This is a genomic window from Candidatus Merdisoma sp. JLR.KK006 (genome assembly GCF_036941035.1).
Lineage (GTDB): Bacteria > Bacillota > Clostridia > Lachnospirales > Lachnospiraceae > Laedolimicola.
Genome location: NZ_JAYMNS010000030.1, coordinates 1 through 56,134, shown reverse-complemented (window position 1 = coordinate 56,134; position 56,134 = coordinate 1). Strand labels below are relative to the sequence as shown.

The 56,134-nt window shown below is 47.3% G+C and carries 58 protein-coding genes and 2 pseudogenes; 8 read left to right on the top strand and 52 right to left on the bottom strand.

Annotated elements, in window-relative coordinates; translation table 11 throughout:
- The first annotated feature begins 79 nt into the window (after positions 1 to 79).
- The gene (locus tag VSQ61_RS18520; protein ID WP_334345872.1) at positions 80 to 2,893 is read left to right on the top strand and encodes a YfhO family protein; all 2,814 of its coding nucleotides are present in this window, start codon (positions 80 to 82) and stop codon (positions 2,891 to 2,893) included.
- Positions 2,894 to 2,960: 67 nt separating this feature from the next.
- Here VSQ61_RS18520 and VSQ61_RS18515 read toward each other — a convergent pair whose 3' ends face one another.
- The 32 genes from VSQ61_RS18515 to VSQ61_RS18360 form a co-directional block, all read right to left on the bottom strand.
- Entirely contained in the window at positions 2,961 to 3,881 is a 921-nt protein-coding gene (locus VSQ61_RS18515; RefSeq protein WP_334345871.1) for an RluA family pseudouridine synthase, read from the bottom strand.
- Entirely contained in the window at positions 3,859 to 4,401 is a 543-nt protein-coding gene (lspA, locus tag VSQ61_RS18510) for a signal peptidase II (protein ID WP_334345870.1), read from the bottom strand. Before lspA ends, VSQ61_RS18515 begins: the two co-directional genes overlap by 23 nt.
- Before the next feature lies 1 nt (position 4,402).
- Complete coding sequence (aroB, locus tag VSQ61_RS18505; RefSeq protein WP_334345869.1) at positions 4,403 to 5,509, bottom strand: 3-dehydroquinate synthase; 1,107 nt, start codon at positions 5,507 to 5,509, stop codon at positions 4,403 to 4,405.
- A 58-nt stretch (positions 5,510 to 5,567) separates the two neighbouring features.
- Positions 5,568 to 6,323, bottom strand: coding sequence for a YlmH family RNA-binding protein (locus VSQ61_RS18500; RefSeq protein WP_334345868.1), 756 nt, complete (start codon positions 6,321 to 6,323; stop codon positions 5,568 to 5,570).
- Between the two features lie 4 nt (positions 6,324 to 6,327).
- On the bottom strand, positions 6,328 to 6,852 hold the full coding sequence (locus VSQ61_RS18495) for a cell division protein SepF (RefSeq protein ID WP_334345867.1): 525 nt from the start codon (positions 6,850 to 6,852) through the stop codon (positions 6,328 to 6,330).
- 15 nt (positions 6,853 to 6,867) lie between these two features.
- Entirely contained in the window at positions 6,868 to 7,557 is a 690-nt protein-coding gene (locus VSQ61_RS18490) for a YggS family pyridoxal phosphate-dependent enzyme (protein WP_334345866.1), read from the bottom strand.
- A gap of 266 nt (positions 7,558 to 7,823) precedes the next feature.
- Positions 7,824 to 9,290, bottom strand: a complete 1,467-nt coding sequence (locus VSQ61_RS18485; protein WP_334345865.1) for a biotin/lipoyl attachment domain-containing protein — start codon at positions 9,288 to 9,290, stop codon at positions 7,824 to 7,826.
- A gap of 112 nt (positions 9,291 to 9,402) precedes the next feature.
- The gene (locus VSQ61_RS18480; RefSeq protein WP_334345864.1) at positions 9,403 to 9,822 is read right to left on the bottom strand and encodes a twitching motility protein PilT; all 420 of its coding nucleotides are present in this window, start codon (positions 9,820 to 9,822) and stop codon (positions 9,403 to 9,405) included.
- A gap of 101 nt (positions 9,823 to 9,923) precedes the next feature.
- Entirely contained in the window at positions 9,924 to 10,319 is a 396-nt protein-coding gene (locus VSQ61_RS18475; RefSeq protein WP_334345863.1) for a methylglyoxal synthase, read from the bottom strand.
- A gap of 15 nt (positions 10,320 to 10,334) precedes the next feature.
- Positions 10,335 to 11,459: an FtsW/RodA/SpoVE family cell cycle protein gene (locus tag VSQ61_RS18470; RefSeq protein ID WP_334345862.1), complete on the bottom strand. Its 1,125-nt coding sequence runs from the start codon at positions 11,457 to 11,459 to the stop codon at positions 10,335 to 10,337.
- Positions 11,460 to 11,472: 13 nt separating this feature from the next.
- Positions 11,473 to 11,754, bottom strand: a complete 282-nt coding sequence (gene minE, locus VSQ61_RS18465; protein ID WP_334345861.1) for a cell division topological specificity factor MinE — start codon at positions 11,752 to 11,754, stop codon at positions 11,473 to 11,475.
- 18 nt (positions 11,755 to 11,772) lie between these two features.
- Positions 11,773 to 12,558 carry a septum site-determining protein MinD gene (gene minD, locus VSQ61_RS18460; protein ID WP_334345860.1) on the bottom strand — a complete coding sequence of 262 codons (786 nt, stop codon included), beginning with the start codon at positions 12,556 to 12,558 and terminating at the stop codon, positions 11,773 to 11,775.
- Between the two features lie 37 nt (positions 12,559 to 12,595).
- The gene (gene minC / locus VSQ61_RS18455) at positions 12,596 to 13,288 is read right to left on the bottom strand and encodes a septum site-determining protein MinC (RefSeq protein ID WP_334345859.1); all 693 of its coding nucleotides are present in this window, start codon (positions 13,286 to 13,288) and stop codon (positions 12,596 to 12,598) included.
- Positions 13,289 to 13,299: 11 nt separating this feature from the next.
- Positions 13,300 to 16,191: a penicillin-binding transpeptidase domain-containing protein gene (locus VSQ61_RS18450; RefSeq protein WP_334345858.1), complete on the bottom strand. Its 2,892-nt coding sequence runs from the start codon at positions 16,189 to 16,191 to the stop codon at positions 13,300 to 13,302.
- Between the two features lie 2 nt (positions 16,192 to 16,193).
- Entirely contained in the window at positions 16,194 to 16,760 is a 567-nt protein-coding gene (gene mreD / locus VSQ61_RS18445; protein ID WP_334345857.1) for a rod shape-determining protein MreD, read from the bottom strand.
- A 100-nt stretch (positions 16,761 to 16,860) separates the two neighbouring features.
- Positions 16,861 to 17,712: a rod shape-determining protein MreC gene (gene mreC, locus VSQ61_RS18440; protein WP_334345856.1), complete on the bottom strand. Its 852-nt coding sequence runs from the start codon at positions 17,710 to 17,712 to the stop codon at positions 16,861 to 16,863.
- A gap of 12 nt (positions 17,713 to 17,724) precedes the next feature.
- Positions 17,725 to 18,732, bottom strand: coding sequence for a rod shape-determining protein (locus VSQ61_RS18435; protein WP_334345855.1), 1,008 nt, complete (start codon positions 18,730 to 18,732; stop codon positions 17,725 to 17,727).
- A 24-nt stretch (positions 18,733 to 18,756) separates the two neighbouring features.
- Positions 18,757 to 19,494, bottom strand: coding sequence for a RadC family protein (gene radC, locus VSQ61_RS18430; protein WP_334345854.1), 738 nt, complete (start codon positions 19,492 to 19,494; stop codon positions 18,757 to 18,759).
- A 59-nt stretch (positions 19,495 to 19,553) separates the two neighbouring features.
- The gene (locus tag VSQ61_RS18425; RefSeq protein ID WP_334345853.1) at positions 19,554 to 19,805 is read right to left on the bottom strand and encodes a DUF4321 domain-containing protein; all 252 of its coding nucleotides are present in this window, start codon (positions 19,803 to 19,805) and stop codon (positions 19,554 to 19,556) included.
- Positions 19,806 to 20,011: 206 nt separating this feature from the next.
- Positions 20,012 to 21,634, bottom strand: coding sequence for an NAD(P)/FAD-dependent oxidoreductase (locus VSQ61_RS18420; protein WP_334345852.1), 1,623 nt, complete (start codon positions 21,632 to 21,634; stop codon positions 20,012 to 20,014).
- A gap of 18 nt (positions 21,635 to 21,652) precedes the next feature.
- On the bottom strand, positions 21,653 to 22,876 hold the full coding sequence (locus VSQ61_RS18415) for a BaiN/RdsA family NAD(P)/FAD-dependent oxidoreductase (RefSeq protein WP_334345851.1): 1,224 nt from the start codon (positions 22,874 to 22,876) through the stop codon (positions 21,653 to 21,655).
- Between the two features lie 74 nt (positions 22,877 to 22,950).
- A complete protein-coding gene (locus VSQ61_RS18410; RefSeq protein ID WP_334345850.1) occupies positions 22,951 to 24,234 on the bottom strand; it encodes a methionine gamma-lyase family protein in 1,284 nt (427 codons plus the stop codon).
- 31 nt (positions 24,235 to 24,265) lie between these two features.
- Positions 24,266 to 25,210, bottom strand: a complete 945-nt coding sequence (gene miaA, locus VSQ61_RS18405; RefSeq protein ID WP_334345849.1) for a tRNA (adenosine(37)-N6)-dimethylallyltransferase MiaA — start codon at positions 25,208 to 25,210, stop codon at positions 24,266 to 24,268.
- Between the two features lie 351 nt (positions 25,211 to 25,561).
- Positions 25,562 to 26,434, bottom strand: a complete 873-nt coding sequence (locus VSQ61_RS18400; protein WP_334345848.1) for a mechanosensitive ion channel family protein — start codon at positions 26,432 to 26,434, stop codon at positions 25,562 to 25,564.
- A gap of 31 nt (positions 26,435 to 26,465) precedes the next feature.
- Entirely contained in the window at positions 26,466 to 28,808 is a 2,343-nt protein-coding gene (gene glgB / locus VSQ61_RS18395; protein WP_334345847.1) for a 1,4-alpha-glucan branching protein GlgB, read from the bottom strand.
- Between the two features lie 38 nt (positions 28,809 to 28,846).
- A complete protein-coding gene (locus VSQ61_RS18390; RefSeq protein WP_334345846.1) occupies positions 28,847 to 29,641 on the bottom strand; it encodes a Cof-type HAD-IIB family hydrolase in 795 nt (264 codons plus the stop codon).
- Positions 29,638 to 31,590 (bottom strand): NAD-dependent DNA ligase LigA, encoded by a 1,953-nt coding sequence (gene ligA / locus VSQ61_RS18385; RefSeq protein ID WP_334345845.1) that lies wholly within the window; start codon positions 31,588 to 31,590, stop codon positions 29,638 to 29,640. Before ligA ends, VSQ61_RS18390 begins: the two co-directional genes overlap by 4 nt.
- Before the next feature lie 110 nt (positions 31,591 to 31,700).
- Positions 31,701 to 32,441 carry a pseudouridine synthase gene (locus VSQ61_RS18380; protein ID WP_334345844.1) on the bottom strand — a complete coding sequence of 247 codons (741 nt, stop codon included), beginning with the start codon at positions 32,439 to 32,441 and terminating at the stop codon, positions 31,701 to 31,703.
- A gap of 213 nt (positions 32,442 to 32,654) precedes the next feature.
- Positions 32,655 to 33,623, bottom strand: a complete 969-nt coding sequence (locus tag VSQ61_RS18375; RefSeq protein ID WP_334345843.1) for a D-2-hydroxyacid dehydrogenase — start codon at positions 33,621 to 33,623, stop codon at positions 32,655 to 32,657.
- Positions 33,580 to 33,837 carry a hypothetical protein gene (locus VSQ61_RS18370; protein WP_334345842.1) on the bottom strand — a complete coding sequence of 86 codons (258 nt, stop codon included), beginning with the start codon at positions 33,835 to 33,837 and terminating at the stop codon, positions 33,580 to 33,582. The genes VSQ61_RS18375 and VSQ61_RS18370 overlap by 44 nt, the downstream gene beginning before the upstream one ends.
- A gap of 11 nt (positions 33,838 to 33,848) precedes the next feature.
- Entirely contained in the window at positions 33,849 to 34,418 is a 570-nt protein-coding gene (locus VSQ61_RS18365; protein ID WP_334345841.1) for a hypothetical protein, read from the bottom strand.
- Positions 34,408 to 35,511 carry an AAA family ATPase gene (locus VSQ61_RS18360; protein WP_334345840.1) on the bottom strand — a complete coding sequence of 368 codons (1,104 nt, stop codon included), beginning with the start codon at positions 35,509 to 35,511 and terminating at the stop codon, positions 34,408 to 34,410. Before VSQ61_RS18360 ends, VSQ61_RS18365 begins: the two co-directional genes overlap by 11 nt.
- Before the next feature lie 270 nt (positions 35,512 to 35,781).
- On the opposite strand from VSQ61_RS18360, the gene VSQ61_RS18355 reads away from it, so the two are divergent.
- Both VSQ61_RS18355 and VSQ61_RS18350 read left to right on the top strand, forming a co-directional pair.
- Positions 35,782 to 36,117, top strand: coding sequence for a hypothetical protein (locus VSQ61_RS18355; RefSeq protein ID WP_334345839.1), 336 nt, complete (start codon positions 35,782 to 35,784; stop codon positions 36,115 to 36,117).
- Between the two features lie 162 nt (positions 36,118 to 36,279).
- Positions 36,280 to 36,762, top strand: coding sequence for a hypothetical protein (locus VSQ61_RS18350; protein ID WP_334345838.1), 483 nt, complete (start codon positions 36,280 to 36,282; stop codon positions 36,760 to 36,762).
- Here VSQ61_RS18350 and VSQ61_RS18345 read toward each other — a convergent pair.
- From VSQ61_RS18345 to VSQ61_RS18300, 10 genes and pseudogenes are all read right to left on the bottom strand, one after another.
- Positions 36,735 to 38,177, bottom strand: a complete 1,443-nt coding sequence (locus VSQ61_RS18345) for a M20 family peptidase (RefSeq protein WP_334345837.1) — start codon at positions 38,175 to 38,177, stop codon at positions 36,735 to 36,737. The genes VSQ61_RS18350 and VSQ61_RS18345 overlap by 28 nt on opposite strands.
- A gap of 27 nt (positions 38,178 to 38,204) precedes the next feature.
- The gene (locus VSQ61_RS18340; protein WP_334345836.1) at positions 38,205 to 38,864 is read right to left on the bottom strand and encodes a hypothetical protein; all 660 of its coding nucleotides are present in this window, start codon (positions 38,862 to 38,864) and stop codon (positions 38,205 to 38,207) included.
- A 50-nt stretch (positions 38,865 to 38,914) separates the two neighbouring features.
- Complete coding sequence (locus VSQ61_RS18335) at positions 38,915 to 39,634, bottom strand: DUF5058 family protein (protein WP_334345835.1); 720 nt, start codon at positions 39,632 to 39,634, stop codon at positions 38,915 to 38,917.
- A 374-nt stretch (positions 39,635 to 40,008) separates the two neighbouring features.
- Positions 40,009 to 41,100 (bottom strand): dipeptide epimerase, encoded by a 1,092-nt coding sequence (locus VSQ61_RS18330; RefSeq protein ID WP_334345834.1) that lies wholly within the window; start codon positions 41,098 to 41,100, stop codon positions 40,009 to 40,011.
- Positions 41,101 to 41,183: 83 nt separating this feature from the next.
- Positions 41,184 to 42,581 (bottom strand): transglutaminase-like domain-containing protein, encoded by a 1,398-nt coding sequence (locus VSQ61_RS18325; RefSeq protein WP_334345833.1) that lies wholly within the window; start codon positions 42,579 to 42,581, stop codon positions 41,184 to 41,186.
- 244 nt (positions 42,582 to 42,825) lie between these two features.
- Positions 42,826 to 44,010 carry a DUF819 family protein gene (locus tag VSQ61_RS18320; RefSeq protein ID WP_334345832.1) on the bottom strand — a complete coding sequence of 395 codons (1,185 nt, stop codon included), beginning with the start codon at positions 44,008 to 44,010 and terminating at the stop codon, positions 42,826 to 42,828.
- Between the two features lie 152 nt (positions 44,011 to 44,162).
- Entirely contained in the window at positions 44,163 to 44,300 is a 138-nt protein-coding gene (locus VSQ61_RS18315; protein ID WP_334345831.1) for an HAD hydrolase family protein, read from the bottom strand.
- 254 nt (positions 44,301 to 44,554) lie between these two features.
- Positions 44,555 to 45,889, bottom strand: coding sequence for an NADP-specific glutamate dehydrogenase (gene gdhA, locus VSQ61_RS18310; protein WP_334345830.1), 1,335 nt, complete (start codon positions 45,887 to 45,889; stop codon positions 44,555 to 44,557).
- 166 nt (positions 45,890 to 46,055) lie between these two features.
- Positions 46,056 to 46,136 (bottom strand): annotated as a pseudogene (locus tag VSQ61_RS23005) (SEC-C metal-binding domain-containing protein); the annotation flags it as partial.
- A gap of 1,049 nt (positions 46,137 to 47,185) precedes the next feature.
- A complete protein-coding gene (locus VSQ61_RS18300; RefSeq protein ID WP_334345828.1) occupies positions 47,186 to 47,890 on the bottom strand; it encodes a hypothetical protein in 705 nt (234 codons plus the stop codon).
- A 141-nt stretch (positions 47,891 to 48,031) separates the two neighbouring features.
- Here VSQ61_RS18300 and VSQ61_RS18295 point away from each other — a divergent pair, with 141 nt between their 5' ends.
- A complete protein-coding gene (locus VSQ61_RS18295; protein ID WP_334345827.1) occupies positions 48,032 to 48,193 on the top strand; it encodes a type II toxin-antitoxin system antitoxin in 162 nt (53 codons plus the stop codon).
- Between the two features lie 138 nt (positions 48,194 to 48,331).
- A complete protein-coding gene (locus tag VSQ61_RS18290; RefSeq protein WP_334345826.1) occupies positions 48,332 to 48,565 on the top strand; it encodes a helix-turn-helix domain-containing protein in 234 nt (77 codons plus the stop codon).
- A gap of 216 nt (positions 48,566 to 48,781) precedes the next feature.
- On the opposite strand, the pseudogene VSQ61_RS18285 reads toward VSQ61_RS18290, so the two are convergent.
- Positions 48,782 to 49,095: pseudogene (locus VSQ61_RS18285) on the bottom strand (HAD family hydrolase); the annotation flags it as partial.
- 237 nt (positions 49,096 to 49,332) lie between these two features.
- Between VSQ61_RS18285 and VSQ61_RS18280 the strand changes: the two are divergent.
- Both VSQ61_RS18280 and VSQ61_RS18275 read left to right on the top strand, forming a co-directional pair.
- Positions 49,333 to 49,863: a hypothetical protein gene (locus VSQ61_RS18280; RefSeq protein WP_334345825.1), complete on the top strand. Its 531-nt coding sequence runs from the start codon at positions 49,333 to 49,335 to the stop codon at positions 49,861 to 49,863.
- A gap of 72 nt (positions 49,864 to 49,935) precedes the next feature.
- Positions 49,936 to 50,301, top strand: coding sequence for an RNA polymerase sigma factor (locus VSQ61_RS18275; protein ID WP_334345824.1), 366 nt, complete (start codon positions 49,936 to 49,938; stop codon positions 50,299 to 50,301).
- Between the two features lie 415 nt (positions 50,302 to 50,716).
- Here the strand turns inward: VSQ61_RS18275 and VSQ61_RS18270 are convergent, their stop codons facing one another.
- The 3 genes from VSQ61_RS18270 to VSQ61_RS18260 form a co-directional block, all read right to left on the bottom strand.
- On the bottom strand, positions 50,717 to 50,926 hold the full coding sequence (locus VSQ61_RS18270) for a hypothetical protein (RefSeq protein WP_334345823.1): 210 nt from the start codon (positions 50,924 to 50,926) through the stop codon (positions 50,717 to 50,719).
- A 16-nt stretch (positions 50,927 to 50,942) separates the two neighbouring features.
- Positions 50,943 to 51,203 carry a type II toxin-antitoxin system RelE family toxin gene (locus VSQ61_RS18265; RefSeq protein WP_160584395.1) on the bottom strand — a complete coding sequence of 87 codons (261 nt, stop codon included), beginning with the start codon at positions 51,201 to 51,203 and terminating at the stop codon, positions 50,943 to 50,945.
- 80 nt (positions 51,204 to 51,283) lie between these two features.
- The gene (locus tag VSQ61_RS18260) at positions 51,284 to 51,529 is read right to left on the bottom strand and encodes a ribbon-helix-helix domain-containing protein (protein WP_334345822.1); all 246 of its coding nucleotides are present in this window, start codon (positions 51,527 to 51,529) and stop codon (positions 51,284 to 51,286) included.
- A 173-nt stretch (positions 51,530 to 51,702) separates the two neighbouring features.
- On the opposite strand from VSQ61_RS18260, the gene VSQ61_RS18255 reads away from it, so the two are divergent.
- Positions 51,703 to 52,077 (top strand): hypothetical protein, encoded by a 375-nt coding sequence (locus VSQ61_RS18255; RefSeq protein ID WP_334345821.1) that lies wholly within the window; start codon positions 51,703 to 51,705, stop codon positions 52,075 to 52,077.
- On the opposite strand, the gene VSQ61_RS18250 is transcribed toward VSQ61_RS18255, so the two are convergent.
- The 6 genes from VSQ61_RS18250 to VSQ61_RS18230 form a co-directional block, all read right to left on the bottom strand.
- The gene (locus VSQ61_RS18250; RefSeq protein ID WP_334345820.1) at positions 52,072 to 52,713 is read right to left on the bottom strand and encodes an ABC transporter ATP-binding protein; all 642 of its coding nucleotides are present in this window, start codon (positions 52,711 to 52,713) and stop codon (positions 52,072 to 52,074) included. The genes VSQ61_RS18255 and VSQ61_RS18250 overlap by 6 nt on opposite strands.
- Positions 52,714 to 52,777: 64 nt before the next feature.
- Positions 52,778 to 53,107: a sensor histidine kinase gene (locus tag VSQ61_RS18245; RefSeq protein ID WP_334345819.1), complete on the bottom strand. Its 330-nt coding sequence runs from the start codon at positions 53,105 to 53,107 to the stop codon at positions 52,778 to 52,780.
- The gene (locus VSQ61_RS18240; RefSeq protein WP_334345818.1) at positions 53,091 to 53,780 is read right to left on the bottom strand and encodes a LytR/AlgR family response regulator transcription factor; all 690 of its coding nucleotides are present in this window, start codon (positions 53,778 to 53,780) and stop codon (positions 53,091 to 53,093) included. The genes VSQ61_RS18245 and VSQ61_RS18240 overlap by 17 nt, the downstream gene beginning before the upstream one ends.
- A 141-nt stretch (positions 53,781 to 53,921) precedes the next feature.
- Positions 53,922 to 54,656, bottom strand: coding sequence for an ABC transporter permease (locus tag VSQ61_RS23000; RefSeq protein WP_502877058.1), 735 nt, complete (start codon positions 54,654 to 54,656; stop codon positions 53,922 to 53,924).
- Positions 54,634 to 55,506, bottom strand: a complete 873-nt coding sequence (locus VSQ61_RS22995) for a hypothetical protein (protein WP_502877057.1) — start codon at positions 55,504 to 55,506, stop codon at positions 54,634 to 54,636. Before VSQ61_RS22995 ends, VSQ61_RS23000 begins: the two co-directional genes overlap by 23 nt.
- A gap of 94 nt (positions 55,507 to 55,600) precedes the next feature.
- Positions 55,601 to 56,134: FtsX-like permease family protein (locus VSQ61_RS18230; RefSeq protein ID WP_334345817.1), on the bottom strand; the 534-nt coding region annotated here is incomplete at its 5' end.

Here is a 56,134-nt window from a genome sequence, read left to right as displayed (position 1 = left end):
ATACTATAAATGCTCAAGCATATGATGCGCTTTCTTTCATATGTAACACGCAATCTAAAAAATGCTGAAAGGAACTGTTATGAAGCCTTTATTCTCCCGATTGAATACCGCCGGCAGGCGTTTTTATTTTCTTTGCTACACCTTACTGTTTCTTCTATTATCTGCTGTCGTATTTTTACCTTTTGTGCAAAACGGAAAGTCTCTCATCTGGAAGCCGGATGGACTGACTCAGCACTTTAATTCCCTGATCTATTTCCGCAGCTGGATACTTTCCATTCTGCGCACACTTATTGCGGAACATCGGCTTTCCATTCCCCTATGGGATTCTGCCATTGGCTATGGGTCTGATATTTTAACAACTCTGCACTATTATGTCATCGGCGATCCTCTAAATCTTCTGGCCCTGCTGGCACCTGTCCGTTTTTTGGAGGGTATGTATGGGTTTCTGGCTGTGCTGCGCCTGTATCTTGCCGGCATTGCTTTTTCCTGCTACTGTTTTCGAATGAAGCGGGAGGGTATGGCCGCTCTTGTCGGAAGTCTGATTTATGTGTTTTCTGGTTATGGGATTGTTCTTTCCCCTATACATCCCTATTTTATCAATCCCATGATCTATCTTCCTCTGCTTCTTATAGGAGTGGAACGAGTACTTCATAAGGAAAAAGGACATCTGCTCATTGCAATGGCAGCCCTCTCCTCTCTGAGTAATTTTTATTTCTTTTATATGCTGGTGATTTTAACCGTTATTTACTTTATTATCCGTTTTTGCACCATGAAACACTTAAACTGGAAAAAAGATCTCGGCAACTGTCTGGGACGGACTTTATTCTTTTCCCTCACAGGAACTGCCATTTCTGCTGTTATTTTGCTGCCTGTTTTGCTGCAGTTTTTCTCTGACGCACGTTCCGATACAAGCCTTACTTACTCCCCCATTTATGGATGGGATTACTATGATCAGCTTTTTGACCAGTTCATTTCCCTCTCCTTTTCCTCTTATTGGACTTACCTGTGCTTCGCCGCACCTGCCCTGCTCTGCGTCTTCCTCCTATTTTTAAAGAGAAAACGCTTCCTCTCTCTAAAAATAGGCTTTCTGGTTTTGACTGCCCTTCTGCTGATCCCCGCCGCCGGTTCCTTCCTGAATGGTTTCTCCTATGCTGCCAATCGTTGGGATTTTGGCTATTCTTTTCTGATTGCCTTTATTACTGCCTTTCTCTGGCCGGAGCTCTTTTCCCTCAGCTCCAAAGAAAAATGCCTGCTGTTCCTGCTGTTTCTGTTATATGGAACCCTTCTGTTCCTGTTGCCCGTCTCCGGATCTGACCATGCATTTTTCTCTCTGTTCCTGGTGCTTTTGACCCTCTTTTTCCTGACGGATCTCCTTCCCCATGTGCGGAAGTATCCCCATGGAGCCCAGAGCTGTCTGCTTCTGCTGATTTCTATTAATATCTGTGCTAATTCCATTTTTTACTACCAGAATAATATGGAAAATCATCTGAGCCGGTTTGTAGACAAAGGGGACGGCATCTCTTCTCTGACCCACTCTGCCTCTGGTATGGTAAATCTCTTTCTTACTGACCCGGACGAGTTCTGCCGATATGCGCAGGATGTGGTTCCCGTGCGAAATGATACCTTGATTGAAAAGGCTAACAGCATTCATTATTACTGGAGCCTTTCCAATGGAGCCATTACCCAGTTTTTCAATGAACTTGCCATGCCTTTTGAGGAACGTTCTTTTAAATATGACAATCTGGACAACCGGGCACAGCTTCATGCTTTGGCAGGTGTCCGCTGGTATGTTCAGTATGATCCCAACAAATACCTGCCCTACCCCTTTGAGGATCTCCGTCTCTTTGATTATCAGGAAGACCTTTACTATGTCTCCGAAACCAAAGACTACCTGCCCTTTGGCTACACCACTGCAAATCTGATCTCCCTGGATACCTACAAAAACCTCTCCTATCTGCAGCGTCAGCAGGCGCTGCTTCAGGGCGTTGTATGTGATTCCCTGCCGGCTGGTACTCCTGCCGCTCAATTAACCTTCGAAGAACAGAGTGCCCCGCTGGCGATCTCCTGCAGCTCCGATATTTGGGAACAGGATGGCATCTACTATGCCATGACAGACGGCGCCGAACTGACCCTCACCTTTGAAAGCATTCCCGAAAGTGAAACCTATCTTCTTCTGAGTGGAATGGAAGCCCGCAGCTTAAGCGAATGGGAGATCTATACTCAGGAGCCCACTGCTCAGTTCTTTGAGGAAGAGCGCTCCGCCCTCAACACCTACGAGCAGCGCCAAAAAAAATCTGACCACTTCTATGCTCCAGACATTGCCCGATTTCCTGTTACCTGCACCTCCGAAGTGCTGAAAACCACCTTCTGCTATTACAACAGTCTGACAGAAAGCTCCTATGACCGTTCCGACTTTCTGCTCAACATGGGGTATTCACAGGAAGGCCAGCATACCATCACCATAACCCTGCCCTACCGGGGAATCTACACCTTTCAGGACATCTCTATTATCAGCCTCCCCCTGGAACACTTGTCCGATCAGATATCCGTTCTCAGTCAGGAGCACCTGGAAAATGTAACCTTTACCGACAATCAAATCACCGGAACCATCACCGTATCCGACCCCAAATACCTCTGCCTGTCCATCCCCTACTCCAAAGGCTGGACAGCCCTCACAGACGGCCAGCCAGTCCCCGTCCATCAGGCCAACACCATGTACATGGCCATCCCGGTAGAAGCCGGATCCCATACCATAGAACTCCGCTACACCACTCCCGGCCTCATCCCCGGCCTTTTGGTCACTGTCCTTGGACTTGTTGTCTGGCTTCTATACTTCCTATTAAAACCAAAAAGCGCCCTCATGAAAGAGAAGCGCAACTCACCGCCCAACTAACTTCAAATGCCAAACTACCGCCCTCAAGCTCAGGGGCTGCCGCAAAATAAGACAGCCCGTCCTCCTCTCAGCACCCCTTCCGCAGCTTCTCCAGCACCTCCGCAAAATACCCCGGCAATGGCGCCTCCACCTCCAGATACTCCCCCGTAGAAGGATGAACAACCCCCAAAATCATAGCATGCAAAACCTGCCCCTGAAGTCTAAAAGAAGATTTCCCTCTCCCATAAACCTCATCCCCCAAAAGCGGATGTCCAATACTCGCCATATGCACCCGAATCTGGTGAGTCCGGCCAGTCTCCAGTTCACATTCCACATAGGTATACTCGCCAAACCGCTCCAGCACTCGGTAATGGGTAACAGCCCGTTTCCCGCCTCTGGAAACGACAGCCATCCGCTTCCGATCCACCGGATGCCTTCCAACCGGCGCATCCACCGAGCCCTCATCTGCCTTCAGATTTCCGCACACAACTGCCCGATACCGACGGGTAATAGAGTGCTCCTTCAGCTGCTCCGCAATTTGATTGTGAGCCAGATCATTCTTACACACAATCAAAACCCCCGTAGTATCCTTGTCGATTCGATGGACAATTCCCGGCCGCATAACCCCATTGATTCCCGAAAGCTCCCCCTTGCAATGATATAGAAGCCCATTCACCAAAGTCCCGGAAGTATGTCCTGCCGAAGGGTGTACCACCATATCCTTCGGCTTATTTACAAAAATCACATCTTTATCTTCATATAAAATATCCAAGGGAAGATTCTCTGGCTGTATCTCCGGCTCTACGGCAGGCGGCAGCACAAGTTCAATCACATCCCCTGGATTCACTTTGTAATTAGCCTTTAAAGGCTTACCTGACAGAGACACGCCTCCGTCCTTTATGATCTTCTGTATATAAGACCGTGAAAGCTCCGGCAGTTCCTCTGCCAGATATCGGTCAATGCGAAGTCCTGCCCTTTCTTCCACTTTATAGCTTCTCTTGTTCTCCATCCCCTGCCTCTTTCTCCTTCTTTTTAATAGAGAAAAATTCCAGTTCCTCCTCTTTATAATAGAACAAAATCAACAGAGCCAGCAGCGCAGCCCCCACAGTCACATAACAGTCCGCCACGTTAAAGACAGGAAAATCGATGAGTTTAAAATATAAAAAATCGACTACATAAGAATTCACAGCCCGATCAATCATATTTCCAACAGCGCCGGCCGCTAATAAAATTCCTACCAGGCGTATGGGCGCAAAGCGCCGCCCCTTTGGAAGCCGGCAGTAATAGAGGGCTACCAGCCCCAGAATCAAAACCGTGCATATCAAAAATGCCGCCTTCTGTCCCTGAAAAATGCCAAAGGCCGCTCCCCGGTTTTCCAGATAATTCAGTTCAAATACACCCTCCCACAGCACGAAGGGCGCCTGCCCCTTTAAATGCAGGACTGCCAGACGCTTTGTCCACTGATCAATGGCCGTAAGCACCCCGACGGCTCCAATGCCTGCCAGATTATACTTCATTCCTTTTGTCATCTCAACGATCCTCTAAAATCCACGAAACCGCATCCAAAAGCTCTTGCTCTGTAACTGTCCGATCTACGAACGCCTGGCCTATCCGGCTAAGAAGAACAAACTTGATGCTTCCCGCCTCCATTTTTTTATCCGAACGTGTGGTCTCAACCACCTTCCCGGCCTCAAGCCCCTCAGTGCTCACAGGAAGGGAAAATGTCCGAAGTCCTTTTGTAATCTCCTCCAGGTCTTCCAGCTCCAGTAATCCCCTCTGCCAGGAGATCCACCCTGCCGCAACAATCCCTACTGCTACACATTCTCCGTGAAGCAGCCGGAAGTCCTTCAGCTTTTCCACTGCATGGCCCACCGTATGTCCGAAGTTCAAAAGAGCACGTTCACCTTGTTCTGTAGGATCTGCTTCTACCACAGCACGTTTAATCTTGCAACTTTCCCCAATCATATAAAGCAGCGCTTCATATTCCCTGTTCCGGATTCTTGCCTGATTCTTAAGAAGCCACTTATAGTATACCTCATTTCGAATAAGCCCATGCTTCAAAATCTCCGCCATACCGGAAGCAAACTGCCGCTCAGACAGAGTCTTCAGGACAGAAAGGTTCATATACACCAGACTGGGCATATGAAAAGCGCCTACCATATTTTTATAGCTGTCAAAATCCACTCCTGTCTTGCCGCCAATACTGCTGTCCACCTGAGACAAAAGAGTGGTGGGAATTTGGACAAAACGAATCCCCCGCAGATATGTGGCCGCTGTAAACCCCGTCAGGTCTCCTACTACGCCGCCGCCTAAGGCTGCCAGCATATCCTTACGATCAAAGTGCTCCAGAGTCAAGTGCTCATAAAGCCCTCTTACCGTATCCAGCGTCTTATATTCTTCCCCCGCTTCTATGGTATAGACCGTTACCTTTTTGCAAACTCCGGAAAGCTCCTGCCGTACCTGTTCACTGTAAAGCGGCCCTACCTGACTGTCCGTCACAATACAAATCTTACGTTCTGCAATCTCGAGCTTTTCCATCTCACCGGCAAGCTGTCCAAAATCTTCCTCCAAAATAATAGAATAGCAAAACCGGCCGTCTCTTTCCACTGGCAAAACTACACTTTTCTTCTCATCCATTTTTGTACCTCGCCCGTCATGGCACCAGATCTCATCTCCTCTTCCCCTGTGCCAATCCTCAAATATATTTCAAAAGAGTTACATAGCTTCTTCCCTTTTTTGAATGTCCTCCAACCCCTTGAAGGCGAAAACGCCCCATCCCCCGAACGGAAACCAAATCTCCTTCCTTTGGCTGATATCCGTTGGAGGTTGTAAGCCTTCCATTTACAAAGACCTTCCCGCCTTCAATCTGTCCGGTAAGACTGCTTCTGGAAGCTTTGAAAGCCAGTGACAGCAAGCTGTCCAGCCGAACAGAAGCTATTGTACCCATAATTTCCTGCACCTTGGGCTCATAGGAAAAGTCTTCTCTCCCCACTTGCTGCGCCATAGCCGTCGTATGCCGAATACGGGTCAGATTCTCACAGATAAAATCCGCAAGCTTATCCTGACAAAATAAATATGCCTGTTCTTCCTCCACCAGAATATCTCCTGTCTTGGCACGATCCAGTCCCAGATTCAAAAGAGAACCCAAATAGTCTCTGTGAGACAGTTTTTCTGCAAACTTCTTCTGCAGGGGCACAATTCTCACACAGGCAATGGGATATTCTGAACAAAACAGGGGAGCATCAGGAACAAAGGCTGCTATCTGACGCTCCGCTGTTTCGTATCCGCCAAAACTCTCTGTTTTAAGATAGGATAATTTCGGCCGAATACTGTGAAAAATATTCTGTTCATTTAGATTCAGGAAATCGGAATAGGTCACTATTCCCCTCTGATAAGCCGTCTCTGCCAAATCCAGAAGGCGTTTTTCTAATTGCTGTTCTTCCTTTGTCATCGCTCTAGAACTTGCCGTACACAGAAGGGATGTCAATGGAGCCGCTGATAATATCCTGCAGGTCGCCGGAAATATCTACATTTCTGGGCGTTGCCAGAAAAATGCTTCCGGACACCTTCTGCAGGTTGCCGCCGATAGCAAAGCAGGCACCAGATGTAAAATCTATGATCCGCTGGGCCACATCCACATCCAAACCTTCAAAATTCAATACCACTGTGCGGTTGCTGAGAAGTGTCTCGCCAATCTCCCGGCAATCATCAAAACTTGTGGGTTTAATTACGCATACTTCCATACCCTTCCCCTGCTTTCTCGGTGTCTGACGAATCGGTGTTACCTTGGTACGCTCTCTGGAAGACGGCTCATCCTCATAATCATCGTAAACCTCTTCCTTCTTACGTCGAAATGGGCTCTTTCTTTCCGGCTTTTCTTCTTCGTAGTCATCATCGAAATCATCATAGTCGTCATAATCATCGTAGTCGTCATCGCCGCCTAGCTTCATGACGTCCAGGAATTTATCGATTACACTCATTCTGCATTCTCCAATCTAACTATAATTGCGTTCTCCAAAAATCCCCGTTCCAACGCGGATCATGGTTGCGCCTTCTTCAATCGCAACTTCATAGTCTCCCGTCATACCCATAGACAAGACACTCATAGATACATTATCAATGTTTTTGTTTTTTATGTCAACACATAATTTCTTTAAATTGGTAAAATATGTACGATTTTCCTCCGGTTCTGCCACAAATGGGGCAATTGTCATCAATCCCTGAATAGAAACAGCAGGAAGCTTGGCAATATTTTGGACAAGTGATTCTGTCTCTTCCGGTGATACGCCAAACTTGCTTTCTTCGCCTGCCACATTGACTTCTATGAGAATAGGAACGGTAATCTGCCTCTTTACTCCCTCCTCACTGATAGCCTGCGCCAGCCTTAAGGAGTCTACGGAATGGATCAGGCAGGCTTTATCTACTGCATATTTCACCTTATTCCTCTGCAGGTGTCCGATAAGATGCCAACGAATGTCCTTCGGAAGCTGTTCGTATTTCTCGCAAAGCTCCTGTACTTTATTTTCTCCAAAATCTCGGGTTCCACCCGGAAGAAGTTCTTCAATCATGGAAATGGGCTTTGTCTTGCTCACGGCAATCAGTGTTACCTCGTCTCTTCTGCGTCCTGCCCGTTCACAGGCGGCGCAGATCTTTTTTTCCACCTCCGCCAGATTTTCAACTACCATTTTTGTCCCTCCTATCTTAAGTTGCTACGCAACGGTACTAAAGGGTAAAGTCACTTCGGCACACCTGTAATGAGAGAAACTTTCATTCGAAAGGGCACTCATGAAAGTTCCTCTCGTGCACCTTTGAGACTTTACCGTCCAGCATAAAATATTTCTTAAAACACTTGACATTTCTTAGCTGGACTATCTTAAGTTGCTACTGGGCGGTACTAAAGGGTAAAGTCACTTCGGCACACCTGTAATGAGAGAAACTTTCATTATAATCTCTAATCATAGATTACTTCATCCTCATCTACCGTATCCGCATTCAGCACAATATGATCGTAAACAGACAGCCCATAGCTGGTGCCCTCCTTTACGATACAGTATTCCTCATTCTCATAGAGCACCTGGATCTGCCGAAATACAGTATAGCCTTTATTTATATTGTAAACGCCCTTAAGCATGGCAGTCTGCCCCACCTGATAGAATTCTGCGGAATCTGTCCGAATCAGCAGATCTCCGTTCTGAAGCAGCTTCTCCGAAGTGCCGAAATTCTCTTCTTTCGGATCCACATAAGCGTATTCTTCATCCTGATAATAAATGGTACTGTTTACAAATTGCGCCTGACTGCTTCCATCCTCTCCAACGGTCTGCTTCATAAAACCCATATTGTTGTCCGAACCGGAGGTTGTAATGTAATTCTTATCAATTACAAAAAATTCCTTCTCTGTCACTGCCGTCTTGGGAATCTTAAGCCCTGATGTCTCATCCCTTAGTATCTCAAAAGTCAGGAACCGGTCATTGGCATAACGAATCATGGAATTGATAAACTCCAGCACACCGTAAGCCTTACCCTCCCGATACTCTACTGTCACCGAGGGCCACAATTCCTGCTTGTCCTGATCCATTCGGATCTCAATATAGGTCGTATTTTGAATAATAGTGCCATCCTCTGTAGTCCGCTGGTTTTCCCGAATCTTGTCCAGAAGATATGTCTCCATCTCTTCATCCAGGGGGAACACAATCCTCCATGCTTCCTCTGTAACCAGCTTATACACGGGCTCTCCCTGCCCTACCAGCTCCTCTGTGCGGAGGTTGGTTCTCTCATACGCCTCTTCGTCAAACCACTCGCTGCTCAGGGATTCCAGAGAAGCGTTCTCAAAGCCGTCCACATAATACTCCACTACTCCGGAGGCTGCCGCATTATAGCTGGCAAAGGTATTCCCTCCGCTCTCAGCAGCGCTGTCAAGCTGGGCAATCATATTTTGATTCATCAAATCCAGAATACTTGCGTCAATGCTTGTTTTAAAATCGTAGACTTCCGAAAAGTTCATGTCCGAGATATTACTCATATAAGCTGCTATCTCACTTCGAAGCTGACTGTAATCCTCTTCACTTAAGCTCAGATCCTCGGCGCTGTCCTTCATAAGCTGAGCCATCCGGCCGCTCTCATCCACAGTATACACAGCAGAATTCACTGACACCTTTTCGCCCTCTCTGGCGTAGTAGCTGACATATCCCGGCTTTTCTGACTGGAAAACCTGCTCTGTCCGCAGGGCAATTCCCGTATAGTGATAGTCCGCCGCCAGATTGCCTGCTATCACCTCATAACCGGAAATATGAGTGGAATTAAAAAACATATATACGCAAATAATCAGATAAACTGCTATAAACCCAAAAAATACAACGCCGATGTTCATAGGGCGCCGGTATTTGATAATCTTTTTATTCTTTTTTCTGGAACCCGTCACGAATATAACCCCTTCTAACCCTGCTGCGGCGCTGTTGATGAATCTTTTCCCATTATATAGTAAATGTGGGGCTGCCGCAAGTCAGACAGCCCCCTCTCTTATGTATCGTATCTTAACAGGAAATAAGAACCTGCTCTTTTGCAAAATCCGGTAAATCCTTTTCCTCTACGGAGATGCTGATGCAGAAATCTACCTTAAACTGCTCGCTGATCTGGTTGAGCTGTGTCAGTGCATCGGTCAAATCCTTGTGCTCCAGATATGCAATCTTCAAAAAACTATCCAGATATACCTGTTCCAAATCATAGTCCTGAGAAATGATTCCGCAGATAAACCCGATAAACTCGTCACTGTTCTTTAAAGGATAATCCTTTACGTTGATCAGGCGAACCTTATTGTTAAGCTCATGCATATGCTTAGTGCTCTTGTCCAAATATACGATATTTCCCGATGCTGTCTTGATCTGACTGTTCACTCTATCCAGTAAATGCTTTGTCTTTCCATCTCCCTTATTTCCGATGATTAACTGTACCATAGCCTTGTCCTCCTTGGGTTTCTATTATATTTAAATATCTCATTTTTATATGGTAATATTATAGTCTATTCATGCAGAAAAGACAACCTATTTCTGTGGGCCTATACATAGAGCTCTCTCCACTCCATATCACCCCGATCCAGGGCCTTGATTAACAATTCCGCTGTGGCCAGATTCGTAGCCATAGGAATATTGTAGGTATCACAAAGTCGTATGACATTATTCACATCCGGCTCATGCTTCTTTGGCTCAGAAGGATCCCGAAGGAAAATCAGCAAATCAATCTGATTGTGCTCAATCTGTGCCGCAAGCTGTTGTTCTCCCCCAAGATGACCAGCGAGATACTTGTGCACACTTAAATTTGTCACTTCTACAATTAATCTTCCGGTAGTTCCGGTGGCGTACAGACTGTGTTTACATAAAATCCCCCTGTACGCAATACAGAAATTCTGCATCAATTTCTTTTTTGCATCATGTGCAATTAATCCAATGTTCATGCGAACACCCCCAATTTAATATTTTTTCGGCTGCAAGCCGACATTTAAAACAAAACCTATTGCCATAAATAACGTGACCAGAGACGTAAGTCCGTAACTGACGAAAGGCAGAGGAATCCCCGTGTTGGGCATAATCCCTGTCGCCACACAGATATTTACAAAGCTCTGGAATCCGATATACCCTGCCACCCCACAGCAGATAAGGGTTCCGGAAAACTCTCTGGAACGTTTGCCAATCCATATACATTCTATCACAATTAAAGCCAATAGTAAAATAATTGTTGCACAGCCAATAAATCCAAGTTCTTCCCCTGTCACAGCAAAGATAAAATCCGTCTGGGGCTCTGCAATAAAGCTTCCGTTCTTTACGGAAGATACAGAGTTGTTATTCAGCCCTTTTCCCACCAACTGTCCGGATCCAATGGCTATGATGGAATTTTGCTGCTGATAGGCATCATCCGCATATCTGGCAGGATCCAGCCATGCCATAATACGACGGAATGCATAATCATCCAAAATCTCCTGATCCGGCTGAAGAATCAGGCTGATAAAAACAAGCACAGCGGGAACTCCTACTGCAATAGCTGCACCAATAATCTTATAGCTCAAGCCTCCGATAAACAAAAGGATCAGGAAGATCACAGTAATTGAAATCGTTGTTGACAAATCTGGCTGCTTCACAATAAAAACCGCCGGAATTCCGAACAGTGCTGCCGTGATAATCAGAATCTTCCAGGTATTCAGATGCTCCTTATATTTCTCAAAAAATCTTGAAAAAAACAGGATCAGCAACAGCTTGGAAAGCTCTGAGGGCTGAAACTGAAATCCGACGATATTCAGCCATCTGGTAGCTCCGTTGACCTCTTTTCCAAAAGGTTCAATGCCCACAAAAGGAATCTTAACCATAGCAAGCAAAGCAATATTAAACACATAGATCAGCCAGTAAAATTTCAAAATCCAAATATAGTCAAGTACAGAAATCACAAGCATTGCAACTGTCCCCAGAGCCAGACCTAAGATCTGCTGGCTCTGTACAGACTTCCGGGCGCTTCCGATTACCATAATGCCGATGATGCTGATTGCATACACATAAAGTATAAGTCTGAATCTGTAATCTCTAAGCCGATACTGTTTAAACATAATACTCCTCTAACTATCGCTGCTCCAAGCCGTGCTTCATATCCTTAATCGGAATGTTGGCGCACAGAGCCGGCACATGACCGTTCTGTCCGTCTGACTCCGTCTGTGTTATCTGAATATCCAATCCGTCACAGTCAATCTCCATGTATTTGGAAATCACCTTAATAATATCATTCTTGATGAGTTCCATAATCTCAGGGGAACAGTTTGCCCGATCTGAAATCAATAGCAGCTTCAGACGGTCTTTTGCCACATCACCCGAGCTTTTTTTTCGGAAAAAATCCATTAAAGCCATTCTACTTTCCCCCTTTGATTATTTAAACAGTTTTGCAACTTTAGCAAAGAACCCACTATTGACCTCCAGATTCATCAGGGGAACCTCCTCACCCAGAACACGCTTGCAGATATTCATATAAGCAGTTCCTGCCATAGAAGAATCGCCGGCCAGCGGCTCTCCCTGGTTGGTGGCAATAACAATGCTCTCATCATCCGGAACTGCACCAATCAAATCAATGGCCAGAATATCAATCACATCCTCAATGGACATCATGTCGCCCCGTTTCACCATATCCATCCGGAGCCTGTTTACAATCAAGTCAATCTTATGGATCTCATTGGCTTCCAGAAGTCCGATGATGCGGTCTGCGTCACGAATAGCGGAAACCTCCGGAGTAGTTACAATAATGGCCCTGTCTGCAGCAGCTATGGCATTCTTAAAGCCCTGCTCAATTCCTGCCGGACAATCCAGCAGTATGTACTCAAATTCTGTCCGCAGTTCGTCAATCAGCTTCACCATCTGCTCCGGGTTCACCGCCGTCTTGTCTCTGGTCTGAGCTGACGGAAGAAGTGCTAAGTTGGGATAACGCTTGTCCTTGATAAGCGCCTGCTTAATGCGGCAGTTTCCTTCTACTACATCCACCAGATTGTATACAATCCGGTTCTCCAGACCCATGACTACATCCAGATTCCGAAGGCCGATATCCGTATCAATCATCACAACATTCTTTCCCAGCTTTGCAAGCCCTGTACCAATATTCGCCGTAGAAGTGGTTTTTCCCACGCCGCCTTTTCCGGATGTAATTACAATTACCTCACTCATACAAATTCTTCCTCCAACTCATAAATTATTGTTTCCATTACAAATCTATCTCATTTAAAACCTCTTTGGTGATAGGCTCAATATAGATATTCCCGTCCTCCACATAGGCAATCTTCGGCGTATCCGCCGTTTTCTTCCTTTTCTTTGCCGCAGTGCCGTCGGAGCAGCGGGCAATCACATCCCCGATACGGATCTGCATGGGATCCATGGACAGAGCCGCCACAAAAGCCGCCTCATTACCTGCGGCTCCTACAAACACATTACCTTTTAAGCTGCCTAACACAATCACATTGCCCTTTGATATGACCCGGGCTCCCGGATTCACGTCTCCCAGAATAATCACACTGGTCTCGGACTCCAATACCTGACCGGAGCGCAGGGTTCCTTTATAGAAGCGTCCGTCCTGCAGATTCATCAGATCTCCCGCTTCTTCTTCCTTCTGTTCCAGAGCCTTCTGCATTTTCTCCTCCAGATCCTTATTTTCATCAATAATGCTGACTATCTGTATCCGGCAGCTGTTTGATATAGTCTCCGCCAGCGTCATCTCCTCATCCAGGGTCAAATCCCGCCCCTGAAAGCAGACTGCCATCTGGGCCTCTCCGAAAAATTTGGCAGAGGAATGGAACTTGTCCGCCACCTCCCTTGTTAAATCTTCAAAGGAAAGCTTTGCATCCAAAATCACAATCAATCCGTATTTATTACTTTTTATAATAACCGATTGGTTTGCCATCGTATTCACTCCTAATCTGCAATATTTTGTCCGGTTCCCTCACTGGCGGTTCCGCTTATAAGCTCTTCTTCATCTGTTAGATTAAAATAATATTTCAAAATATCTGCTCCCAGTTCCGCCGCATTTCCGGAAGTATATCCGTTGGCAATCCGGACGGCCATAGCAATCTCCGGCTGCTCAAAAGGCGCATAACTTACAAATAATGCATGGTTGGGATGACTCTTGCTCTGCTGAGCCGTACCTGTCTTGCCGGCCAGCGTAATCCCCAGGCCGTTCAAAGAAGCGGTGTTTTCCGCTACCATGCGCATGCCGCTCTGTACTGCATCCCAGGTACTGTCGGAAATCTCCACCCTGTTCAAAAGCTCCGGCTTATAGTCTTCAACCAAATTTCCATCCGTAGTCTCCATGCGGTCTAGGAGGGTCAGGTTGTAGCAATTACCCCGATTGGCAACTGTAGCCACATAGCGGGCTATATGGGACACGGAAAAGCTGTTGGTGCCCTGTCCGATGGAGGAACGCACCGGGTCAATATCCGAGATCTGCGGATCATACTCCGGAATCTCCAGCCCTGACTTATCCCCCAGCCCAAACATCCTTGCATACTTTGCCAATGTGGAAAGCCCCTTATCTGTGGAGTAAGTGTTGGTGGTTCTCCCTCCGGCCAGCCGGTAGCCTACCTCATAAAAATAATAGTTGCAGGAATCCCGAATGGCTGTACTCACATTCTCATCTCCATGATGACCGCCATACTGATTGTAAATCCAGCAGGTAGGCGGCTGATCCGTAATATCTGTAAAAATACCTCTTCCGTAGATATTCTCGCTTACAGTGATAGCTCCTTCCTCCAACCCTGCAACAGCTACTACAGGTTTAAAGGTCGAACCCGGAGCCAGATTCTCCTGGGTGGCCCGGTTTACAAAGGGGGATGACAAATCCTGCTGAAGACTGCCAAAATAAGCAGAATCCATCACATTCGTCAGACGGTTATTGTCATAACTTGGATAAGTAACACAGGCAAGCGTATCCCCTGTATTCACATCCACCACAACCACGCCGGCGCTGCATGGCTCAAGTGCCAGCTGGGCAGGGGTAATCTCCAGATTTCGAATCTTCTCTATCATAAAGTTGTAAGCCGTCATTTGGTTAGAATTCAATTTGGAAATTGTTTCCTGATCATATTCTAACACACCTTGCTCATATAATAAAAGAGAAATTTCCTTTCCGGTAACAAGATCTTCCAAAATCATATATTTATAGAGCATTCTTAAGAAGGTATCATCCTCTGCCAGATATTCTTCCATATAGTCCAAAACAGATTGATAGATCTCCTGAGAATCCAGATAGGGATTTTCTCCGGAAATCTTTGTTACGTCAATCCAGTTCATGGAAATGGCATACTTTAAGTACTCCTGAAGACTGATGGTCTCATCTGTTGTCCATGCAATATAAGTGGGATCCGATGTATCCACTGCACTGCTCATCAGCACCTGGTTCTCTCCCATAAGCACATCTGACACCAGATAACTCATATAATTCATCATTTCCTTGGAGAGATCCTGATAGGCTGTGGGACTCTCCGTATTCAATTCAGCCAGAAGCGCCCCTATCGCCCTCTCCCTCTTCCCCAGGAAACGCTCATAGATACTGCGCTCCAGCTCCGTTGCATCCTCTCCTGAAAATCTTCCAATATCAATAATATGGTTTTCGATTAATGTATAATATACATCATAGATTGGAATCCGGATTCTTTCTGCACTGGCATTTGGCCCTGGTATATACTCTTTTATATTATCAATCTTACTAATAAGAATACCTGCCAGCTTCTGCTCAATCAGATTGTAAATGGCAATCTGCAGTTCTCTGTCAATGGTAAGATAAATGTTGTTGCCCGGAACCGGGTCCTTGCTCTCCACCACCTTCAGCACCCGTCCCACGCTGTCCACATACATCCTTTCATAGCCCTTGGAGCCTTGGAGCGATGTCTCCATATACTGCTCAATGCCGGCCTTTCCCACAATGTCATTCAGTTCATAGTCCGGATTCTCTGCCTGCAGAGCATCCAGCTCCTCCTGAGAAGCCTTCCCAATGTAGCCGATAATTGGGGAAAAATACTCACTATCCAGATAAATCCGGCGGCTGCTTTGTTCAATGTCCGCCCCCTGGAGACTGTCCTGATTCTCTAACACAGCTGCCACAGTTTCCTCCGACACGTTGACAGCCACGGTAGTAGCCACATAGCGCTTATAGCTGTTGGAAGCCATGGAATACCGGATAGTGGCAATCTTAAGCTGCTCCTCCGGCGTATAACCCGTGATAGCCAGCCCATAATCCTCCTGCTCCTTTTCCGTGTAGGATGCTTTGATTCCATAGCGCTCCTCGCAGAGATATTCCATTACCTGCCCGGCGTCCGCAAGCTCCTGCTTTGCCTCCAAATCACTAATCTTATTCTTCCCATAAACATCCGCTTTAAATCGAAGCAGGGCATTTCCCTCCAGGGTAAAGTTAAACCTTCCATTTTCATAGACCACTCCCAGATCGCTTATCACCTGATCGCCGTTCTTCTCAATCAATCTGATTAGTCGGTAGATCGTCTGATTCAACTGAGCATTTTTTGTCTTGTTATTGGGGTAGGTACCATTATCCTGAATTGTTACGGAATAAGAAATCTCACTGTAGGCCAGCACATTTCCATTTCGATCATAAATGTCGCCTCGGGTGCTGGCCAAAGAAACCTCTCGCTCCGTCATCAGAGAAAACGTATCCTGATAGTCCTCTCCCTTTACAATCTGCAGATAAAACACCCTCTGAAGCAGAATGGCAAACATAACGATAAACACAACCATCAGCAGAAAAATTCTGGATTTTATAATATTCCACAAAGCTTCTTTGAAATCTCTTAACAATCTTAAGGCTCCTCTATCTTATTATCTGTCTGTCCCACCGTTCCTGATGATGAATAGTAATCCCGAATCGTATCTCCCCCCAAACGATCCAGCAGAGCATTGAACTTCTGAATAGGCTGATACAGCAAAATAGTCAATGCCACCGTATAAATCAGCTCCGGCAGTATAATGTGGATAAAAAAGTAACCAAACTCAAATTTACTGCGCATCAGGAACATAAAAAAGTAAACGCTCAAGCCATAGACCAGCTCGCTCAAAGCAATCCAGACCATGGGGAGCTTAATATCCTCATCATAAAAGACCATATGGAACAAGCCGCTTCCATACCCCAGAAACATATACAACAGAGCGTAAAAACCAAGCAGGCTCCCAAAAAATATATCCAGCAAAAGGCCGCAGAAAAATCCAATCAAAAGCCCTTCCCGTTCTCCCCTCATAAAACCCAGTGAGGAAGTCACAATCAAAAGAAGATTGGGAGAAATAGATGCCAATGCCAGACCTTTAAATACCGTACACTGAAGAATAAAGCATACTACAATCAAAAGTGCCGTTACAAGTTTCTGTTTCATATTAATTCCAGTTCCGCATTCCCATGCCCGCATAGAATGTCAGGCAGTCCGGATGCTTTTCCAATTTCAAAGGCAATGAGCCGCTTAATGCTTCGTCATATTACTCTGCCACCTGCTTTAAATTTGTGATAACCAGAACCGTGTGCAGGTGTTCAAAATCCACTGCAGGCGTTAAAGTGCCTGATTTTGTCAGATTGTTGGAGTCCTGAGCCAGTTCATTTACATAACCAATCAGGATTCCCTCATGGTAGCGATCACTTACGTGGGAGGTTACAATCTTCTCTCCTATGGCAATCTTATCCTCCGGATCCTTCAGCTCTTCAAGGCGGATAAAGCCCTCATTCATAAGCTGCAGATCCCCCTTCACAAAGCACAAATCCGAGGTAGAGAGAGTCTTGGCGCTTATATTGCTTAAATCATCAATAATAGAACGGACCTGTGCCCAGTTATCTCCGACCTTGGTGACAATTCCCACAAGACCGCTTCCTGCAATCACATTCATACCTGCGTCTACGCCGTCCCCTTTTCCCTTATCAATGACAAAGGTATTAAACCAATTCCCCCCGTCTGTAGCAATGATGTTGGCTGCCACCTTATCAAAATCTCCATAGGTCTGATCCAGCTCATACAGCTCTTCCAACTGCTCCAGACGATATTGGTTCTGAGTCAGACGGCTGTTTTCCATAGTCAGCTCGTCCACCTGCGCCTGCAGTTCCTCATTCCTGGCCTGGACAGCCGCCAGATCCTCCAGCGTGTCCTTCTTCTCCCGAAGCCAGCTTCCCACTCCGCTAAGTCCTCGCTCAAAAGGCACAAAGACATAACCGGCCGCAGTACCAAGGGCAGTACCGCCCAGCCCCGTGCTGTAAGACAGGAACATCAAACATATGCACAGAACCGCAAGGACCGCAAATACATATTTTGTCGGTATTAAGAAATGATTTCGTTTTTTCATAGTACACCCGAATCAGTTGAAAACCTGTTCCTTCGTGTCAAAGGTCAGACTACGGAACTCCTTCTCCTTGATAACTCTCTCAAGACCCCTTGCCACACATTCCTCCGGACGGTCTACCATATTTACCCGGATATTGGTGGCCGTGGAGATCTGTTCATCCAATCCCTTTAAATTGGCCACGCCGCCGGTAAGGTAGATCCCGTTGCGAATAATATCCACTCCAAGTTCCGGCGGAGTGCGCTCTAAAATCATTTTGATGGCGTCCACAATAGCCTTCAGCTGCTCGGAAATAGCCTTTGCCACAAAGTCCGCCGTAATTTCCAAAAGAGCAGGAAGTCCAAGGGCCATATTGCGGCCGCAAATCTCACGCTTTGCTTCTGTATTGCCAGGCATATAACCAAGCTCATTTTTCAGAATCTCCGCCGTCTTATTTCCGATAAAGTATCCGTATTCCCGGCGGATAGCACTGGATATAGCCTCATCAATCTTGTTGCCGCCCGTCTTAATAAGCTTGCTGGTTACAGTCCCTCCCAGAGAGAGGATGGAAATCTCCGTGGTGTCTGCTCCCACATCCACCACCATCACGCCCTGTGCCTGAGTCACATCAAGACCAAGGCCAAGACCAGCTGCAACCGGCTTGTCAATAAGCTGAATATTCTTGGACTTTAATCCTGTCCCGTGAACCAGCGTGGTAAACACACGGTCCTGAACATCTGTAGGCAGAGCCACCAAAAACTCTGCACCCTTCAGGCTGCCTTTGGTATGGGACTCCAGAAAAGCCCTCAGGAAATCCTGCATATAGGTGATGCTTGCCACGGTGCCGAAAGACATGGGATAGAGCACCTCAATATTGGCCGGCGCCTTCTCATGCATATCAAAGGCTTCATCCCCATAGGCGATCATCCCTTTCTTTTCCTCGATAGCTACCATATTCTTTTCACAGTATATGGTATCTGTCTCCTTGCTGTAGATTTTAATACTGCTCGTTCCAAAGTCACATCCAAAACTCTGTGCAGGCATTTCGTCTTCCTCTCCTTCTTCTGTTCATCCTTTTGCCATACAGACTGATTTGTCTCCTGACATCTCCGGCAGGATCTTCTTCTCCTTAAAGCTGCAATAGCAGCCGTCTCCAATAATCACATGATCCAAAAGCCGAATCCCCAGAAGATCTCCTCCATAGCAAATCCGTTCTGTGATTCGGATATCATCATCACTTGGGGCTGGATCCCCGCTGGGATGATTATGAACCAGAACCACATGTACCGCATGCACCTCCAAAGCCTCCAGAAAAATCTCTCTGGGCGATGCCAGGGATGCGTTCACTGTCCCCTTAAACATCAGCTTTTCCTTCAAAAGCCTGCTTCGCGCGTCCAGAAACAGGACAATAAGCTGCTCCTGTTCCTCATAGCGAAGCTCTTCCATAAAGTAATCTGCAACAGTCGCAGGGGTTCCAAAACACAGCCTCTCCCCCGCCGTGGCCTTTGCCATCCGGGAAGCCAGCTCTGCGGCGCACTTAAGCTGCACCGCCTTTACCTTTCCAACGCCCTTAAGCTTTAAAAGGCGTTCCAGAGGGATTCGGCCAAAGCCTGTCAGTCCCTGATATCCGGGCAGGCTTAAGATCCGTCCGGCCAGCTCACAGGCCGTCTCTCCTACGGTCCCTGTCCGCAGCAGCACTGCCAGCAGTTCCTTGTCCGAGAGGGCCCCGGCTCCGCAGGCCAGACACCTCTCATAAGGGCGTTCTCCCTCGTATAACTCCTTCATGGTTGCCTTCATTCGATCCATCCTTTCTGCTCTCCAGACAGTTTAAATCTCTCGAATCCGGCAATAGCCGCAACCGCTCTTTACATAATCCGATAAATAATGATTGCAAGTACAACACCGATGATACTGGCTATTGATATGTGGATTGTCAGGCCGAAGGTCAGCACCAGCAATCCCAAATCCAGAACAACGGGACTTTCCAGCCCAAAACTCTGGCCATAACTCAACCAGTGGAGCGCTGATATATTGGCTGTCAGCATTCCGATAAATCCTCCCAAAACAATCCCAGACAGCAGCATAATCAGCAGCACCCAGCCATTTTTTGACTTCATAACCCCCTCCATCTTCTTGTGTTACAATTTCCTATGAAAACCGTAACTCTTACGCATCTTATCCGGTATTCCCGGTTTAATCTGCTTACATAATATTCCTTATCTGTAAACTTATACCAATCCTCAGTATTAGGTCAACTTATATAATAGCATAAACAAAAACACTTGTATAGAGAAGAAATCTTAAGTTTTTCTATCCTTTTTCGTCAGCCTTTGACACCATTTGGCAGGCAGTATCTGGAAATAACTGCTTCTGCCGCCTTTACGCCGTCCATGGCCGCAGAGGTGATTCCTCCTGCGTAGCCGGCTCCCTCACCGCAGGGATACAGACCTCCTATGGGACTCTCCATCTCCCGATTTCTGGGAATCCGCACCGGGGATGAGGTTCGGCTTTCCACACCGCTTAAGACTGCGTCGCCTCTGGCAAATCCGGTCAGGATCTGTTCACAGCCCAAGATTCCCTCTTCCAAAGCCTTTGCCAGCTCTGCCGGAAATATGCCCCGCACATCCCCGAAGGACCAGGTTCCTTTTATGGCGGGCTCTATCTCACCAAGGCTGCGGCTTACAACGCCTTTTCTGTAGTCGCAGAGAAGCTGCACGGGAACTGAACCTTCCCCTGCCCGGTATGCGGCTTCTTCAAGCCTTCGCTGAAATTCCATTCCGGCAAGTACATCTGTGCTGCCGAAATCCTCGGGACCTACTGTAACCACCATGGCGCTGTTGGCATTGCGGCCGGCTCTGGACTGATAGCTCATGCCGTTTACTGCAAGCCTTCCATTTTCCGAGGATGCATTTACCACATAACCCCCGGGACACATACAGAAGGAATAGACACCCCGCCCGCCGGAAACCTTTCTGGTAAGCTTATAGGAAGCAGCTCCAAGTTCTAAGGGATAGTCTGTCCCATATTGGCTCAAATTAATCATATCCTGAGAGTGCTCCAAGCGAACGCCCACGGCAAATGATTTTGCTTCCATGGGAATCCCCCTTGCCTTTAACATCTGAAAAGTATCCCTCGCACTGTGGCCGGGCGCCAAAATCAAAACATCCGTTTCCAGTTCACAGGTTTCTTCACATTCCCCCTGCCCTCTCACTACCTGAATTCCCTGTACCCGGCCATTTTTCAGGGTAATATCCGTCATCTGGCTGTCAAACAGAATCCGGCCCCCCAGCTCCTCAATCCGGCTGCGTATCCTTTCCACAATTCCCATAAGAAGGTCTGTTCCCAGATGGGGTTTGTTCTGCCAGAGAATCTCCGGGGGCGCCCCTGCTTCTACAAAAGCCTCCAATACCAGACGGTTCCGGCCGGCCGAGTCTTTTACCAGGGTATTCAGCTTTCCGTCGGAAAAGGTTCCGGCCCCGCCTTCTCCAAACTGTACGTTGGACTTTAAATCCAATTGCCCTGTATTCCAAAAATGCTCCACAGCCCTTTTCCGCTCTGATACCGGTTTTCCCCTCTCCAGAATCACAGGGCAGTAGCCGGCTCTTGCCAGCATCAAACCGCAGAAAAGCCCGGCAGGGCCGCTTCCCACTACCACGGGAGCATGATTTAAGGGGTCCCTTCCCGGTTGCGGCAGATGATAGGCGTGAACCTCTGCCCTGGCTGCTTTGGAGTTTTTGGCTCTTTTTAGAACACGTTCTTCCTCTTTTGTCTGTACATCTATGGTGTAAACGTATTGTATAGGCTTCTTTCTGGCATCGATAGACTGCTTGCGAATCTCATAGTGAATCAGGCTTCCCGGGGACAGCTTCAGCTCATGGGACAGCTTTTGCTCCAGTTCTTCCTTTGTATGGCCTACAGCCAGCTTTAATTGTTGTATCCGAATCATATTTATTGTTCCAATTCCTTATTTGTCAACAGCACTGTAAAGTCCGGCCAGATAGCCGCTTGTCCAGGCCCATTGCAGGTTATAGCCGCCGCAGGCTCCGTCCACATCCAGAAGCTCTCCCGCAAAATAGAGCTTCGGAACCAACACAGATTCCATAGTTTTCCCATTCACCTCTCTGGTATCCACTCCGCCGCAGCAGACCTGTGCACGTTCAAAGCCGTTGCTGGCTGACAGCTTCACTTCAAAAGAGGTGCAGGCCGAAAGCAGAGCCTTCCGTTCCTCTCTGGTCAAATCCCCTGCCGTCTTATTGCTCGGAATTTCCGCCCGCTTTAACAGGCAATCTGCCATATTTTTCGGAAACAGCCCCACCAAAAGCTGTCCGGCGCTCTTATAAGCTCCTGCATGGATGCGATCTTCCCAAAAAGAAGGCAGCTCTTCCTTTTTCATATGGGGCAGAAGGTCTAAAACTGCCCGAAGATTTTTTCCCTGTTCCAACGCCTTCACACCGTAACGGCTTACCTGAAACACAGGGATTCCCGATAAACCGTATTCCGTGAACTGTACCTCGCCCGTATCCTCCGCCAGGGGCTCTTTTTCCGAAAAAAGTGTCACTTTAGCCTCCGTGCGAAGTCCTTTCAGCTTCGGAAATATGGGGTCCTTTGAACGGAGCTGTACCAGGGCCGGAAGTGGTTTTATAAGGGAATGGCCCATAGTCTCTGCAAAAACATAGCCGCTTCCGTCCGATCCGGTCTGGGCCGCCGCACAAGATCCGGCGGCCAGAATCAAAGCATCGCCCTCATACGTCCAACCGAAAGTTTCCGCAAAAAAGCGGCCTTTTTCTTTACGAATCTTCTGCACTCTCGTATTTAAGGCGAGCTTAACTTTCTGATGCTCTGCCTCCATGCGCAGTGCATCCGCTACGGCGGACGCCTGATCGCTGTAGGGATAGAGATAACCGTTTCGATCTCTGGTGACAATCCCCAGTCCTTGAAAAAATTCCAAGGTTTCCCATAGTCCGAAAGCCTTGAGCGCACTCTTAATAAAAGCTGGAGAGCTGCCCCGATAGTGAGATAACGCCTGATCCCGATTGGTCAGATTGCAGCGGCCATTGCCTGTGACAAGCAGCTTCTTCCCTACCTGTTTATTCTGCTCCAGCAGCGTTACCTTTGCTCCTGCTCTGGCTGCACTGATGGCAGCTGTCAAGCCGGATGCGCCTCCGCCTATTATCAACACTTGTCTCACGCTTTGCTCTCACCTCTCGTTCTTTTCTGCTCTGAGCAGCATTTCTTATTGCTGCTTCGCTGCTTTTTTGGCTTTTACAGATTTACCAGCCCTGCTTCATAAAGCTTCTGCAAAGACATGAGAATTCCAAACTTGGCATGCTGCCAGGTAAGTCCTCCCTGAAAATACACTGCATAGGGGGGCTTGATTGGGCCGTCCGCCGAAAGCTCAATGGAGGAACCCTGCACAAAGGCCCCTGCCGCCATAATCACGTCACTGTCATAGCCCGGCATAGCCCAGGGCTCCGGGGTTACATAACTATCTACCGGGGCTGCCGCCTGGATTCCCCTGCAGAATGCAATCACGCCTTCTGCTGTTCCAAAGGTTACTGCCTGAATAATATCATGACGGCTTTCTGCCTTGTCAGGCACAACGGGAAATCCCAGGTTCTCATAAATATTGGCTGCAAAAACGGCTCCCTTCAAAGCGCCTCCCACCACGGTGGGAGCCAGGAAAAATCCCTGATAAAAGCTGGTCATAACTCCAAGAGATGCCCCCACCTCTTTTCCAAGGCCGGGAGAAGTCAGGCGGTAAGCTGACCGTTCTACATATTCCTCTTTTCCTGCAATATAGCCGCCAATGGGCGCAAGGCCGCCGCCGGGATTCTTGATAAGGGAACCCACACAGAGATCCGCCCCCACGTCCGTAGGCTCTATCCGCTCCACAAATTCCCCGTAGCAGTTGTCCACCATGCAGATCACATCCGGCTTCCGCTCTTTGATAAAAGCAATAAGCTCCCCGATCCGTTTTACGGAAAGGGTTGGCCTGGTCTGATAGCCTTTGGAGCGCTGAATAGTCACCAGACGGGTGCGCTCATTCAGGGCCTTTTCAATATTGGGATAATCAAAGCTTCCGTCCTCCAGAAGATCCACCTGACGATAGGTAACTCCATATTCTGCCAGAGAACCTGTAGACGGACGGATCCCGATAACCTCTTCCAGGGTGTCGTAGGGCTTTCCCACTGGCGAGAACAGTTCATCCCCCGGCCTTAGATTGCCGGAAAGGGCTACTGCCAGAGCATGGGTACCGCAGGCGATCTGGGGGCGCACCAAAGCTGCCTCTGTATGAAACACATCTGCATAGACACCTTCCAGCTTGTCCCTGCCCAGATCATTGTAGCCGTAACCGCTGGTGGCGGCAAAGCAGGCCGCATCCACATGATTTTTCTGCATGGCATGAAGCACCTTCATCTGGTTGTACTCCACATTTTCTTCTATGGCATCAAAACGCTCCTTCAATTCCCTCTCCACTTGGATGCCATAGGCCAGCACCTTTTCGCTGATTCCCATCTCCCTGTAGAGAGCTGCTGTTTCTTTCATATACTTTACTCTCCATTCCGTCAAACCTTTTTTACAGAATCCTTTTTTCTTTTAAAATATCTAACATTCTGCTTTGTATTCGCTCCTGATTATATTGGTAATCCTGCTGATTCAGCCAGATCACATCCCGTTCCCGTCGGAACCAGGTAAGCTGACGCTTGGCAAAATGCCGGGTATCCCGTTTCAGGATCCGAATCGCTTCCACAAGGCTTATCTCTCCTTCCAGATGGGACAGCAGCTCTTTATAGCCAAGGCCCTGCATAGAAACCATTCCCCGGCTGCAGCCCATAGCCTGCAGCGTCTTTACCTCTTCAAGCAGCCCTTCTTCCAGCATAGCATCTACTCTGGCATCAATCCGAGCATAGAGCCGCTCTCTCTCATCATTTAACACAAAATATGCCCCATTGTAAGGGCTTTCTTTCTGCTGCTGGGCTTCATTGTGTTCGGAAATCCGCTTCCCCGTCAACTGGTAATACTCCAAGGCACGAATGACCCTCTTCACATTGTTGGCATGAACTTGCTCTGCCGCCCTGGGATCTGCTTTTTTCAGCAGCTCGTAAAGCGCTTCCGCCCCTTTTTCTGCGGCCAAAGCCTCCAATTTTTCCCGAACCTCCGGACGCTCCTGATTTTCTGTAAAATCAATGTCATAGAGCAGGGCCTGAATGTAGAATCCGGTTCCTCCCGTCACAATGGGAATCCGGTTTCTTCCGTAGATCTCTTTTAGGGCCCTCTTTGCCAGACTTTGGAAGCGGACAACATTGAAATCCTCTGCCGGGTCCAGAATATCAATGAGATGATGGGGAATCCCTTCCATCTCTTCCGGCCGGACTTTTGCAGAACCGATATCCATATGACGGTAGACCTGCATGGAATCTGCCGATATGATTTCCCCGTCAATGGCTTTTGCCAAGGCAATGGAAAGCTTTGTTTTTCCTGCGGCCGTGGGGCCAGTGAGTATCACCAATGGCTGCTTCATCGTGGTCTCCTTTTTTACACCTGAAAGGGCGTCTGCTTTATTATAGTGAATGTGGAAGGGATTTGCAAGAGAAACAAAGGGGCTGTCGGGAAATAAGACAGAAGACTTTTCTGATATCCAGTGTCCGGCTGTTTGTGTACAGACTGTCTGATATGTACGGATATTGCTTTTTAATGTCCGTACAGAGCAGACAGAATGTACACAAACCGTCCGAACACAGGGTATAGAAATGGCTGATGTCTTATTTCCCGACAGCCCCTTTGGCTAAAATCCGGCAATAAACCCACCTGTTCCCAACTCCCCAATATTAAATATAAGAAGCAAGGGAGTATTCCTGCTGCAAATTCCGCATTAATCTGATTCCGCACGGATATGCACATCAACTTGATTGAACGGAATTTCAATTCCATTTTCATCAAAGGCCAGCTTCACGGCCTCTGTCATATCCCACTTTGTACTCCAATAATCCTCCGGCGTCACCCAGAACCGCAGCTTTAATACTACGGCGCTGTCCGCCAGCTCGGATACGACTGCCTGACGCTCTTCATCTTTCAGGATCCGTTCTTCCTGCTCCAAAAGCTTCGCAGCCACCTCTTTTGCCCGTTTCAGATCAGCGGTGTAAGAGATTCCCACATCAATATCCAGACGGCGCTTTTCCTGAGCCGTCACATTAATAAGACTGTTATCCGCCAGCTTGCCGTTCGGAATCACCACCTTCCGATTGTCCGGAGTTAACAGATAGGTGTAGATCATCTGAATCTCGGATACCGTTCCCTCCAAGTCTCCCTGGATAATGTAATCTCCCACCTTAAAGGGCTTCACCATAAGAAGCAGGACGCCGCCTGCGAAGTTGGCCAGGCTTCCCTGCAGCGCTAAGCCTGCCGCCAGACCCGCGGAACCTACCAGCGCCACCACTGAGGTGGTGTCCACTCCGAAGCCAGAGGCTATGAGCATCACCAATACAAAGTACAAAAATGCCTTTAATAAGGAATCTATAAACTGTATCACGCCCATGTCCGCTCCCGCACGCTCCATGGATCGGCGCACGATGCGGCGCAAAAGCTTAATGAGCCGGGTGCCCACAAAAAATACGACAAGAGCCATCAGCACCCGCAGGCCAAAGGCTGCGACTCCTGGCAGATATTCATCAATATATCGTTGAAACCGGTCAATTTCCTCTGTAATTGCTTCTATTTCCTGTGGCGTATCCGTGTTCTCCAGCATGGCTTTTCCTCTACTTTATTCTGAGATATACTTATTTATTCTTGGAAGCTGTCTTTTTTGTTTCCGGCTTTTTTGTCTTTACTTCCTCAATTGCTTCTGCTTTCACAGCCTTAGAAGCCTTTTCTTCTGCCTTTGGGGCTTTTTCCTTTTTCCCAGAAGCCCTTTCCGATGTACAGGAGAATATGGCAATTCCCATGGGCGGAACGGTAATCTCAATGGAATATTTCCGTCCGTCGCACTCGGACTTTCTGGATCGCTTTGCACGCTTATTGCGCACATCACTTCCGCCGAACATCTCACTGTCACTGTTGAAGATCTCCTTATAGCGCCCCTCAAAAGGCACGCCGATCTTATGCTTCTCATAGACAAGGGGAGAGAAGTTGCAGACTACCAGCAAGGTCTCTTTGGCCTTCTTTGCTTTCCTTAAGAACACCAGCATATTCTCGTTAGCAGAAATGTTATTGATCCACTCAAAGCCATCCGGATCATGATCCTGCTCATAGAGGGCCGGATGCTCTTTTAAAAACTCATTCAGGGCCTTCACATAATTCTTCATATTGCCGTGATCCTGGTACTGGAGCAGCTCCCAGTCCAGACCCACATTTTCATTCCACTCCTCAAAGGGGGCAAACTCCTGTCCCATAAAGAGCAGCTTCTTACCCGGATGGGTCATCATGTAGCCATAGGCAGCCCGAAGGTTATTAAGCTGGGAATCCCTGTCTCCCGGCATTTTGCCTACCATGGACGCCTTGCCATGGACTACCTCGTCATGGGAAAGGCTTAGAATAAAGTTCTCACTGTAAGCATAAATCATGCTGAAGGTCAGCTCCCCATGGTGATATGCCCGGAACACCGGATCGTAATGCATATAACCGATAAAGTCATTCATCCAGCCCATGTTCCATTTAAAATCAAATCCCAGGCCGTCCTTTTCCACAGCTTCCGTAACCTTGGGCCATGCAGTGGATTCCTCTGCAATGAGAAGCGCTCCGTCTTTTCTTTTCTTGAAAATGGAATTCAGATGCTTTAAGAACTCTACGGCTTCCAGATTTTCCTTTCCGCCATAGATATTCGCTACCCACTCTCCGTCATTTTTTCCGTAATCCAGATACAGCATGGAAGCTACTGCATCCATACGGATTCCGTCTGCATGATACATCTCCACCCAGAACAGGGCATTGGCAATCAGGAAATTCTTTACCTGGGGACGGCCGTAGTTATAGATCAGCGTTCCCCAATGAGGATGGGAACCCTGTCTGGGATCCCAATGCTCATAGAGACAAGTTCCGTCAAAGGCTGACATTCCAAAGGTGTCCCTTGGAAAATGGGCCGGAACCCAGTCCAGAATCACACCAATACCTTCGTTGTGCATATAGTTCATAAAATACCGAAAATCATCCGGCGTTCCATACCTTGCCGTAGGTGCATAGTACCCTGTCACCTGATAGCCCCAGGAGGCGTCAAGGGGATGCTCCATAACCGGCATCAGCTCCACATGAGTGTAGCCCATTTCCTTCACGTAGGGCGCCAGCTCTTCTGCAATCTCACGGTAATTATAGAATTCCTGACCGGACTCCGGATCCGGCTTCTTCCAGGAACCCAGATGCAGTTCATAAATCAGCATGGGAGATTTCTTATAATTGGTCTTCCTCCGCTGCTCCATCCATTCGGCATCCTTCCAATGGTAGTATGTTAAATCCCGAATCACCGAAGCCGTATTAGGTCTAAGCTCTGCTCCATTGGCGTAGGGATCCGCTTTCAGCATAGTCAGTCTGCTTTTGGTCTTAATCTCATACTTATATTTATTCCCAGCTCCCACTCCAGGAAGAAATACTTCAAAAATACCGGAATCTCCAAGTCTCCGCATAGGATGGCAGCGTCCGTCCCAGGCATTGAAATCTCCCACCACGCTCACTCGGATTGCATTGGGCGCCCAGACCGCAAAGTAGGTTCCCTCCATATCATCCATGAGCATGGGATGGGCTCCCAGCTTATCATAAATGGTATAGTGAATTCCGGCTGCAAACTTGTCCAGATCCGACTTGGTAAACATCTTGGGTACAACACAGTAGGGATCCAGAATCTCTCCCTTTTTTCCATTATCATACTCTATTACATAGCTATACTCCGGGTACTGTCTTCCCGGCATAAGAACGGAAAAGAAACCGCTCTCGTCTACTTTCTCCATGGGGTAGAGCCTCTTATTGGTATGTACCAGCACCCATGCCTTCACTACAGTGGGCAAAAAAGCCTGAATCAAAACTCCTCCTGCCACTCTGTGAGGTCCCAGAATCTGGTAAGGCTGATCCTCTTCAGAATAAACCATAGCTTCAATCCTGGGCCAATTCAATACATTATACAACTTATCATCCATGCTTTTTTGCTCCTTTCTTGTGCATAAAGGGATACCCCTCAGATAAGTCCGTAACGCCTGAGCCCCAGATAAACCCCGTTCTCCCAGATTCCCTCCGTCTTATATTCAGCCATCTTAAGAACACTTTCCTCCGAATTGCCCATAGCCGTTCCGTACTGTACATATTGTAACATTTCTAAGTCATTTGGTCCATCCCCAAATGCATATGTATTCGAATGCGGAATCCCCAAATATTCAATCAGCACCCGAATCCCCTCCGCCTTATTGATACCGGCAGGCATCATTTCCACAAAAGGAAAGTTCTCATAGCGGACAATGGAAAAGTCATTGCGAAGCTTTGGCGCCAATGCCTCAAACGCCTCCCAATCCGCAATTCTGGCCGATATTTTATTGGCCTCATCCTTCCCCGGCTCCATCTCCTTGATCCGGTGGGGATACTCCCTGTGAAGCCGGTTCAAAACATTGTAAAATTCGGCTGCCTTTCCCTCCTTTCGATAGCTTAAATATTCCGGTCCCTCCAGTACCAGGGCGCATCCTGCTGCCTCCAGCCGGGGCACCGTCCGCTCCACAAGCCCATGGTCAAGAAGCAGATTGCGAATCACCTTTCCTTCATACTGCACATAGGTTCCGGCTCCTGCTATAACAGCCGGAAAATCCAGGTCCAAAATTTCCGGAAATACACTTGCAATAGAGCGCCCCGTACAGACCACCGGAATATGCCCCTTTGCTTTCAAAAGCCTTAAAGCCTCCCTTGTGCTGTCTGGGGTTCCCTTCCCCTGCTCAAAAATAGTTCCGTCGATGTCAAAAAATACAATCTTCCCGTCCTTTTTCATAATTTCAAAAACTCCTCTTCCGAAATAATCGCCACCCCCAGCTCCTTCGCCTTTTTATTTTTGGAGGAACCGGAGGTTGTATCGTTGTTAATCAGATAGTCCGTTTTCCCCGTTACGCTTCCGGTCACTTTCCCTCCTTTCTGTTCAATCAGCTCTTTAAGCTCGCTGCGGTTGGAAAAATGATTAAGGCTTCCGGTGATGACAAACACCTTTCCCTTTAAGGTCTGCTGTTCATCCTCCGCCCTTTCCTCCCGGGCAATGGTAAGCTCCGACAGCAGGTTGAAAAAGCGCTCCCTTTTACCTTCATCCTGAAAATAGCTCACAAAGCTTTCCGCAATCACATCTCCCACCCGGTCAATGGCTGCCAGCTCCTCCGGGGCGGCGGCAAGCATGGCCTCCACTTTACTGTCAAATTCCCGGCAGATAAGCTTTGCCCCGGCCAGGCCGATGTTCGGAATGCCCAGACTGTAGATCACCTTAGCCAGAGTAGTGCTCCTGGCCTTTTCCACATTTGCCATAAGATTTTCATAGGACTTCTCCCCAAAGCCCTCCAGCGTTACCAGCTCATCCCGATGGCGCTTTAGCCTGAAAATGTCCGCCGGCTCATGGATAAAGCCTTTTGCAATAAATTTTTCCAGGGTAGCCTCGGAAAGCCCCTCAATGTTCAGCGCATCCCGGCTGACCATAAGGGTGAGGGACTTAATCTTCTTGGCCTGACATTCGCTGTTGGTACAGTACAGAGATTCCGCATCATTCACCTTGCGGATCTCTGTTGCACCCCCGCATACGGGACAGGCCCGGGGAATCTCTACCGTACCGCTTCGTGTCTGGTTTTCCGCAATCTGAGGAATAATCATATTGGCCTTGTAAACCTCTATGGTATCGCCGATTCCAAGCTCAAGAGCCCTTAAAATACTGATATTGTGGACACTGGCACGGCTTACCGTGGTGCCCTCCAATTCCACCGGCTCAAAGATCGCCACCGGATTGATAAGCCCCGTTCTGGACGGGCTCCACTCAATCTCCCAAAGATGCGTTTCCCGAATCTCATCCGCCCATTTAAATGCCATGGAATCCCGGGGAAACTTGGCTGTTCTTCCGAGAGAATGACCATAGGAAATGTCATCATAAACCGCCACCAGACCATCCGACGGAAAATCATTTTCGGAAATATGCTCCGAAAACCAGGAAACTGCTTCTTCCAGATTTTCTGCTGTGACAACCTTATATTCCACTACCTCAAAGCCCTGTTCCCGAAGCCAGAGAAACTGCTTTTCATGGGAATTTTCAAAATCCACATTCTCCGCCGACACCAGGGAAAATGCAAAAAAATTCACATTTCTCTTTGCTGTAATCTCATTGTTTAACTGCCGTACAGACCCGCTGCACAGGTTGCGGGGGTTTTTATATTTGGCATCCGCATCCTCAATCTCCTCATTGATCCGTTCAAATTCTTTGTAGCCAATTACCGCCTCTCCCCTAAGGATAAGCTCTCCTTCATAGGGAATCTGCAGGGGAATGTTTTGGAACACTCTGGCATTGTTGGTAATAACCTCGCCCACCTCACCATTTCCCCGGGTAACTGCTTTAAAAAGCTGCCCCTCCCGGTAGGTCAGCACAATGGTTAAGCCGTCCAGCTTCCAGGAAAGGAGGGTTTTATGCTCTCCTATCCATTCCTTTAAGTCCTGTACCTCCTTGGTCTTGTCCAGAGAAAGCATCGGGCTTTCATGCCGCTCCTTAGGAAGCTCGCTTAGGACCTCATAGCCCACATGGGCTGTGGGACTTCCCGACAGGGTGGTTCCCGTCTCCTTTTCCAATGCCAGAAGCTCATCATAGAGCTTGTCATACTCATAATTACTCATAATCTCCCGGGCCTCCTGATAATAAGCCCGTCCGGCCTGGTTCAGAAGTCCTACCAGTTCTCTCATTCTCGCCTTTTTCTCTTCCATTGTTATTGCTTCCTTTCCTTAGATCTGCACATGCTTTTTGTGCATAGAGGGATGCCGTAGGACGTTTCCTTAGATCTGCACATGCCTTTTGTGCATAGAGAAATGTCCTTTCATCCTGCGGAGCCCCTAAGCAGTTCCAGCAGCTCCTTTAGCTCCTTATCCGTCACTTTCCGCCAGGTGCCCGGATGCATACCTTTTAATTCAATATTCAGAACCCGAACCCGCTTTAAATGGGTAACCTGATACCCCAAAGCCTCACACATACGCCGAATCTGCCGGTTGAGCCCCTGGGTTAAAATAATGCGGAAGCTGTATTTTCCAAGCTTCTCCACCTGGCAGGGCCTTGTCATGGCATCCAAGAGTACCTCGCCCTTTTCCTCCTTGCGGATGCGGACGCCCTTTGCCATCCGCTCCAAAAACGCCTCTGTCACCGGCTTATGGACCGTCACCAGGTATTCTTTTTCGTGGTAATTGGCGGCACGCATCATTTTATTCACAAGACCGCCGATATTCGTCATCAAAATCAGCCCCTCAGAATCCTTATCCAGTCTTCCGATTGGGTAGATTCGGGTGGGATAGCCTACATAGTCTACAATATTTCGTTTCTCTCTCCGATCTGTGGTGCAGATCACGCCGGGGGGCTTATAAACAGCCAGAAGCACTTCCTCTTCCCGGCTCATGGAGATTACTTTTTTCCCCACCTTAATCTCCTGATCCGGCCGCACACGCATGCCCGTCTCAGCTTTCTTCCCATCAACTGTGATACGGCCCTCCTCAATCATTCTGTCCGCCTCACGCCGGGAACATACGCCTGCTTCGCTTAAGAATTTATTTAAACGGATTTCTTCCATATGATATTATCCTTTCCTTGACTTGCACATGGTTTTTGTGCATAAAGGGATGCCCGTAGGGTGTTTCCTTAATTTGCACATGGTTTTTGTGCATAAAGGGATGCCCATAGGGTGTTTCCTTAATTTGCACATGTTTTTTTATGCTTAAAGGGATACCCATAGGGTGTTTCCTTAGTTTGCACATGCTTTCTGTTTTTCATTGAATACTCATTATTAAGGATTCACTACATTTTCCGGCTTTCCTGCCAAAAACGCTTTCAGATTACCTGCCGCCGTATCCATAAGCCGTTGGCGGCTTTCCTTAGATGCCCATGCAATATGCGGTGTAATCAAACAATTTTTGGCTTTCAGCAGCGGATTATCCTCCTGAATCGGCTCAACAGACACCACATCCAGTCCGGCAGCATACAGCTTGCCGCTGTTCAGGGCATCGGCAAGATCCTGCTCCACAATCAAGGGGCCTCGGCCCGTATTCAGCAGAATGGCGCCGTCCTTCATTTTTGCAATACTCTCTTTATTAATCATCCCCTCCGTAGCAGGAAATAAGGGACAGTGAAGAGATACTATATCCGACTTAGCCAAAAGCTCCGAAAGCTCAACATAATGACAGCTTTCCGTTTCCAGCTCCGGTCTTTTATGAGGCGCATAAGCCAAAACCTTCATGCCAAAAGCATTCGCCAGCCTCCCTACGGCCTGGCCAATCCGGCCAAAGCCGACGATTCCCATGGTTTTTCCCGCCAGTTCCATAAGGGGATAATCCCAGAAGCAAAAATCCGGGCAGGCGCTCCAGCGTCCCTCATAGACCGCCCGGCTGTGGTGGGCCGCATGGTGGCAGATATCCAGAAGCAGCGCAAAGGTAAACTGCGCCACCGCATCCGTTCCGTAAGCCGGAATATTGCTCACCGGAATCCCCCGCTCTTTTGCCGCTTCAATATCAATCACATTGTAGCCTGTAGACAGTGCGCCGATATAGCGAATCCGGGGACAGGCTTCTATAATCTCCCGTGTCAGCGGAGTTTTATTCGTAATCACAATTTCCGCATCCCCAATACGGCTTTCTATCTCTTTTTTATCCTTTACGGGGGTACGGTCATAAAGGGCCAGCTCTCCAAGCCTTTCAAATGCCTCCCAGCTCAAATCACCGGGATTCTCCGTATAGCCGTCCAGAATTACTATTTTCATACGGTTGCTCCTTTTCATTCTCTCTGCAAATAACACGTTTCCAAAATTCTTCCTCAAAATATTCCAGTAAAAATAAGGGAAGGCTGTTCAGCACCCCTACCATATGATTAAGCTTCACAAACCGTTCCCTCTGTGCTTCATAAATCTTTTTCTGTGTCAATTCATTTAAAAAGTAATGATATGTAGGAAGCTCATCTTGAAAGCTTACAATCAAATGTGCTCTTTTTACTGATCCACGGCAGGCCGCCTCCCATTGCTCTCGTGTAAGACAACCGAAATTCTGAAATTCGATTCCTCAGAGACATACTGTTTATAATGAATCAATTCATCAATCGGCACATATAAGCTCTTATAATCCTCTATCTTTGTATTCATTTCCCGAAGAGATTCGATCATGGGGTAAGAAATATAGAGCTTCCCATTTTCCGTCTCATTGTCAAAGGCATGAAGCATCTCCTGTACTACATCCGTATTCCGGTAAACCTGCGGCAGATTATCATTATGAGCATCATAGTCAAAAAACAAATATACCTCCGAGAAATCTCTTGGAGAATAACCCTCCAAAATCTCTTCTGCTTTTGGACTTATCTCCCGGATAGCGTCAATAACATCAATCTCAAATTCATTTTCCCGAAGCTTGTTCCAAATCATATAAATATTACCGCATGCCGGAAAAGAAAAAATAAGTACATCCGCAATATCTTGAAAAAACAACTCCTTCATCCGATCTACCAGTACTTTTTCCGTCTTTTCTCCTTCGTACACAAAAGCGATATGTTTCTTTCTATCTCTCATCAAATGCTCCTGCTTTGTACATTTTCTGTATATTGTGGGCCTGGCGTAATGCTTTTGAGGTTCTATCCGCAAAGGATTTTATTTGATTGTCGCTTAATTCAAAATAACAGTCCGGCCGCAGAAGCTCATTTGTCATCAAATCCGTATTGTGTGAAGTAAATACCACCTGTGTATCCAGAGCAAGCACCTTGCGTACTACAGTTTCCGCCAGTTCATAGTGGTAGAAGGCATCAAACTCATCAATAAATACAAAAGACATATCCCTCATCTGCAGATACCACAGAAACAGAAATGCCAGAGCTCTTGTTCCACTGGACCAGATATTTTGAAATAAAACCAGTTTATTTTTATAACGGCAGTACAAATTCTTTCCTTCCGCATCGTCCCCTATGACTAGTTCCACATCAATTCCCAGCTCATGCAAAAATTCCCGAAACTCATCTACCGCATCCAGCTCCACGATATTTTTTCCAATACTCCCTACCCGATTGCTGAATCCTATATAATTATTTCCATCCGCACTGCTGAACCAGAACATATGCTCAACAAACCGGATAAACTGCATAAAAGCCCTGCTGTCCGCATCATCTTTATCCAGAACCGTGTTTCTTGCCACATATTTTACAAAAGAAATGGAGCCGTCCCACATATCCAGATTTAATCCCTCAGCCCCTTTCAAATGGACCTTTGCTTCATATCCAAGATCTGCTGACAGCACCTCACGATGGTTGATGCTTACTTTCTCTCGCAGAACCTTTCCTACCTCTTCTTTTTCATAATAGTAAGCCAGTAAATTCCCATCAAAACAAAAGGTATATTCAAAATGAGCAAGCTGATCATTGCTGTTTAAATTCACATAATTGCGATAGTTTGCAATATTTTTCATGGAATCTGTCAAATGTATCACAATATCCATAAGAGCCCAGCCCAGGTTTGTCTTTCCGGAGGCATTTTCCCCAAACACTATGGCATTTTTCAAAATCCCCTGCGGAACAAGCTCCTGATGGAATTCATAGCTTTTTGTGTTGGAAAAATCCCACACCAGCTCATCCCGGAAATTTTTAAAATTTTGCACCTTGAACCTTTGCAGCATATCCCCACCTCCCACTGTTTTTTAGAATAGCATGGAAATTCCATTTTCTCAATATATTTTGAACTTTTTGTCCATAACCTATGCAATTTTTCTACGGCTGTACCGTAAAAAATGTTCTTACCACTATTCAGAATTATAATTTCATTTGCCCAACAAATGGTGTATAATAAAGCCAGCATCACCCCTCATTTCCAATTCATGCAAATACACCATTTTGCAACAGCCAGGAATTCCACACCGGAAAATTCCGCAGCACAAAGAGGACACCAAATGAATAAAATCGGAAAAATTACAACCGCTCTTCTAATCCCATTTGCTCTCTCTGTCCTTCTGACAGGCTGTGTTTTTGGAAAAAGAGAGCTTTTCTGCCATGATGATATCCAGGAAACATGCGAATCAATGCTGAAAAATTGCTTTGGGGAAGAATATGTGCTCTCCGATGGTGTGGAAAAGGAAGAATCCTTTTGGGATGAATATGAAAATACCAGCATTGTGACACATTACACAGAGTGGACCCTCACCTATTCCGCTGCTGACGGGCAGGATCATACCTTTATCTTCAACAACCGCAACGGGAGAGGTTCGGATAGGGAGCATCTTGCATAAACCATCGAAGCGTATTTCTCCGATTTAGCAGAGCAATATTATAACGAAAATTTTCGTGACAAAGCAGCTGAGCGGATACCGGGGCTCAAAGAGGAAGACTGTGCGCTTTATGTTAAGTCATACCGACTTTTTTCCATGCCCGACGTGCCGGAAACATCCATAATGTTTGACCAACGGCTGCATTACTCTCTGGCGGAGCATATTTACTTCCCCACTCTTCAATATGACAGCATTTTCCGGGAATTTCCCTATATTTTAAATATGTATTTCTATGCAGCTTACGAAAATGATGAAGAAAACCTCCGAAGCGCCCAGCGCCGGGAAACAGAAAGCATCCTCCGGGAAATGACTGATGAAATCATTCGGTACACAGACCATTCACTGAACGCCGCAATACACGTTACCATGATGGATGAAAACGGATTTGCGGATGATTTTTCCTTTGCGGTTCTTAATGGAGCATATTTTGCCCATGGCCCCGGCCTCGAATACGAGATTGCTCTTCATGAGAATTTTTTCGGGCCCCTTGAAAGATCTTCGGAAGCTGCCCAAAACAAGGCAGCTCCCTACCCTTCTTCACTTTCCTCTGGTTTTCAGCAGCTAAGTAAAAGCATAGCTCAGCACTTCTCCATTAACCGCACATAAAATTCCACTGTCTTCACCAGCGTTTTCACCGGTACCCGTTCATTGTTGCCGTGAATCATGGCTCGCTCCTCCTTGGACAGCTTCATAGCCGAAAACTTGTACACCCGGTCCGTAATCCGGCAGTAATGCCAGGAATCACTGCAGGCCATCATAAGATAAGGGGCTACCAGCGCCTCCTTCCAGGTATCCGCCACCGCTTGGCACAGTACGCCCCACTCCGGACAGGAGGTATCCGAATCCGCAGAGGGATTTCTTCCCTCAAACACCGTTACTTCTATATCGGGGTTGTGAATCACCTGCTCAAGGTAAGCACGGGCGGATTCCACCGTATCCGTCCCCATAAGGCGCAGGTTCATGCCTATGGAAGCCTTTGGCGGAATCACGTTAAATGCCTTTCCGCCCTCCATCTTCGTCATGGCACAGGTGGTACGCAGCATGGCATTGAGCTCGCCGCCGGACTTCTGGCAGACCTTGTCAAAGAGACCCTCAAAGCACCAGAGATTGGCAAACAGAACCTTGTATGCAAAGGTGGAGCGGCGTCCCAGGGTGTCCAGCATCTCCCTCACCGGCTTTGTCATCTGCCTGGGGAATGGGTGATTTTCCACATCCACCACAGCCTTAGCCAGCTCACCCACGATCGTGTGAACCGGAGGCATAGAAGCATGACCGCCGCCGCTTTTTGCATGAAATTCAATATTTGTCAGGCCCTTTTCCGCAATTCCGATGAGGGCACATTCCCGGTTCACACCTGGAAATACATTTTCTACCACGGCTCCGCCCTCATCTACAACCATAGCCGGATGAATGCCCCGTTCCTCAAACCAGTCCACCATGGCCGGGCAGGTTGAACCGTTGATCTCTTCCTGTCCGGAAAATGCAAAATATATATCATGCTTTGGCTCAAAGCCCTCTCCTATAAGCTTTTCCGCAGCCTCCAAAATGCCGCACAGGGTTCCCTTTGTATCCAGAGTTCCCCTCCCCCAGAGCACGCCGTCCTCACAGACCGCCTCAAATGCCGGCTTCTCCCACTGAGATTCCTCCACCGGAACCACATCATAGTGGGACATCAGCACAACCGGATCTCCTGCCTCCCGCCCTTTCCAGTGGTACAGGATTCCGTTTACTCCCAGAAAGAGCCGCTCACAGGTCTTGTGAATCCGGGGATAAAGATCCGGAAGAAGCTCTCGGAATTTTTCAAATTCTGCCTCGTCGATCAGTGACGCATCATTATAGGAAATAGTCTTGCAGCGGATCATTTCCTGCATATCCTTTACAATCTTTTTTTCATCCAGGGACACCTCTTTCATTGACGGCGTAAGCTCCGGCTTCGGATTAAACTGTGCCGCCCGGATAAGAATCACTGCCAGAAAAATGATAATGACTGCTCCTGCTATACCAAGTACATACCATAACATATCTCCACACCTGCTTCCTTTCGTCTCCTACAGCATATTTTTCTTGTACAAAATCCTTGCAGCGCCAATGGCAATCAGCGCCCCCACAGGAACCAGAACGCCCACAGAACCTGCCAGGGAGGGCACCAGCAAAAACAGTACAATCATAAATACCAGCGGCGCTATGGATATCTTCCAATTTTTGCTCACATACACCACTGCCAATCCTCCAAACAAAGAGGGCAGAATATTGTCAAAGGCAGGCTTGACTGCCGGGTTGTCCAGAATCGGTGTCAGCGGCACCAGCAGGGCCACCCCGAGAGCGATAATCAGCACTGTCACCATGGATGAGGTTGCTACTGCGATAGTAGAAATCACCTCTCCCTCATCGCTTCCGGGCTTTACCTTTGCATTTTCCATGGCAGTGAGGGCTGCCGGAACCTTCAAATTGGTAAGATTTCCCGTTACAAAGGCCAGATAGGAGCCTGCCGTTCCAAGCATGGGGATAAAGGTAATGACCTCAATGATTCCCACAGTCCAGAAAATGGGCGCCACTCCAAGAAGTCCCTGGAGCACCGGACGCCACCCCGGCCAGGCATCATAATAGATGCAGGCAATAATGGGATAAGCAAATATCATCCCCAGAGCACTCAAAATCCAGATGCGCCCATAAATATGTGTCATATCTTCGTAGCTTCTTTTATTCATATAGTTCTTCCTTTCTATTCCGGTTCCGAAGTTTTTGTATCGTACTGCCTTTAAAACATCGGCGTAATCACTGCTGCAAACGCCATGGCTCCAAGCATACTGATAGGCAAGGCGTAATTTTCCAGCCATTTTATATTGCATTTTTTTATAAGGATTCCGCAGATTCCCATAAGAAGTGCAGAAAACAGCAGTACAAAGATAGGAATCCATCCCTTAAGGCCCGATCGGATATCCGCAAACACCATTCCCAGGAATGCGGAAATCATGCCCAGAAACATGGCAGTCATAAGGATGTCTCCCCATTTACCGTCCTTATTTTTAATCTTCATCAGACCGCCCTGGATTCTCTTAATGAACAGGGGCACCCAAATAAGCCCAGGGAAGATGCCTAAGGTCATAACCCAGGCAATCGCCGTGTACACGGAAGGGTCTGTCACAGTCTCCGAGAGGGATATTCCAAGGGCATTGGCCGTGGATGTCGCCGCCGGCAGTTCATAGGTGATGGCTCCGATGACGCTTAGACGCAGCCATGGCAGGGGCAGTCCCAGAAATTTTGACAGTGTAATAACGCCCAGCAGAATGGACACCGCCGGAGCGATGGTAAATACGGCTGTGGACAATACGGTTTTGCGAAGCTGCCCCATGTCCATGCCAAGCTCCTTTCCCCGTCGGAATGCCCGAATCAGAAAAAACAATGATTGGGCAATGACGAATACAATCACTGCCCCTGCTAAAATAAATAACAACGTACTGTTTGGATGAAAATTCATATGCTCCCTCGCTTTCTTTTTTGGAAAAATAAATTTATAACAATTCCGTAGATTTCTCCCCTTTACAGCGGCAAACCGGAATCATTTTATCGTTTCTTACCATGATACATGAAATATAGATGGGTGGCAAGCCGCAAAAGAACTACTTTATATTCATGACCGGCACACCATACAAAAAGGGGCTGTCGGGAAATAAGACAGAAGACTTTTCTGATATCCAGTGTCCGGCTGTTTGTGTACAGACTGTCTGATATGTACGGATATTGCTTTTTAATGTCCGTACAGAGCAGACAGAATGTACACAAACCGTCCGAACACAGGGTATAGAAATGGCTGATGTCTTATTTCCCGACAGCCCCTTTCTCCATATATCCTTAGTCTAAATACTTCAGCCCGTCAATTCCACGAATCCCAAGTCCCGGCTCCCTGGAAACCGTAATCACCTTTTCCTCAAATACGGAGCCGCCCAAAATCGGGTCCTCACTGCAAAGTACCGGCCCGTCCAGGTCAATCTTTGTAATAATACTTTTAGCACAGGCAAGATGAACCGCTGCGTTCACACTGATCTTCGCCTCCAGCATGCAGCCAATCATACATTCCACTCCGTAAAGCTCCGCTGCCGTGGCAATCTTTAAAGCATTGTAAAGTCCGCCGCACTTCATCAGCTTGATATTGATAAGGTCCGCCGCTCCCATCTGCATAATCTTAACCGCATCTTCAGGAGAAAATACACTCTCATCTGCCAGAACCGGCACATAGGAGCGCTCAGTCACAAACTTCAGTCCCTCAAAATCGTGAGCCGGCACCGGCTGTTCCACCAGTTCAATTCCCAGGCCCTTTTCCTGCATCTGGTTCAGAAGCCGCACTGCCTGCTTGGGATTCCATGCCTGGTTTGCATCAATGCGGATCTGCCGTTCCGGTCCGGCCGCTTCACGCACAGCAGTCAGACGGGCCAAATCCAGATCCGGATTCACGCCCACCTTCACCTTCAAAGTATCATAGCCACGCTCCACCGCATTCCTTGTATCCTCCGCCATAACCTGCGGGTCATTGACGCTGATGGTAATATCCGTCACAATCTTGCTGCGGCTTCCGCCAAAGAGCTTGTAAACGGGAAGCTTGTAGAGCTGACCGTACAAATCATACAAAGCCATGTCTACGGCTGCCTTTGCGCTGGTATTTTTCACAATGCAATTGTTTACCGACTGAATCAGCTCCTCAAAATCATCCACGTCTCTTCCTATGATGGTTTTGATAAGATGATCCTTAAGGGCCCCGATAATAGCGCCGGTGGTGTCGCCCGTTATAGCGCCGGTAGGCGGCGCCTCCCCATAGCCTATCTGTCCCGAATCCGTGTGAATCTCCACAATAACATCCTCCACACCGGAAACAGAACGCAGCGCCGTCTTAAATGGCACCCTCAAGGGTACGGATAATATTCCAAGTCTTACATCTGTTATTTTCATAGTATCCTCCTTTTTTTAAGTTGCTGCGCAACAGTACGAAAGGGTAAATATTTCTGTTAAACGCTCAACATTTCTTAGCCGGACTATTCTAATTCCTCACACAACAAAACCTCTTTGTTACGCTCAAATTCCCCATAACGCAGCCCTCGGTCAACCACTTCCATCTCTCCCAGCTGATTGTCATAGGGGTCTGCCCGCCAATGCTCTTTATCAATGGTAAAAGGCGCCTGGAATGCATTGTTCGCCGCCATACGATAGGCATCCAGATTACCGAAATAAAACCGTCTCCGCTCCTCGTTTTTTGCCCTCACCGCCGCAGTTCCGTAAGACGGATCCGCATACAGCCACCCGTAAGGCTCCACATAAAACCGCACCCAGTCATGGGCTCCGCAGAAATCCGGCTCCGCCGTAAGTCCGCTCTGCCAGCAGGCCGGAATCCCTGCGCACCGGCAGAGAGTTAAGAAAAGCAGAGCAAACACACCGCAGTCCCCCGTAAAGTTTCTCGCACAGGCTTCCGCAATCTGCTCCAGCCCAAAATAAGCAGGCATAAAAGTATATTTCATTTGCAGAGTAATAAAATCATAAAACCTACGGGCTTTTTCCAGCGGCTCTGCAGCTCCCCTGGTAAGCTCTTTCACAAGCTCCCGGAGGTAGGGCGTAAACAGAATATGGGGCGTCTCCTCCCCCGTAAAGAAGTCCGGCTGGACACAGGTAAGGGAAAGCCCCTCTTTCTGCATCTGCTCCACATCATGGTAACGAGCCGTATGCACATAAGAATACTCCACATAAAATTCCTGGTTTTCCTCAAGGCTCATCTCCCAGCAAATTGTCCTCTGGGGCGCATCCTTCGGGGCCGGCTTTCCCCCTGCCGGAAATATCTTCTCAATCACAATCTCACTCTGCTGCTCACAGGCTGCCGGAATAGGCAGGTGAACACGCACAAACATCCCGGAATTAAAAACCTCATCCTTCATGCGAACACCGGCCCGAATCCGAATGCGGTTGCTCAGTTTTCCTCTCTCACGCATCAGACGGGCACAGCGGTCTAACCGCCCCTCTTCTGCAGATCCCTTTCCTGCGCTCTCCACACCCGGAAGCCGCACACCGGCCCGTTCCCCAAAGGCAGGCTCCGCCTTACACATACTCTGAAAAAAGCGGTTAAAGAAGCGTCTCTCCCCATTCAGATAAATCCATCCGATCCTTCCGGCATCCACACGCTCCTCAAACTCTTCCTCCGAAAAATCAGAAATATGCTCCCGAACCACAGCAAGGGCTTCTTCCTTTGTATAGGGATAATCCTCCGTTCTTCGCAATATCATTTCCCGTTGAGCCATAAGGCAGCAGCGCATCGCCTCCGGTATGTCATCCCATGCCAGCCGCCTGTCAATCAGCCTCACGGCTCCTTCCAGATCCCCATAAAATTTCTTTTGCAAAATATCATCCGGAAGCCCCACATGAAGATAACGAAAGCAGTCATTCATATGCACATTCTCCCCTCCTCTCCCCGTTATAATGCCATGAAACTTTTCTGTCTCCATATGAATAAAGAATTTTCAATCCTCCAGATGCAAGGTATACTAGTAGTCCATATAAAACAGTGGTTCTTCACCCAACTTTCCCAGGCGAAGAACCATTTAAATTCTATCCTGTTTAAAATTATGACAATAAATTGTCATTTATAAAGCATACAGCAATACTGTTCAATGCTTTGCATCTCTTTTTTACCTAAATAAACATCTGCATCAAATATCCCATGGCCAGGCCGCAGAAGTTTCCGACTGCCGCTCCCAAAACTCCCATCAATACACCGATACCGGCATAAGAGGGATTGTAAGCGGATGCCACAATGGGTGCAGATGCACTTCCGCCGATATTTGCCAGTGACGCAGTGGAAACCATACAGCAGTCCCAGTGGAACAGCTTGGAAAGGAGATACATAACCGCAATATGAATGATCATAACCACAAGGCCTGCCACGATCCACAGAGGTGCACTCACCAGATCCACCAGTGTAGCGGTAGATGCCAGCAGGGAAACAACGGCATACAGATAAATATTGGAGAGTTCTTCCACTGCCGGAAGCTTTCCAAGAGGACTTAAAGCACAGATAAGACCCAGAATCGTTACAAATACCGTGGTAAGGGTTCCCTTATCAAACATCGCCAGTCCGACTTCCTTCAAAGCCGTATTTCCGGCCGCACCAACCATCTGTGAAATAGCGGAAACCATAAGAGACAAACCAATAAGGAAAATCCAGTCACTTGCCGTAGCACGTTTTTTCTCTTTCTCAATCTCTGCGTTAGCCGCATCGGCAACCTCCTGAAGCTTGGAGGTATCTGCCTTTACGGACTTATCCCATTTGCTTGCGTAGCGAACCATAATCAGCAGCAGGGCAATCCATACGGAATAGTAAACCGTATCCACGGCCAGTGCACAGCCGTAAGCACCGGGATCAATGGTAAATGCCGCCTCCATAGCCGCCATATTTGCAGAGCCGCCGATCCAGGAAGCACACAGGGCTGCCATTGCGCCCCAGATAGTCTCGCCGCCTCCCAATGCTCCCTTGAAAACCAGGAAAGCAATAAAGAAACCAAGCATAATAGAAACAGCGCCGCCCATAAAGATAGCCGCCATCCGGCCGCCCAGCTTCGCTAATTTGCGGATATCGCAACGCAGCAGCATAACAAAAATCATGGCATACAAAAGATTGTTCTTCAATGCGCCAAAGGCTGCGGAACAGCCCTCGGAATCAAACATTCCAATGGTACAGAACAGCATGTTCAGCACATAGATCCATACAAGCGGCGGAACATAATTGAATACTTTCCACTTGGTATACTTCTCCGCAGCAAGCAGGATACCTGCCAGGAACATCAAGAACGCTATGTAGGTAAAACCATTTTGAATCATAACTCCACTCCCTTCGTTTGTGAAAATGCACATAAAAAATTAAAAAATCAAACAATATATCTGTATAATTGTACAATGACCATTGCATGTTTGTCAAGGAATTTCCAAGTTTTTCCCGTAATTTTCTTTGAAACAGATATCTAACACATTCTTCATTCAATAATCCCCATTCTTTTCAGCTCATGATAAATACCATCATTTTCCACACTTTCACAAACCTTATCCGCAATTCCTTTCAATTCCTCACAGGCATTTCCCACGGTAACTGCCGTGCCCGCACATGCAAGCATGGGGAGCTTTGCAAGTAAGCAATACTTACTCTTTCATTTCCAACAGGAATTTGCATCTATTTTTTCAATCTGCTATTTTTCTGAACAAAAAGGCAGAACCAAATCAGCCATACAAATGCGGTGCTTGTAAAAGCTAATTCAGTCCTGCCTGAATGCCATTTATTCCGTGATCATCTCTTTTAAAGTATACCCTACGAGTACACCGTAATTCATGCCCTTTCAGGGCTGGCGGACTTCGTCCGGTAAGGTATACCCTATACCACGCCCTGAGCCAGCATAGCGTCTACGACTTTCTCAAATCCGGCAATGTTCGCTCCCATTACATAGTTCTTCGCATAACCATAACGCTCTGCTGCGTCCGCCATGTTGTGGCAGATATTTACCATAATGCCCTGAAGCTTTGCGTCTACCTCCTCAAAGGTCCAGCTTAAGCGCTCGCTGTTCTGGGACATCTCCAGTGCGGAGGTTGCAACGCCGCCTGCATTGGCCGCCTTGCCCGGTGCAAACAGAACGCCCTGCTCCTGCAAGTACTCGGTAGCTTCCAGAGTGGTAGGCATGTTAGCGCCCTCTGCCACTGCGGTAACGCCGTTGGCTGCCAGTGCCTTGGCATCCTCCAGATGAAGCTCGTTCTGGGTTGCGCAGGGAAGTGCCAGATCAACCTTTACGCTCCATACGCCACGTCCCTCATGGTACTCGGAGTTCGGACGATAGTTCTTGTACTCGGTCAGTCTTGCTCTCTTAACTTCCTTAATCTCTTTCAAGGCCGCCACATCAATTCCCTCCGGATCATATACCCATCCGTTGGAATCGCTGCAGGTCAGTACCTTAACGCCAAGCTGCTGCGCTTTCTGGATGGCATAGATAGCTACGTTTCCGGAACCGGATACGGCTGCCGTCTTGCCTGCAATATCAATACCGTTCATCTTCAGCATCTCCTGGGTCAGATACAGAAGACCATAGCCCGTTGCCTCTGTTCTTGCCAGGGAACCGCCGTAGGACAGACCTTTTCCCGTCAGGACGCCCTCATAAAGTCCGGTCAGCCTCTTGTATTGTCCGTACAGATAACCGATTTCTCTTGCGCCTGTTCCGATATCACCGGCCGGAACATCCGTGTTCTCGCCAATGTATTTGCAAAGCTCTGTCATGAAGCTCTGGCAGAAAGCCATAACCTCACGATCGGACTTGCCCTTGGGGTCAAAGTCAGAACCGCCCTTGCCGCCGCCAATGGGAAGTCCGGTCAGGGAATTCTTGAAAATCTGCTCAAAGCCTAAAAACTTAATAATACCCAAGTTTACGGACGGATGCAGGCGAAGTCCTCCCTTGTAGGGTCCGATTGCACTGTTAAACTGTACGCGGTAGCCCGTATTCACCTGTACCCGGCCCTTGTCGTCTACCCAGGGTACACGGAACTTAATCTGACGCTCCGGCTCAACCAGACGCTCCAGAAGTGCTTCCCGGCGGAACTTCTCTTCATTGGCATCCACCACGGGTCTTAGGGAATTTAATACCTCTTTTACTGCCTGATGGAACTCCGGCTCGCTTGGGTTCTTCGCAACCACCGCTTCAATAATCTCATCAACGTATGACATGTTTTCTCTCCTCCTTTTATATCTTGCATACATACAAAAAAAGCGTACAAAAAATAATCAAGCGCATGACATAGGCCACACGCTTATTTTTGACGCCTTTGTCATGCACTATTATATACTTGTCCGTACCGGAATTGCAAGTGTTTTTTTAGAAAATACAATTTTTTCATCGCCTTCCGCAACATTTCTTATACTTTTTGCCGCTGCCGCACGGACAGGGATCATTTGGATATATTTTCTTTTCTTTCACAACCGGAACCTGCTTGGGCAGTGTAAATTCATCAAAAAGTACATCTTCATGCATTCCCCGTTTTCCAATAGATTCCTCGAATTTGTCCAATTGCTGTTGATACCATTGACTTTCATCTTCTTTTCCAACATAGGCCGCCAATTGTTTTGCATGCATAAAGAGAGATATATTATCCCTATAACAGGAAATCCCCCATGTTGCTTTTCTTACCACTTCATATGCCTTCCCGGCATCGCCGTTTTCAAAAAGCAGCCAACTTAAACTATTGATTCCATTTGCGTTTTGCGGATCCTCCGACAGCCATTTTTCATAATGCTCATATGCCTCTGCAATCCTGCCTTCTCGAAAAAGAGATTCTCCAATACCACACTGAAAACAACTGTCATCCGCTTCCTGCCAGTCAAACATTTCCAATACTTTTTGACAAAATACAATTCTTTCCTCATACTTCCCGGCACTGCTCAATTCCATCTCGTAATCCTGAAGCCATTCATCTATCGGATATGCAAAATCAAGTGCATCCATCAATCCATAGAGAGTATCTGTTTCTATACTGTCTTCCATAATAGAGCAAAAAACATTCCATGCATCCTGCCAAAGTCGCAGACCTTTTGCTGCTTTTTGATTTTCAAAGCATTCATATCCCATTTGAATCAAATCATCCCATTTGTCCCATTCCGTTTCTATATGATGAATGTCTTCAAAATCAAGGCTCTGCTTTAACATCTCTTCAAGACTGTTCTTAAATTTTTTTTCATCAAAGGATTGTCCTTCCTTCAAAATATCATAGATTTCAGTCAGAACTACTGCTCCGATTTTATCCTTCGCTTCTGACTTTGAATACCCGGCATTTAATAGTTTTTCATAAGTATCCCTTGTACATGGCGGATCATTTGCTTTCAGCTGATTGTCAACCACTTCCATTATTGTTCTTTTCAGCATTAAATTTGCCATTGCTTTATCTCCTTGTATTTTTCAATATTTGTTTCATTGTATCAAAAACACTTAAAAGTTCCTATCAATTTTTTAGATTCTATTTTGCCATTTTATTTATTTTTTATTGGGACAGAAAACAATTTTATCCCCATTTTCCCTTTCTCCGGCTCTATCTCAATCCAATAGTCCCGAATCGTGCAGCCTCTGTGCCAATCCTGCAGAGAATAGATTTCCAAGGTTTTTAAGTCTACCATGCACAAAGGTACTGCTTCTTTCTTTTCGTTTTTCCATTTGTCGTATCTCAGGGATTCTCCGATCTTGTCCAAACACTCCTGGCACAGATTATTCTGAATGATTGTTGAATCTAAGCTGTAATCATCCGGCAATGTGATTTCGATGGATGCCATTCCTCTTGCAGGATTGCCTTTTGAACAATAAGTAATCTCCCCGGTATTCCCGAAGGTAGTAGACAGACCCCTGTCCCTTGTATCCTCCGAGTCCGCTCCGCCATAGCCTTTCCCTTGAAACTCTAAAACATACCAGTCATTCAGAGAAATCACACCCACACCATCGGATGTTTCATATTGTTCTCTAAGGCTTTGGCTGCTGTAACCGCAAAGAAAGCATTCCCCTTTATTCTCCAGCTCTGACTCCATCTCATCAAAGGTAACCTCTTCCCTCCCCCTGCTGCAAATCCACCAATCATGTAAATCTTCCTTAAAATATGCTGCCCCTATAAGGCTTACAAAAACTCCTATCACCCCCCAAAACACCCATACCCTAATTCGATAATAATGCGGTTCTCTCTTTTTCATAACAATCTCCCTCCATCCTTTCTTATAAAAATAATTTGTACTTATTTCAAGTCCATTTTGAACATTTCACATACAGTTGTACTTAAAATGTACTTATATTGGGAACTTATTTTGAACTTAATATAAGCATAAAGGAGTACTATGGAAAGAGATAAACATTTGGGATTACGCATTGATTCAGAGACACACAAAAAGCTGAAAAGCCTTTCGGAATTTGAAGGACGCTCCATAAACGGGGAAATCCTCTATCTGATTCGTCAGGCCATCGCTCAGCATGAACAGAATCACGGTGTTCTAAATTAACAAGGCTAAAGCTGCTAACATTCCAAATATTTGCCCATCATCAAAAGTGGACTAGTTCTGGTCCCATTATATCATTCGCCAAAGGTATGATAAAGGAAAATTGGACCGGTTTCGGTCCTATTTTAAGAGGCAATTATTATGGAACAAAAGATAAAGCAGGCAGGGATTGAGATCGGAAGCAATATCCGAAAGATACGCCTGGAAGCCGGCATCGGACAGACAGAGCTTGTACGCCTCTTACAGCTTGAAGGTATTAATATCACCAGGGAATCCTTGGTTAAAATCGAGCGAGGCATACAGCATATTTCCGGCTCACAGCTTCGTGCAATCCGCAATTGTCTGAATACCACTTATGATGAATTACTAAAATAAGCAATGATATCATGATACAGGAAGGATTCAGCGCTTACAGTGCACTGTAAAATAGCGCTAAAATTACCTTCCTTATTTTTAAACGCACAGAATAATAAAAAATTCTCATTATCAGCTTTTTTAGACTTCCATATGACAGCGCTGTAAAGAGAGGATATTGCAAAACCAGCCCCTTTTGCAATATCCTCTCTTATTATTTCTATGAGTCTTTTCCAACTATTTCAACAAATTTTTCATACTGTTAACCCCAATCATCGACGTAGAAGCATTGTGCACCATAGCCGATGTGGTGGGCTGTATCCTTCCGCTGACCCCAAGCAGAATCAGCCCGGAATTGATTCCAATAATCTGAACGTAATTCTTCCGGATTCTTTTTACCAGTCCGCTGCAGAAAGTGCCGGAGAATCATTAATCCCATCCCCAACCATGATTACCTTCCTGCCTGCTTCTTTTTCTTTTCTCTCAAAATCCGCTTTATCCTCCGGCAGAACCTCCGAGTAATATTCATCCACTCCAACCTTCGCAGAAATTCACTCGCCCCGGTCATAGCCGAGGAACCGTTTGAATGGAACCGGCCTTTCCAATATCAAAGCTGTAACAGAGAAATATCACGGTGCGATGCTGACAGAGAAAATTGAACGGCGGTTCTCTTTGAACGTGTTGCTGAACATTTCAATACATCCAGAGAGCACTTCAATACAAAGGCCTTGAAATTCTTTTTTTGCGGGGTAAACTGATAATAACATAACAGTTACCTATCTTGTGGATTGGAGGAATATATTGTGCAGTCTATTTCTGGAATAAATTCTGGCGCAGCGCAGCCGTCTGTGCCGATTGCTGGTGTGGATGAACCGAAAAGAGTCCAGCAACCCGAAGATGAAACCCAATTGCGCCACCAAAAACCTGTGATGGATGAATATGTTCCGGAGGAAAAACCGGAACCATCAGGGCGTTATTGGCTGCGCAAAGACGAGGACGGCAAGCCTAAAATCTATTTTGATGACCCGGAGTTGGCAGAGGATGCCCCAGATGCCTCTGATCGGGACAAAAAAGAAGGGCCGGAAAAAAGCGGCTCTGACAAAAATGGGCAAAGCTGCACCTGCAATACCGATAAGGTTGACCGTGAGATTGAAAAACTAAAAAAGCAGAAACAAGAGCTGGAGCAGCAAATCAACATGGAAACAGAGGAAAGCAAAATAGAGGATTTGAAAGCAAAATTGACACAGATAGAAAAAGAATTGAGCCAAAAAGACAACGACACATATAGGCGTCAGCACGCTACATATACATACTCCTAATGTCTGCCGCACGACGGCAAAAGAAAAAAGCCCCCGTTCAGACCCCCAAAAATCTGAACGGAGGAAAGGACGATGGAAATTACCATCAACTACTATGGGCAGGCTGTGTCCGTGTCGGTGGAGGTCTATGAATATCTCTCCCAGGCCGACCACACGGCGGAGAACCTTGCCCACGAACAGCTTCGGCATTGGGACGAATGGGAATTTGACGAGTACATAATCGCTACGGAGGGCCGCTTGCCCTATTGCGCTACCCCGGAAAAACTGATTTGCCAGCGGGAAACGCTGGATGAAATTCTGGCGGTGCTTGCCCTCTGCACCGGTACCCAGCGGGAGCGGTTTTTGCTCTATGCCCTGGATGGTCTTTCTTTTTCGGAGATTTCTGAAATAGGCCCATACGATAGGCCCCCTAAGCGACTACCAGGTGAGGGGCGTTAGCTCCATTACCTGGAGGGACAAGCAGTTTTGGCTGCTTGTCCCTCCTGCCATTGTAGGAGATCAAAATGAAAGTAACCTACGGCTCCATTACCATACTTTTTAGATAAATTTCCAAAATCTTTAGAAAGATTTTCTCTCCAAACTTCATTAACGATGGCTCAACGCTATAATCTACCATCCACGTCGGAATAAATATCTATCTCCTGCATCCTCACTATTACAAATTTCTTAATTGACATGTGTGTCTGTCTGCTCTCCCGGTTGATCTCCTGCAACAAATTCATAATATCTGCCCCGGTACGGCTGTCAAGGTTTCCCGTCGGCGCTATATAGTTAGTAACAGTATGTGACCGAAACGGACACACCAGAAAAACAAGGCGGCTGCCTGCCTTTTTCAGCCTGCAACCGCCTATTCTTACCAGCTTATTTCACTGTCTTTTACATATTCTCCACTGTCTACCCTCTGCTCTGCCGCTTCCAGCCGCTTCCGCTCTTCTGGTGTCAGTTTTGTAAAATCCGGGTCCCAGGCAAGCACCAGCCGCTTGATAAACTGGCTTGCAAATTCCTGTTCGCTCTCCGGCAGCATTTCCAGCATTTTAACTGATTCCTGTACTACCTGTGTCATGCTCTCAACCTCCATTCTATTTGTAAATATCTCCACGGCTCCCGATCTCCATAACAATCAGTATTTCCACTTCTCCATCTTGTGTATACCGATAGATCACACGGTACTTTCCAACCCTTAAACGGTGTCTGCCGTCTTTATAACCCTGCATAGGTTTTATATCACCTTTGGGCGGCTTCTGTGTCAGTCCCTTGATTGCGTCCCTTATGGAATCCCTTAGTTTCTGCGGAAGCCCCTGCAAATACTTGACTGCCGCTTTATCATACCTGATTTCCATATGCGCCATTACCTCCTTTTCCTTTGATAATTCTATCATATACTTACGGAAGTATAAAGTCAAGCATTTTTTATTCCTGATTATTCCAGAATCAAATCTTCCCCTGTATCCCTTTTATACTTTTCTTTTATAGCCGTTACCACATAGTCATTACGGGAACTATACCCCTGTTCTTTCACGATCTCTTCCAGGCGTGCTTTCATTCCTTTAGGAAGCGTCATTTCAGCCCTATCATAATTTTTATCCCTATGCCTATTTTTTGCCGCCGTTGCTGCGGGTCCCCTGGGTATCGTCCACTTTTTTCCCTCTGTCTGCTGCTCTGCCATCTGCTTTCCCTCCTTGTGCTTTGTATACACCATTATACCATATCCTTTCCATCTACGGAAGTATACAAAATCCACAATCTTACGGAAGTATATTTGTCTATTCTGCCTATTGAATTTATACTTCCGTAAGTATATAATAGTATCATCAAATGAAACAAACGGAGGTAATCAAAATGAAAGTTGCAGATACAATTCTTGAACAGTTGGGCGGAAACAAATTCCTGGCAATGACCGGGGCAAAAAATCTCCTTGCGGACGGCAATACGCTGCGCATGACGCTCCCCAAAAACTACAGCAGGGCGAACCGCTTATGGATAACCCTGAATGGTGATGATACTTACACAATGGACTTTTTCAGGTTCACGGCAGGCCAGTTGAACCGCCGCACTTACCAGTTTACGGCAGACAAGAAAGAATCCGTGAAAGTTGTGAAAGGCGTTTACTGTGATATGCTCCAGGAAATATTCACCGCAACTACCGGAATGAACACTAGTAGTCCGTACCGGAAATATGCACAAGGATTTCCGATACGGACTACTAGATTATAACAGACAAAAAGCCCCGTATGCAGCAGTTCCGCACACGGGGGTAATCATCAGGATTGTCTGCCTGTACTTGGCCGACATGGATTTTAAGAGGGTGATGACCTCCTGGCTGTTCTTGGAATCCAGGTTCCCAGTAGGCTCATCCACCATGATGATGGCAGGGCGGGCCGCCAGCGCCCTTCCGATTGCAACCCTCTGTTGCTGTCCTCTGGAAAGCTGGCTGGGCAGGTGCTTCCTGCACTCCTTTAATCCCAGGATCTCCAGCAGCTCCTCCACATACTTCTGGTCCGGCTTCTGGTAATCCAAAAGCAAGGGGAATGTAATGTTCTGCTCTACATTCAGCTCCGGGATCAAGTTAAAGGACTGGAAGATAAACCCGATATTCTGGCGGCGGAACACCGTAAGCTTCTTTTCGGGCATGGAAAAAATGTCCTTCCCGTCAATCAGCACTTTCCCGGAGGTCGGGTTATCCAACGCTCCCACCACATTTAAAAGCGTACTTTTTCCGGAACCGGATTCGCCTACGATTGCGATAAATTCCCCTTTGCCCACGGAGAAGGAAACATGGTCAAGCGCCCGGACTTCCGCTTCCCCTTTTCCATAGGTCTTGCATAGATTTTGTACTTCAAGAATATTCATATTCATTACCTGCCTTTCGGGCATTATCATACCCGATGGGTCTTACTTTCACATGAATTTCATCTTACTCTTTTGTAAGATGGAAAAAGCTTAAGACAAATCTGCTGCCCTTGCCGACCCTGCTGGTTACGGAAATCGTCCCCTGATGGGTTTCCACAATGGATTTTGCCAGCGGCAGCCCCAGGCCGATTCCATGGGTATCCTGGGAAAAACGGCTCCGGTAAAACCGTTTGAAGATATTATGGATATCCTCCTGGTGGATCCCTGTTCCGTTGTCTTCCACCACAATGTTTGTAAGAAGGGGCGTCCTCTCCCAGCTGATTACTACTTTCCCGCCCCTCCCGGTATATGCAATCAAATATCTGAGAGCCAAAGGCTTAATGTAGAACAACACTGGAAAACTCCTTACTCCGCAGCTGCGATACGGGAACCTCTTTGCCGTTATCCATACAGGCAGTCCCGTTTTTATATCCTTTTAAATGCTTCAGGTTGATGAGATAGCTCCTGTGGCACCGGAAAAAATGGCTGCCCAACTTCGTTTCCAGATTTTCAATCCGCTCATAATAATCAACAACCTCGCCGGAAGCCAGGTTCAGATATATTTTCCGGTCTATGATCTCGCAGAAAATAATCTCCTCCTCCCGAATGATGCGCCCCTCATATCCCTTTTGCACCAGCAGGCTGTCTTCGCTGGCGTTTTGCATGGAAGTGTAAAGGCGCTCCATGGTCTTTTCAAACTGTTTTTCCTCCACCGGCTTGACCAGATAATCGTAAGGCTCTACCTCGAAAGACTGAAACACCATCTCTTTCAGTACCGTGATAAAGATCAGGAATCCCCGAAACTTAGAATCCCTCAGCTTCCTTGCCGTTTCCATGCCGTCCATGCCCTTCATCTGGATGTCCAGAAACAGGATGTCGATCTGCCCATCGTAGCTTAGCAGCTCTTCGCCGCTTGAAAATGTCCGCAAACAGATCTCCCTGTTCTTTTTACGGAAAAAATCGTATACAAAAGCCCTTATATGATCGGACATGTGTTTTTCATCATCACAGATTGCAATACGGATCAATGCGCCACCTCCTCGCCATTATTCGTCAACGGCAAAAGAAAAACTTTTGCCGTTGCCATAGGCAGACATTTTATGATAACCTGTCCGAAATGCCAAAACAATTTAATTGCTGTGAAATGTTTATCTGTTGCTGCGAAATGCTTAACTTTGCGCCCGCATCTGCTCAACCAGAGACTGCTTTTTCTGCCTGCGCACCATCCAGACAGACAGGACTACCTCCATGCCAAACAACACCAGGAGGAACAGCCCCATTTGCAGGAACGGGAACTGGTATGGGACGACTGCGCCGGCAAAGGATTTCTTGCTGACTGACCCACAGACTGCCATGGAAATCGGCAGCCCCAGGATCACGACGGTAAGCGCCGCAAAAAGCGCATGACACATCCCCTCGGTAATACTCATCCGGAACAGCTGCTTCCCGGTCAGGCCAACGGAGCGCAGGATACTGTTCTCACGCTTCCGGGACATCTGGTTGGAAAGCGTCGTATTGATCAGGTTGACAACGCCGAACAGGAAGATCAGCCAGGAAAGGGCCTGCAGGCTTCCAAAAATAATGCTGCTCTGCATTTTCTCATATTCGATATGTGAGGCTATGGTATCCATTCCAAGATTGCTGCGGCCGGATACCAGCTCCTGCAGGCTGCGTTCCACAGCCTCTGCTTTTGCGGGATCATTCACAATACTCCAGGAGTAGTCAAAGCTTCCGATTTCAGGATGTATCTCATGAAACAACTCCTCTGGTGCGAACAGGGCTGCCGAATCCATGGCAAGCGCACCATGTCCGTTTGCTGCCTTCGACGCATCGAACAGTCCGGATATGGTAACTGTCACGGTTTTCTGGCCCAGGGTCAGCTCAATAGTGGCCCCAACATCCATATCGGCATGGTGCTTCTGATAACCTGTACTCAGAAGGATGCTGTGGGTATCCGCCGGCAAGCACAAGAGCAGCTATGCCAAAGATGGTCACAAAGTCAATGGACTTTGAATTTAAAGCAAAATAATTGCTGTTCATCCCTACATGCGCAGAGCCAAACTGTGCGGCAATCTCCCTGCAGCGGGCAGCCATGGTTTCCTGGCTAAACTGCCTGTCATTTTTGAAATGCACATAGGCACGGTATCCTGCAGGGTCAAATCCGACCCACTGCGTCAAGGCCGCCTTGGAAACGGCAATGGCACATAGATTCGCTTCCTTTTCTCCCACATTAGACAGGATTCCGGTCACGGTATAGTCGCCATGAAAGCTTTCGGTATCTAACCGGATCGTCTCACCGATTTTGGCATTGGAACCGTAAGCGGAGAGAAAATATTCACTGACAGCAACTTCATTCACCTTTGTCGGGAGTTCTCCTTTTACCAGCTCCATCTGGCTGCGGGCAATATACATCATGTCACTGTCGCAGTACACATAGGAGGCGTTGTATCCCTGCTCCGAATGCTCCTGCCCCAGTAAATAGTATTCGCCCACCCGGGCAAGCTCCGGAAGGTCTTTCAGCGCCGCCACATGGTCTGCCTCCACGCCGGTGAAGACCGCCTCATAGGTGTCGGCCACCTGATTACGCTGGATCTGTGCAATGGAAACGGATATAACCGCTGCAAAGCATATCAGAAACGCTGCCAGGGCGACGGCAATTACCACCATCAGGTCCCGGCGCTTCTCGCTTGCCAGGCTGCGCTTTGCAAGTTTTTTCACAATAGCGCCGGTATCATTTTCAAAAGGCCATGTCATGTTTGTTTCCTCCTTTTTGCCCTGCTTTTTGGGCATACAGGGATACCCGCAGGGTGATTCCTCCTTTGGTCCAATATTCCTTTTTCAAGCGAAGTCATTCTGTCGCCTTGATCCGCTCCACAAGGGAGAGTTTTCTGGTATAACGGACCGCACAGACCGAGAATAACGCCTGCACCAGGAGCAGCGCAGCTACAAACACCAGGACCTGAACCACCGGGAAATGATAGGTGAGTTTCCCGAACATGCCTACCTGATCAAAGATATGGCACACTGCCAGGCTGCATGCTGTCCCAGCCGTCAGGGTAACAAACAGCGTGATCCCAATATAGTATAGACATTCATAGGACAGCATCCTGGACATCTGCCGTCCGCTCATTCCAACAGACTGGAACACGCCGAACTCCTGCTGGCGGGCTAAAAGGTTCGTGATCAGCGTATTGGCAAGGTTTATCAGCGAAAACAGAAAGATAAAGATCAAAAGGCTGTAATCCCTTTTCAGTTCCCCCTGCATCCCGCTCTTAAGAACCGCGATGGAATCCTCCAGGCCCAAAACCGCCACCCGTTCATCGGATACGGCGTCATACACCGCTCTGCGAAGCTCCTTGCCGTCCTCCCTGGTATGGATATT

Excerpts from the sequence above, each read along its gene's own strand:
- VSQ61_RS18410 (WP_334345850.1), bottom strand. The coding sequence starts at position 24,234 with ATGAAAGAAACAGCAGCTCTCTACAGGGAGATGGGAATCAGCGAAAAG.
- VSQ61_RS18360 (WP_334345840.1), bottom strand. The coding sequence starts at position 35,511 with ATGCTGCAAAGGTTCAAGGTGCAAAATTTTAAAAATTTCCGGGATGAG.
- VSQ61_RS18435 (WP_334345855.1), bottom strand. The coding sequence starts at position 18,732 with ATGCCTGCACAGAGTTTTGGATGTGACTTTGGAACGAGCAGTATTAAA.
- VSQ61_RS18425 (WP_334345853.1), bottom strand. The coding sequence starts at position 19,805 with ATGAAGTCAAAAAATGGCTGGGTGCTGCTGATTATGCTGCTGTCTGGG.
- VSQ61_RS18325 (WP_334345833.1), bottom strand. The coding sequence starts at position 42,581 with ATGAATGACTGCTTTCGTTATCTTCATGTGGGGCTTCCGGATGATATT.
- minC (WP_334345859.1), bottom strand. The coding sequence starts at position 13,288 with ATGGCAAACCAATCGGTTATTATAAAAAGTAATAAATACGGATTGATT.
- VSQ61_RS18335 (WP_334345835.1), bottom strand. The coding sequence starts at position 39,634 with ATGAATTTTCATCCAAACAGTACGTTGTTATTTATTTTAGCAGGGGCA.
- minD (WP_334345860.1), bottom strand. The coding sequence starts at position 12,558 with ATGAGTGAGGTAATTGTAATTACATCCGGAAAAGGCGGCGTGGGAAAA.
- VSQ61_RS18345 (WP_334345837.1), bottom strand. The coding sequence starts at position 38,177 with ATGTTATGGTATGTACTTGGTATAGCAGGAGCAGTCATTATCATTTTT.
- VSQ61_RS18520 (WP_334345872.1), top strand. The coding sequence starts at position 80 with ATGAAGCCTTTATTCTCCCGATTGAATACCGCCGGCAGGCGTTTTTAT.
- VSQ61_RS18490 (WP_334345866.1), bottom strand. The coding sequence starts at position 7,557 with ATGGTAGTTGAAAATCTGGCGGAGGTGGAAAAAAAGATCTGCGCCGCC.
- VSQ61_RS18315 (WP_334345831.1), bottom strand. The coding sequence starts at position 44,300 with ATGCTTGCATGTGCGGGCACGGCAGTTACCGTGGGAAATGCCTGTGAG.
- VSQ61_RS18515 (WP_334345871.1), bottom strand. The coding sequence starts at position 3,881 with ATGGAGAACAAGAGAAGCTATAAAGTGGAAGAAAGGGCAGGACTTCGC.
- VSQ61_RS18295 (WP_334345827.1), top strand. The coding sequence starts at position 48,032 with ATGGAAAGAGATAAACATTTGGGATTACGCATTGATTCAGAGACACAC.
- VSQ61_RS18500 (WP_334345868.1), bottom strand. The coding sequence starts at position 6,323 with ATGACAAAGGAAGAACAGCAATTAGAAAAACGCCTTCTGGATTTGGCA.
- VSQ61_RS18260 (WP_334345822.1), bottom strand. The coding sequence starts at position 51,529 with ATGGCAGAGCAGCAGACAGAGGGAAAAAAGTGGACGATACCCAGGGGA.
- VSQ61_RS18380 (WP_334345844.1), bottom strand. The coding sequence starts at position 32,441 with ATGGAAGAAATCCGTTTAAATAAATTCTTAAGCGAAGCAGGCGTATGT.
- miaA (WP_334345849.1), bottom strand. The coding sequence starts at position 25,210 with ATGAAGCAGCCATTGGTGATACTCACTGGCCCCACGGCCGCAGGAAAA.
- VSQ61_RS18365 (WP_334345841.1), bottom strand. The coding sequence starts at position 34,418 with ATGAGAGATAGAAAGAAACATATCGCTTTTGTGTACGAAGGAGAAAAG.
- VSQ61_RS22995 (WP_502877057.1), bottom strand. The coding sequence starts at position 55,506 with ATGACATGGCCTTTTGAAAATGATACCGGCGCTATTGTGAAAAAACTT.
- VSQ61_RS18420 (WP_334345852.1), bottom strand. The coding sequence starts at position 21,634 with ATGATTCGGATACAACAATTAAAGCTGGCTGTAGGCCATACAAAGGAA.
- VSQ61_RS18270 (WP_334345823.1), bottom strand. The coding sequence starts at position 50,926 with ATGACACAGGTAGTACAGGAATCAGTTAAAATGCTGGAAATGCTGCCG.
- ligA (WP_334345845.1), bottom strand. The coding sequence starts at position 31,590 with ATGGAAGAGAAAAAGGCGAGAATGAGAGAACTGGTAGGACTTCTGAAC.
- mreC (WP_334345856.1), bottom strand. The coding sequence starts at position 17,712 with ATGAAAAAACGAAATCATTTCTTAATACCGACAAAATATGTATTTGCG.
- mreD (WP_334345857.1), bottom strand. The coding sequence starts at position 16,760 with ATGAAACAGAAACTTGTAACGGCACTTTTGATTGTAGTATGCTTTATT.
- VSQ61_RS18495 (WP_334345867.1), bottom strand. The coding sequence starts at position 6,852 with ATGAGTGTAATCGATAAATTCCTGGACGTCATGAAGCTAGGCGGCGAT.
- VSQ61_RS18400 (WP_334345848.1), bottom strand. The coding sequence starts at position 26,434 with ATGCTGGAGAACACGGATACGCCACAGGAAATAGAAGCAATTACAGAG.
- glgB (WP_334345847.1), bottom strand. The coding sequence starts at position 28,808 with ATGGATGATAAGTTGTATAATGTATTGAATTGGCCCAGGATTGAAGCT.
- VSQ61_RS18250 (WP_334345820.1), bottom strand. The coding sequence starts at position 52,713 with ATGAATATTCTTGAAGTACAAAATCTATGCAAGACCTATGGAAAAGGG.
- VSQ61_RS18320 (WP_334345832.1), bottom strand. The coding sequence starts at position 44,010 with ATGATTCAAAATGGTTTTACCTACATAGCGTTCTTGATGTTCCTGGCA.
- VSQ61_RS18290 (WP_334345826.1), top strand. The coding sequence starts at position 48,332 with ATGGAACAAAAGATAAAGCAGGCAGGGATTGAGATCGGAAGCAATATC.
- VSQ61_RS18390 (WP_334345846.1), bottom strand. The coding sequence starts at position 29,641 with ATGAAAAAGGACGGGAAGATTGTATTTTTTGACATCGACGGAACTATT.
- VSQ61_RS18255 (WP_334345821.1), top strand. The coding sequence starts at position 51,703 with ATGAAAGTTGCAGATACAATTCTTGAACAGTTGGGCGGAAACAAATTC.
- minE (WP_334345861.1), bottom strand. The coding sequence starts at position 11,754 with ATGGCTTTAATGGATTTTTTCCGAAAAAAAAGCTCGGGTGATGTGGCA.
- VSQ61_RS18470 (WP_334345862.1), bottom strand. The coding sequence starts at position 11,459 with ATGTTTAAACAGTATCGGCTTAGAGATTACAGATTCAGACTTATACTT.
- VSQ61_RS18340 (WP_334345836.1), bottom strand. The coding sequence starts at position 38,864 with ATGAATAAAAGAAGCTACGAAGATATGACACATATTTATGGGCGCATC.
- VSQ61_RS18275 (WP_334345824.1), top strand. The coding sequence starts at position 49,936 with ATGGAAATTACCATCAACTACTATGGGCAGGCTGTGTCCGTGTCGGTG.
- VSQ61_RS23000 (WP_502877058.1), bottom strand. The coding sequence starts at position 54,656 with ATGGATGTTGGGGCCACTATTGAGCTGACCCTGGGCCAGAAAACCGTG.
- VSQ61_RS18475 (WP_334345863.1), bottom strand. The coding sequence starts at position 10,319 with ATGAACATTGGATTAATTGCACATGATGCAAAAAAGAAATTGATGCAG.
- lspA (WP_334345870.1), bottom strand. The coding sequence starts at position 4,401 with ATGACAAAAGGAATGAAGTATAATCTGGCAGGCATTGGAGCCGTCGGG.
- aroB (WP_334345869.1), bottom strand. The coding sequence starts at position 5,509 with ATGGATGAGAAGAAAAGTGTAGTTTTGCCAGTGGAAAGAGACGGCCGG.
- gdhA (WP_334345830.1), bottom strand. The coding sequence starts at position 45,889 with ATGTCATACGTTGATGAGATTATTGAAGCGGTGGTTGCGAAGAACCCA.
- VSQ61_RS18265 (WP_160584395.1), bottom strand. The coding sequence starts at position 51,203 with ATGGAAATCAGGTATGATAAAGCGGCAGTCAAGTATTTGCAGGGGCTT.
- VSQ61_RS18375 (WP_334345843.1), bottom strand. The coding sequence starts at position 33,623 with ATGAAAATAGTAATTCTGGACGGCTATACGGAGAATCCCGGTGATTTG.
- VSQ61_RS18355 (WP_334345839.1), top strand. The coding sequence starts at position 35,782 with ATGAATAAAATCGGAAAAATTACAACCGCTCTTCTAATCCCATTTGCT.
- VSQ61_RS18480 (WP_334345864.1), bottom strand. The coding sequence starts at position 9,822 with ATGGTACAGTTAATCATCGGAAATAAGGGAGATGGAAAGACAAAGCAT.
- radC (WP_334345854.1), bottom strand. The coding sequence starts at position 19,494 with ATGGATCGAATGAAGGCAACCATGAAGGAGTTATACGAGGGAGAACGC.
- VSQ61_RS18330 (WP_334345834.1), bottom strand. The coding sequence starts at position 41,100 with ATGAAAATAACAGATGTAAGACTTGGAATATTATCCGTACCCTTGAGG.
- VSQ61_RS18300 (WP_334345828.1), bottom strand. The coding sequence starts at position 47,890 with ATGAAAAAGAGAGAACCGCATTATTATCGAATTAGGGTATGGGTGTTT.
- VSQ61_RS18350 (WP_334345838.1), top strand. The coding sequence starts at position 36,280 with ATGTTTGACCAACGGCTGCATTACTCTCTGGCGGAGCATATTTACTTC.